Below are 48865 nucleotides of genomic sequence, written 5' to 3' on the forward strand. Positions count from 1 at the left end.
CCACGATCTTTCGTGGTCCCGGCGCTTTCTGCTATTACAGCCTGTACGGCCGGCTGTTATGTTTCAGATTGATGAGGGAGCTTTACAAAGAGCGTAAAACGGCGATCCCGGCCCAGCTTTTCTCCGATTCCGCAATCGAAATTAAAGAAAAAGATCGCACCCATTGGCAGGGGTTACACCGCCGCCCCCGCTTTCATCTTCGCAAAGCACTCGCTGCAATAAACGGGCCGCTCCCCGCTCGGCTGAAAGGGAACCTTGCACGGCTTGCCGCAGGCCGCACAAACGGCATCATACATTTGACGAGGGGGGCGCTGTTCCCCTGTGTTCTTGCGGGCCGACCGGCATTCCTTGCACCGCTTGGGCTCGTTCGTGAACCCCTTTTCCGCATAAAACTCCTGCTCCCCAGCGGTCCAAATGAATTCTTTTCCGCAGTCCGCGCAGACAAGTACTTTATCCTCATACATCATTGACAACTCCTTATTTCTCCGCCAAGGCATCGCGTTTGGACGGCTGACTGTTAACGGTTATTTGGCAAGGCTGTCATAAATCTTGGAAAGGTTATCTTCGATGCGCTCCAGATAGGATTTATCGTCTTCGCCGCCTTCGATCGTATAGATCGTTTCCACCTTGGCGCCGACTTCGTCTGCCAAAGTCTTAGAAACCTCCGGGCTGGCCATTTCTTCTGCAAAAATGGTAGTTACCTGATTCTCTTTGCAGTATTTCACAAGCTCCGTCATCTGCTGCGCACTGGGTTCACCCTCAGCGAATACATCCTCCACGCTGTTCTGCTCCAGGCCAAATTCCCGGCAAAGATAGCCGAAAGCGGCATGCCCGGTGACAAAGCTCTTCTTTTTCACGGACTGGAATTTTCCCTGATACTCCGTGTAGAGCTTCTCCAGCTGGGCGACATAGTCGTTGCAGTTTGTCTCATAGAACTCTTTATTGGAAGGATCCGCGCTGACCAGCGCTTCTTTGATATTCTTCACTTCCAATTCCGCGCCCTTGAGGCTGAGCCACAGGTGAGGATCATATTGGCCGTGTTCTTCGATTTCTTCCTCTTCCGTGTTCTGAATTGGTTCCGCGCCCTTTGAAGCCTCTACTGTGATGAGACTCGAATTATTTGCGGATTTGATCGCATCTTCCACCCAGGCTTCCATGCCAAACCCGTTATATACAAAAATTTTGGCTTTACTCAGCCCTGCCAGGTCCTGCGCCTTGGGTTCAAAATCATGCGGCTCCGTGCCGTCCGGAATAATCGTAGCGACCTCTACCCTGTCTTTTCCGACAGCCTCTACAAATTCCTTCATCGCGTTAAAGGTAACGGAAACCGGGATTTTTTCCGCTTCCGCTGAGCTTGTGCTTTCGGCACTGCTGCTCCCCTGCTGCTCTGTCGGACTCCCATTGCTGCAAGCCGTGGCGCCCATCAGGATCGTCAGACTTAACAGCAACGCTGCTGCTTTTTGAAACATTCTTAACAACCTCCTATATTACACTTGCAAATGGAGTGCATTTGCGCTTATAATCTATATCATAGGCGCGTAAAATTGATTTGTCAAGCGCAAACGAAACGCATTTGCAAAGTGTTTTCTGCTTTGTAGGGCGCTCGGCGCAAAGCACGCACCATTTTAAAAGAGGTGACCATGTTCATGATCCAGGCAAGCAATCTGTTTTTTTCTTATACGGGTTCTCCCCCGTATGTATTAAACGATATCTCACTGGAAATATCCGACGGCGACTATGTGTCTGTGGTCGGTGAAAACGGCTGCGGCAAAAGCACGTTGATGCGGCTGATCCTGAAATTCATAAAACCGACCGGCGGTGTCATCGAATCGAAGGCAAAGAGAATCGGGTATGTTCCGCAAAAAAACGATTTTTCAAACGCGAATTTCCCGATCACTGTTTCTGAGATGCTCCATTCGTACCGCAAGCTTTTGAAAATTAAAGACAAAAGCGTCGTTGCGTCCGGCATTGCGCAGGTAGGCATGAACGGCTTTGAAAACGCACTGGTGGGAACGCTCTCCGGCGGTCAGGGACAGAAGATTCTGATTGCACGGGCCCTGCTGGGAAATCCCGATCTGCTGATATTGGATGAACCGTCCACAGGGGTGGATATGGAAAGCCAGAAAGAGATTTACGGGTTTCTCAAAAAACTGAACCGGGAAAAAGGGATCACGATTGTTTCCGTCGAACACAACCTGAACGCCGCCATTGCCAACTCGACGTTTTTGTATCATCTGGCGGCGGGGCGCGGACATCTCTGCACTCCCGAGCAATATACAAAGGAATATCTTCACGGAGAAAAGAAAGGTGAATCGAATGCTCAGCTATAATTTCATGCAGAACGCGTTGTTCGTATCTGTTTTTATTTCCATACTGTGCCCTTGTATCGGTATTTTTCTGGTCCTGCGCCGTTATTCCATGATTGGCGATACTCTCTCCCACGCCTCTTTGGCGGGGGTCACGATCGGCCTGATTTGCGGGCAGAATCCTGTTCTGGGGGCGTTCCTCTTCACCTCTTTCTGCGGCGCGCTCATTGAGTTTCTGCGCAGCTATTTCAAAAAGTATACCGACCTGATCCTCACGGTCGTTCTCTCCCTGAGCGTCGGTACCGCCATTACGATCATCAGCTCCGGTAAGCTCCACGCGAACGCCGACTCTTTCCTGTTCGGCAGCATTCTTACCGTTACGAAATTCGATATGGCTATGGTTCTGATTCTCAGCCTGATCTCCGTTTTGACGCTGATTGTTTTATACCACCAAATGATTTACATTGCCTACGATGAGGAAGCGGCCAAGGTGGCGGGCGTGAGAGTCCGGCTGATCAATTATGTATTTTCGATTCTGGTCGCCTCCGCCATTTCTATTTCCATTCGGATCGTCGGCGTTCTGGTTCTCAGCTCTATGATTGCCCTCCCTGTCGCGACGGCGCTGCAGCTGGAAAAGGGCTTTCGGCATACGTTCCTGTTCTCCATCGTTTTCAGTTTTCTCGATATCATGCTCGGGCTTTTTCTCTCTTATTACCTGAATGTGGCACCCGGCGGCTTTACCGCGCTGGTTTCTGTTGCGATGCTCGTATTGGTACTGGCCGGAAAGCAAATCGCGAAAAGGGTTCGTTCCTTCAAAAGCAGCCCGGTTTCGTAAAAATAGGACGAAAAATACTTGACTTCAATGAATAAGCGACATATAATCTGGTATAATGCACATGATTTGCATTTGCATTAACGCTCGCTGTGCATTACGGGAGGCATCTTACCTATGACGGATTTTACAAACAACTGGCCCGCCGGTTTGAAAAAAACCAAGCCGCGCGAACGCGTGCTTTCTGCGCTGGAAGCGGCGGAAAGCCCTTTGAGCGTTCAGGAACTCTGTTCTAAAATCACAACTGAGCAGGACCCGGCGTGGCCCTCTACTGTTTACCGGATCCTAAGCCTTTTTGTGAAAAAAGGGATCGTAACAAAGCTTTCCGTCATGAGCAGTGAAACGGCGGTTTATGAGCTGAACCGTTTCCACTATAAGCATTACGCCGTATGTATCAATTGCCATAAGATCATTCCGCTGGAAAGGTGTGCGATCGAAACAATTTTTCCGGGCCTCCCGGAAAGGGAGTTTCAGGTGGTCGGGCACAATCTGGAGGTATACGGCTACTGCAAAAACTGCATGCATAAGGGATGACGCCACGATCATACCTAAAACAGATTTGCATCATTTCCTGATACTTGGGAAAGCGATTTGTACGTGTCGGAAAACAACCGCCGATTGAAAAGGAGTTAATAATGGCAAAAAAATCAAAAATGATGAAACACCTGCGTCAGCAGCAGACAGTAGAAAAGTATGCCGAACTGCGCAAAGCCCTGATCCAAGCGGGTGATCGCACCGCACTGAGCAAGCTGCCGCGAGATGCTTCCCCGGTACGGGTTCACAACCGCTGTGCTCTGACAGGGCGGCCCCACGGTTATCTGCGCAAATACGGCATATCCCGCATTCTATTCCGAGAGCTGGCGCATCAGGGGAAAATCCCCGGTGTTCATAAATCCAGTTGGTAATTTTTTGAGAGGAGTCTTACGATGAGAGAAAAAATTACGTTGGCATGCACAGAAACAGGAGACAGAAATTATACGACAACAAAAAATAAGAAAATCCATCCCGAAAGAATGGAATGTATGAAATATTGCCCCCGTTTGCGCAAGCACACGCTGCATAAGGAAACCAAATAATATTGTTCGGTTTGCAAAAGGTACTCCGTCCGATCCCGTTATTTATTTTTATTGAATCAAAGGAGAATGAGGCCAGTGGCAACAGAAATTTATATTATTTCAGGTTTTTTGGGCGCAGGCAAAACCACGCTGATTCAAAAGCTACTGAGTGAAGCGTTTGCGCAAGAAAAGGTAGCGCTGATCGAAAATGACTTCGGGGAGATCAGCGTGGATGCCGCGCTGCTGAAATCCAGCGGCGTGGAAATTAGGGAAATCAGTGCCGGCTGCATTTGCTGCAGCCTCTCGGGTGATTTTGTAAGCGCGCTCAAAGACCTTTTAAAGCGCTATCAGCCCGATAAAATCATTATTGAGCCGTCGGGGGTCGGCAAGCTTTCCGACATTGTAACGGCGTGCGCCGATCCACAGATTCAATCCCTGGCGAGGGTAAAAAGCCGAATTACCGTTGCGGACGCAAAGCGCTGCAAAATGTATCTGGAGAATTTCGGCGAGTTTTTCATCAATCAGATTGAAAACGCAGATGTCGTTCTTCTCAGCCGCGCCGGACTTTCTCCGGACCAGGCCGCACCGGCCCGCAGACTGGTGAAGAAACTGAATCCGCATGCCCGCCTCTTTTCCGAACCATGGGAGCAAATTGCCGCTGGCGAGATTCTGGCGCCTCATCCGCGTGAGGCGCACTGCGGACACGACCACCACTGCAGCCATTCCCATGAACATTCTCATGCGGAGGCGGCCTGTTCTGAGCATTCGAAGCATGCGAAGCCGATCTGCTGTGACCACTACAGCCATGACCATCATAGCCATGCGGAGCTCGCCTGCTCTGATCACCATGACCACCATGACCACCATGACCACCACGAGCATCATGGGGCCTGCGGGTGCGGACATAACCATGCGGCGGAAGAGATTTTTGATACCGTGACCGTCCGGACAAAACGGAGATTCCGCACAGAAGACCTGCTTTTTCTTGTGTCCCGCATGGAACAGAGCGCAAAGGGATCGATTCTGCGCGCCAAGGGGATTGTTCAAGGTACCGGCGGATATCTGAACTTCCAATATCTTCCAGGTGACGTTCAGATCACAAACTCTGCCGTCGGCGGCGATATGCTTTGCTTTATCGGCCGCCACCTGAACCGGCAGGAGCTGACCGCTCTTTTCGGCGCAGAATAACGCCATAACGGCATCTGCCGCGGATACACGGACACACAACTCCCCTGCCGGGCCGCAAGAAAAACTCGCTGCCCGGCAGGGGTTTCTCCTGAAAAATCGTGTCCATCCATGTTATTTCGACCACTTAATCCGGAATCCTTGTGCTTGACAAGAAAATCATATCAAACTATAATGGGCACAAATGCAAAATGTGTGCATTTGGAACGAATACTGAAATTTCAATTAAAGGAACCGGAAATCATGAAAAGACAAAAAAGGAAATCAAAAAAGTGGATCGCATTACTGCTGGCCGGAGCCGCTTTTCTGACCGCGGGATATGCGCTGCGAAATGTCGATGTATTTCACACACAGCAGCCGAATTCAAGCGCCGGCGCCTTGACCTCCACTTCCCCGTCTTCCCAGCCGTCCTCAGCGGCGGATTCGCAGGCGCCGCGCAGTGAAGTTCCAGCGGAGAATTCCTCAAAGGTGCCCGAAAAGCCGGCGTATCAGGGGGAGACGCTGGACAGTTTAAATATTCGGCTTTCCGCGGGTACGGATCAGGACGTTGTATTTGCCGTTTCGAAAGGAACCAAGCTCAGCATTCTGGAGGAACCCGATGGCGATTGGGTAAAAGTGAAAGCCCCGGACGGCCGGACCGGCTGGTGCAATAAAAATTATCTGAAGATCACACCGGCGAATGGTACCGATGCTTCGAACGTAACAAAGGAACAGGAGACCTTCCCCGCTTTTGCGCAGGTTTCCTATGCAAAAGCGGCCCAACCGCTCACCGTCTATGTTTCGATACAGGATCAGAAGGTCACTGTTGTGGACGCGAAAAATCTTGTTGTTCAGGTTTTTCCCTGCTCCACCGGAATGGAAGGCTATGAAACGCCCACCGGAAACTACACGGTCACGAACCGCGGGGAGTCGTTCTATAATAAAAGCCTAAAAGAGGGCGCTTATTACTGGACACAGTTCTATGGAAACTATCTGTTCCACAGTCTTCCTTTTGATGAAAACAGGGAAATGATCGCAGGTGAAGCTGAAAAACTGGGACAACCTGCCTCGCATGGATGCGTGCGTCTCTCGATGGACAACGCAAAATGGTTCTATGACAACATTAAAAACGATACGAAGGTCGTCATTCAGTAACGGCGCAGACGATCCGCCTGAAAGAGCAAAGGAGCGATTGTTATGAGAAAGCCCATCCCGATCACCGTGCTGACCGGCTATCTCGGTTCCGGTAAAACGACCCTTGTCAACCGGCTGCTGGCCGACCCACAGGGACTGCGAATTGCGGTGATCGTCAACGATATCGGCGAGATAAACATTGACGCCGCATTGATCAGCGAGAAGGGTCACGCCTCCATCACCGACGACAGTCTGGTGGCGCTGACCAACGGCTGCATCTGCTGCACTCTGCGGACGGATCTGATCACCCAGATCGTGCGGCTGGCAAAAGCCGACTGCTTTGACTATATTCTGATCGAGGCCAGCGGCATCTGCGAGCCGCTGCCGATCGCGCAGTCCATCGCCATGCTGGACGGAACCATGAAGGATCAGGGGCTCCCCACCCTATGCCGTCTGGATTCTGTCGTAACCGTTGTGGACGCCTACCGCCTGCTGACGGAATTTTCCGGCGGAGAAGCGCTCCTATACCCAGATGGAGAGGCGGACATCGCACAGCTTTTGGTGGAGCAGATCGAGTTCTGCGATTTGGTTCTGCTGAACAAAACAGATTTGCTGTCGGAGGAGGAAACCGCAAAGGTCGAAGCCATCGTAAAGGCGCTGCAGCCCTCGGCCCAAATCAGGCAAACCAGCTTTGCGGATGTTCCGTCCAAAGATATTCTGAACCTTCGTCTTTTTGATTTTTCCAAGACATTTCTTTCTGCCGGCTGGGCGCAGACCATTGAGCATGAACAGGATGAAGAGGAAATACACGATCACCACGAGGCGGAGCATCACGGCCACGGGGAAAATCACGATGGACATCATCACGATCATGACGAACACCAGCATCTTGACGAATATGGAATTTCCACCTTTGTCTATTACCGCCGCCGGCCCTTTCACGACGATCGGCTGGAAGCATGGGTCAATCGTTTTCCTGCCCAGGTAATTCGCTGCAAGGGACTTGTCTGGATTGACGGAGAGGACGATACCTCCTTCCTTCTTGAGCAAGCGGGTAAATCCGTCAGCGTACAGCCCTTTTCCCGCTGGCTGGCGGCGGCCTCCCCAAAAGAGAGGGAGCAGGCGTGGCAGCGCGATCCCCTCTCGCGGAACAACTGGGATGAGCAGGCAGGTGACCGCATGACCAAGCTGGTTTTTATCGGGGCGGACATGGACGAAGCTGCTATCTGCGCTTCGCTTGACAAATGCCTGGCTTAACTCGGCGACATATGGATCAAGTTTTTTAATAAACCGGAAAGAGAGACTGGAAGCGAATCGTACCGGTAAAAAAAGATATGAAAAGCCTTCGGCCGCGGAATGAACGCGCAGCCGAAGGCTTTTTTTATCAATCACTGTACTTGACCTGGCAATTCGATCGTTCAACCCTTGCAGCGTATCTGCAGAAAGAAGTTTCCTGTAAGATTGATTTTATATTTCAACTTGAAAAAAGAAAGATATAAACACACGACTGTACCCTCAGCAATGATGTGAGTCTTGATTTTATGATCCTATCATAGTATGATAGGATAGTCCCATTTAAGACTATTATACAATGAGACTAAATAAGGAGAATTACTATGACAAAAGCAGAAACGAATGCGAATGAGTATTTGCGCATTTATTTTGAACTGAATGCCCAATATGAAGCATATGCGAAAAGTCTTGGAATTTCTTACAGTACATTGTCGGCTCTCCGAATCATTCTGGAACACGATGGGGACTGCACACAAAGAACCATCTGTGAATACACCTTCCTTCCAAAACAGACGGTCAACGCGATCGTAACGGCCCTGCTGCGTCACGGGGCCATTCGAATGGTCGAGCTCGATTCTGACAGAAGGCACAAGGTGATTCATCTTACTGACAAAGGGCGGGCATTTGCCCTTGAAGTGATTCAAAAGATGAAAAACGCGGAAAGCAAGGCAATGGAAAGTTTGGATGAAAACCAGAAAGAAACGATGCTGACGGCTGCAAAATTATATGTGGCCCGCTTTCGCGGCTATTTGTTGGAATAATCTTCATAAAAGCTGTCGCAACACTGCCAATCCAAGACCTGAAAGGAATATTACAATATGGGAAAAGGACAAAAAGCCACAGTCATTGTCTTGATCTGTGGCGCTTTTTTATCGGTGCTGAACCAAACGCTAATGAATCCGGCCATCCCCTCGGTTATGGCCGAACTGAACATAACCGCGGCCACCGCACAGTGGCTCGTTTCTGGCTTTACTTTAGTCAACGCCATTGTCGTGGCTGTTTCAGCGTTTTTAATGGATCGATTTTCAACAAGGAAACTGTTTATCGCCGTTTTCAGCTTATTTTTTGTCGGCAGTCTGCTTGCGGCTTGGGGGATTAACTTTCCTGTTCTGCTCGCCGGACGTATCCTGCAGGCGATCTGTGCGGGCGTTATGCTGCCAATGTCAATGACTGTGCTGCTCCTTATCTTTCCCCACGAAAAACGGGGCAGCGCAATGGGAATGTACAACTTCGTCATCATGTTTGCGCCCGCAATGGGCCCCGCGATTTCAGGCATACTTACGGATATCACAGGCTGGCATACCATGTTTCTGATTATGGCGGGGCTAGCGGCAATCATCATCCTTGTTGCAACCTTTGTGATGAAAAATTCTGGCACGACAAAACCCGTCTCTCTCGATAAAATGTCCGTCGCGGAATCGTCATTGGGGCTCTTTTGTCTGCTTTACGGCTTTTCTATACTCGATAAGATGGAAACCCTGCCTGCCGCAGTGATCTTGATTGCTTTGGGCGCCGGAATACTTTTTCTTTTTGCACGACGTCAGTTTCGGCTTGCAGAGCCATTTTTAGAGCTTCGGGTATTCCTGGACAAGCAGTTCCGGTATGGAATCGTGATTTCCATGCTGATCTCAGCATCCCTTGCGGCAGTATCCCTCACCCTTCCCATCTATATCCAGACTGTACGCGGATTTTCGGCCACAATTTCCGGATTGGTCATGGTTCCCGGCTCGATTTTAGGAGCAATCGGGGGATATTTTGCGGGCAATTTACACGATAAATTCGGGGCACGGTACCTTTCAATTGCTGGAGTATCCTTGCTGTCACTCGGTTCGCTGGGAATGGCTTTGTGGGGATTTGACACCCCAATTGTATTAATGATTATTGTTTACTGTGCCCGTTCTTTTGGATTGATGCTTGCCAATACGCCGATCAACATCTGGTCAATCGGCAATCTGCCGGATGAGATTCTGCACCACGGCAACGCGGTGTCAAGCGCCATGCGTCAAGTTGCCTCTACCTTTGGCGTTGCCCTTATGGTATCGGCCATGTCACTCGCTACAAATTTGTTTGGCGGTGACAATTCGGCAAAGTCACAGTTAATCGGGATTCACGCCGCGTTTTATCTCAGCATCGTCATTGCTGTTATCAGCCTTATCGTGGTCATTGTTAAGGTGAAAGACCGCAAAAAGGCCGATATTGTTTCGGAAAGCAGAATTGTATCAGAGCTTGACGCAGCCATGCACTCGGATCCTTACACGGTATCGTCCGGCGATTCCATTGAACGCGTGATTGAAAAATTCATCGAATACCGCACAAGCGGGCTGCCTGTCATCGACAGCAGCAGGCACATTATCGGCTATGTATCGGATGGGGATGTTCTGCGGTATATGGCAAGGCAAGATGTGCATGTTGTCGGGGAATCCTTTTCTTATGTGCTGCCGGACAACGAAGAGTTTGTGTCCAAAGCCAAGGAGGTTTTGCAAAAAAACATATTGGAAATCGCAACAAAGCACACGATAACCGTGGAATTCATCACCCCGTTGTCGGAGGTCTGTCGACTGTTTTACGAACATAAGCTGAGCAAAATCCCGGTAACGCAAAACGGCGTTCTTGTGGGAACGATCAGCAGGGGCGACACGATGCGTTACCTGATGAAAAAATTGTCGTTTCACGCGGAGTGCAAAACGAATTGAGAAAAGGCGTTACAGAAACGATCTGCCGTATACACGGTCTGCCCGAACTCAAGGCTGCTTTCTCTTCCCCGCACAAGTATTCAGCCTGCTTGCCTTTATAGACAAAATGTGTTTCAATATCCATTTCATATATTCCGGAATTGTGCGCAAACAGGATACAAAAGGACAAATTTAAAATAGAACGCAAAAGCCCCCAGATACGGAGATATTCCGCATCTGGGAGCTTTTTGATACAGTAAAAATTCGGCACGGCAAAGCAACCGGCGGAAGTTTAAAAAGGAACAGCCTCTGGCGGAGTATCCCCCTCGGGAATCTGCTGTTCGGGCAAAGCATCTGATTCAGAGGATTGGGGAAACCGGCTTTCCTTTTTATTTACCGTTAGATGAACGATCCAGAGGTTGAGAAGCAAGGAAACAACTCCAGTGCGATCCATATCCTGCATTCTCAAGTATGTATTTCGGGGCAAAATCATCTGTAACGGATGAGTCTGCCCCGAACTGATGATTTCTTAGAAGATCATTGCTCCTACAATACCAAAGACCAAAGCGCTAGAAACAAGGGTGATAATCTGTGGGATACAGCTGTCCTGAATATGGTCGTGCTGCCCGTCGGCATTCAGACCAGCCGTCGGCCCCAAGGTGGAGTCGGAAGCAGGGGAACCCGCCTCGCCCATCGTCGCCGCGCCGACGATCAGAATGACGGTCGCGCCAACGCTGAAGCCGATCACCTGCGCGAACGGAACATACAGTGCCGCCAAAATCGGAACGGTGCCGAACGAGGAACCGGTGCCGATGGTCAGCACAAGGCCTACGAGAATCAGAACGATCGCGATAACGAGCTTGTTGGTACCGACAACACTGATGGTGGATTGTACCAGAGCGTCGATTTGTCCGCTGCTGCTCAGCACGTTGCTGAAGCCCGCAGCCGTAAGCATCACAAACGCCATAAAGCCCATGATGCTAATGCCCTGATCAACCACATCGCCCATATCCTTCATCTTTACCACGCCCAGCAGCAGGAACAGCAGCAGGCCGGCCAAAGCGCCCAGGATCATGGAGTCAAAAGCAAGCTGCACCACAACAATCAAAATCACGCTGATCATTGTTGCCCACTGCGTTTTCATCAGGGGCTTGCCGCCCTCTGTGTTAGTGTCCTCGGCAACGATTTCTTCCTGCACACCGCCGATGCCTTCCATCACATATTCTCTGGGCTTTCTATAGAGGAAATAGGCTACGATAAAGCCGACAACTGTGCTCAAACCAAGGAACCAGGTGTAATGCCAAACATCCATTACCGCAATCGGCATGCCGAACTTTGTCATGTTCTGGGATACGATGGTATGGAAGATCAAACCGAACCCGATGGGGAACGTGACCCAGGTTCCCTTCAGGCCAAACGCCAGCGCACAGGAAGCAAGGCGTCTGTCCAGCTTCATCTGGTTCATAAGTACCAACATGGCGGGAATGATCATCGGCATAAACGCAATATGAATCGGAATAAAGGTCTGTGAGAGGAAAGACATGAAAATCAAAATCGCAAGCAGCTTCATTTTGCTGCCTTTGATGATGCCCCCCATCTTCCCGGACAACTTGGCCGTGAGGCCGCACCGCTCAATCGTCACGGCGACAGCTCCCAGCAGCACATAGCTGAGCGCCGCTTCACCGTTGCCCGCCATGCCCTCCGTAAACAGGCCCATCGTATCGGAAACGCTCATTCCGGACAGAAGACCGCCGATCAGGGAAGAAATAACGAGTGAAAAAACAACGTTGACTTTGACAAAACACAGAACCAGCATGACGATAACCGCAATCATAATCGGGTTAGTCAATAATGCGATCATAAAGTACCCTCCTTTTTTCTTTGCAATTTCTCTGCTTCTACCGTTGGGATGCTCCCCCGGCTGATTTCATCCACGCACCACACTGAACCGCCGGAAAAATACTGCGATTCCTTTTTTTGGAAGCACTTTTCTACAACCCCTGCCCTTCGGTTGGCTCTGTCAACCCGGGCAATATCCCCTCCTCTAATCACGCGAATTCAGATCTTCTTATCCATCATCGCGTATTTCCAGATGACTGTTCGATCCCTTGAGCCGCCCAAATGGGACAAACAGTATTTATGATCTATTTCATTTGCAATCATCGGCACTTCAGCCTTTGATTCGCCCTTATCTACAGATCTCTATGTTGGATAACGGCCCCTTTCCACGCGGGCTCCACCAGTTTTCGGTACAAATTCAAATATCCGCTCTTGATGCGGCAGGGCGCTTTTTTTCGGAGCGCTTCTTTTCTGGCCGCTAATTCCTCATCGCTGATATCAACATGAATTGAACGCCGCGGGATATCGATCACAATGGAATCTCCATCCTGAAGCAAAGCGATTGGGCCGCCGACAGCGGCTTCCGGACAGATATGCCCCACAAAGCACCCGCTGTTTGTGCCGGAAAAACGACCGTCTGTGATCAGCGCGACTTCTTTTGCCAGCCCCAAACCATCGATCAGCTTCATCAGCAGATACAGCTCAGGCATCCCGGGCCCTCCGACGGGCCCTTCATACCGTACCACAAGCACGTCGCCGGGTTGAATTTTGTTTTCCTGAGCCGCTTTCAGGGCATCCTCCTCCGAATCGAAGCAGCGGGCCTTTCCCTGAAACACCTGCATATCCGGGTCGATCGCCGCGGGTTTTGTAACGGCCGAGTCCGGCGCGAGGTTCCCCCATAAAACGGCCAATCCGCCAGAGCCCGCATATGGTTCTTTCAGACTTTTAATGACGGCCCGATCGGTTTGAATCAAAGAAGACATCGTGTTTAAAACATCTGCTAACGATCGGGCAGCGGCGGTCATCACATTCAAATCCAGAAGAGGCTTCAGTTCCTGTAATACGGCAGGGATGCCCCCGGCATGATGAAAATCGACCATGTTATAGGGGGATGCGGGATTGAGCTTCACCAGCAGCGGAGTATTGCGGCACAGAGCATCAAACTCTTCCATATCGAATTCCAGCTCCAGTTCATAGGCAACGGCGGGAAGATGCAGCGCAACGTTGGTGGAACCGCCGATCGCTGAACTAAGGCGCACCGCGTTCCTCAGGCTGGCCTGTGTCATGACTTGTCTGGAGGTAATTCCCTGCCGAACCAGTTCGACTATAGCTTTGCCAGATTTTTGTGCCGCCTGCAGCCGCTCCGAATAAACGGCGGGAATGGTCGACGTACCCGGCAGGATCATTCCCAATGCTTCCGCAACGCAGCTCATGGTATTTGCCGTTCCCAGCATGGAACAGGAACCGCAGGTAGGCATGACTCTGTCTTCCAGCTGCTTGAATTCCTCTTGTGTGATTTTCCCGGCCTGATAAGCGCCTAAGGCTACCGCAAGGCTTGTGGCATCCGAAGCCCTGCCATTCCAGTCGCAGCCCCCCAGTGAAGGACCCCCGTTGACAATCAGCGCGGGAAGGTCGATCCTGGCGGCGGCCATCAGCAGGCCGGGGATAATCTTATCGCAGGAACCGAGCAATACCATACCGGAAAATCGATTGGCCTGCGCCATGGCTTCCACGCTGTCGGCAATCAATTCTCTGGTAGGCAGGATATACCTGGTGCCAATATGTCCCTCAGCAATTCCATCGCAGGCGCCGATCAGACCAAATTCCACAGGCGTCCCGCCGGCGATCCGGATGCCGTCTTTTACAGCATCGGCTATCTGCCTTAGGTTATAGTGCCCGGGAACGGCCGTACTCCAGGTATTTGCAACCCCGATCAGGGGCTTTTGCAAATCTTCATCGGTATATCCCATCGTTTTGAATAAAGCCCTGTTCTCGGCCCTTTCCATCCCCTCCACTACATCGCGGCAGCGCAATCTCATGACAAAGTTCCTTTCCCAATGACTGTCGTTTTTAGAAGCCGGACATCACGGCCGGGCAGATGGATCAGTTGACCAGGTCCTCCGGGCGTTCGCCGCGCAGCATCCGGATGGCATTCCATGCAGCCCGGTTGCGCAGTTCTTCAAAGGATTCCTGAGAAATATACGAAACATGCGGTGTGACGATACAATTCGGCGCGTTGAAAATCGGCTCCTGCTCTCTGGGCGGTTCATGTGCGATCACATCGACCGCGGCCCCGGCAATCACATGGTTTTCCAGCGCCTTGATCAGCTCTTCCTCTTTCACAATCGCCCCGCGGGCGGTATTGATGAAATAGGCGGTGGGCTTCATGAGCGAGAATTCCCGCTCGCCGATCAGGCCGGTTGTGTTTTCGTCCAGCTTTACATTCAGACTGACGTAATCCGCCTGCCGCAGGCCTTCTTCCATGGTGACCGGCTCGATATCCAGCTTCCGGAGCGCTTCGCCGCTCCGGCTCGGATCATAGGCGATCACTCTCATGCCAAGGCTTTGGCAGCGTTTTGCCACCGTGCTGCCGATTCTTCCGCACCCGATCACAAACAAGGTGGAGTGAGAAATCCGGCGGGGAACCCGGGCCGCGGCCTGCGCACCCCATTCCCCATTCTTCAAGTTGTCGTGGTAAAAGGTCAGGCTCTTATAGAAATGGAAAATAGCTGCAAGTACATAGTCGGCCAAATCCTCCGCGCAGTAGCCCTGCACGTTTGTGACGCCGATTCCTTTTGCGCGGGCCGCCTCTGTATCGATGCGATCATACCCGCCGCCGAGCACGGCAATTCCTTTGCAGTTTTCCAGCCGCTGGATCACAGAAGCGGGAATCTGCGCGTATACCTGCGCAATAATGGCATCCGCACGGTAGCCGAATTCTTCCAAATCGCGCTCATAATCATAGCTGGAAAACTTCAGTTCACAATCGGGATATTGCTGCTGCAGGACGTTCACTTCTATCTCATAGTCCTTCCACTCCTCATCGATAAACCAAAACAGTGGACGATTCATTTTCATTTTCCTCCTTCATACGGTGGCGGGGTTCTGCCTGCGCGCTTTATTCCGATAAAATCTCTACGACGGAGTGGTCGGCATCCACACGAATGATATCTCCGTCTTTAACCACATCGTAGAACGCCGGGTCTACCTTATCGACCATCGGAACCTCCATGATGATCGCGCTGGATACCAGAACGGTTTCCGGATGCTGAATGATCATCGCTTTCGGCGCGTTTCCCTTTGTGTTGAGCTGGTAGATGCCGTCGGCCTGCACCACAGAGCTGCCTTTGCCGCTCGGGAAAATCAGAATCTTTTTGGCGATGCTCTTGCCTTCCAAATCGTGGCCGGGCTCAATGACGGTGCCTGTTTTGGGGTCGATCAGGTAAAACATGATGTCGTCCTTCGATACGACCGCTTCGCCCTCTACAACACCTTCCGAAATTTTGTGACACTGAAATACCTTTTTCTCCATTTTATTTCACCTCACCTGTTAATGCCGCCTCGATGCAGGTATCCAAATCTCTGATGACGAAATGGATTCCCCTGCGCTGCGGATAGTACGCGCATTTCGGGGATTCCGTAATGCCGACCTTGCCGTTCAGATGTCCCCAGCAGGGCTGATCGGGGCAGGTATCGGGAACGATGAATCCGCCGGCCTGTGTGATGATCTCATCCAGACCCATGCGCACCGCCATCTCTTTGACATGACTCGAGGTCAAAATCCACATTTCTTTCTGGAGCTTTTTGCCCTCAATGCGCTCCGCGATGTGCTTTACTTCTTCCAATGTAAAGTGCGGGCACCCAAACATGGCAAAATCGATTTGACGGTTGCCTTCGAGGGAAATCTTCTTGAGCTCTTCCTGCAAATCCTCGTTGGTGATGACCACTTTACGCTCCGGCTCTTTGCCGCCAAACGCCGCTTCGAGCGTGGGAGCTTCCGGCGTAAAGCCGACAATATGATACATACCGTAAGCGCCGGAGGTGTTCAGCTCTGCGCCGAGGTTTCTCAGCGCCTCTTTGCTGATGTGCTTCGGCAGACCCGTGAATACCGGGATTCCGTTGCCGATTTTCTTGCCCATCATGCCCAGCATGTGGTAATCATAGTCGTTTCTCATGTCCGCCTGAACTTCGACCAGGATATTTCCTTTTCTGTTTTCGTCCAGCAGAAGGCCGTACTCCGGAACAAAGCCGGTAACCGCGGCGCACAGAGCGCTGTTCGCGCCCTCCCGGTTGGTTCTCGCTCCCCACACGGAATTGACATAGGGCGTTGCGCTGGACTCTGAGAATGCGATGACCTCTCCATAATTCGGAACGTTCGTATCAATGTAAGGTGTACAGTTATAGCTAAGTACTGCGCCGAGCCCCTTGTAAGCGTTGTGGGTTCTCTGCATCAAATCTGCGTATTCGGGGGAAACCATGTTACGGCTTTCGAAAAACGAAAGACAGAACCCGGGGTTCACCGTAGGGGCCACCCTGCATCTCGCGCCCGCATTCAGCAGCTTTTCCGCAAACCAAAGGTCTGCCTCCTGATTGCTCAGCGCGACGTGCGCTCTTGTGATGGGTACCATCCGTTCTGCGCCAAAGGATTCACCGATCGCAACCTGTATTTTCATTGCGTATGCGGTTCCTTCGCCGTATTTACCGTCCAGCATATCCTGCTGTTCTTGTGTCAGCTTCATATTTCTTTCTCCTTTTTATCATTCTCAGTCCCGATAAGACTGGATTGGAAGCACTCTGTTGCCGGGCCTTCTCAAAAGAAAACAGGCGGCAGCATTTCACGAATGCGTCAAGAGCATTCAGATAACACATTAGCGTGCTAAATCAAAAGGAAGTGGATGTCTGCTGATTTCTCAAAAGGACATCCTTTAAAGACTCTTCTTTTGACTGTTCTTTAAGTATACTCGTCATCTGTCAAAGAAACGTCTAAAAAAGGCGTGAAAAATAATAAATTTAGTGAATGTTTTATGGATTTTTATTGGGACAAGCAACGCTTTCATACAAAAAAGTTTTCAAAAAATCAAATTATATGCCATTTTATAGCAAATTTTATGTATTTTTATTCACACGTATATTCACCATGCCAGTTTCCGTAAGAAAACACAGAAACATAGAACCGGGCTATTCAGGTATTCTGAAATACAAAATTAATTTGTGCTTTTTCCTTGATCGGCAGTAAATTTTGTCATATTCCCCTGTTTTAGCAAGCCGATTTTCCGCTGATCATGGAATCATCTCTTTTGTCTGGTTGCGAAATCCAATGTGTTTCGCTACTATCATACTAAATTAATCTGATAAAGCGATAAAATGTTTTTTTGCGCTTTTGATTTTTTCCCGAATTGTATTGTATTGAAAAAGGATTCTTCTCCTTTCGTTTTCCGTTTTTGAAATTAAGAAAACCAAACGGCAGGACGCTGTATGATTTTTGCAAAATCACTGAATATATTCGACAGGATAAAAATATTCTAAACTTGCTGCACACAAAACGAAACCCTAAACTGAATGAAAGCAAAAAAATTTTTCAAATTTTCAGTGCAGATCAATTTTAGATACTGCTTTTCCTCCTTTCCCCCTAATAATTGGTCTATATGAACCTCTATTCTTTAGAATCATCCCTTTTATTCAAACGGAATCTTCTATCTGTATGGTCTATGGTAGCAATTCATTTTAAACCAGCTTTATAAAGCGGCAGTGGTATTCCTGAGAAACTGACCTGGCCCATAGAAAAACGGTACTGCCTGCATCTTGGGATAATATGGATACCCAACAGATTTTTGATCTGATGAGATTGTTTGTTTATGAAATTTTACATCCCGTAAATTTCACTTTGGTTGACAATTCATCTTTTCAAAACGGAGAAATAAATTTCACATAAAGGTCACAATTTGTTTCATTTCTCTAATAAACCGAGCCTGTTATAAGCTAAAATGCCATTTTAAAGTGATTTCGCGTCACTTTTTATCAGGAGTTCTAAAATCGCAATTTGACATTTTCTTCTTGTCGGAGTATGATAACTGCAACTTTAAATGCAAGATTCAAGCAATGGCGCTTCAAATCTGTAAAAAGGGATTATGCTCTGCATTCCTGATGATTTGATGCCCCATTGCTTTTTTATTTGCTTTTCCAGCAAGTTCAGATAGATACCAAACGGGGGGAAAACACATGATTAAGTTAGAACATGTCTGTAAAAGCTTCGGTGATTTGGAAGTGCTGAAGGACATCAGTCTTACCGTAGAAGAAGGAGAAAAGCTGGTAGTAATCGGGCCGTCCGGCTCGGGCAAAAGCACAATGGTTCGCTGCATGAATTTTCTGGAGGAACCAACCGCCGGTCAGGTATTCATTGACGGGACAGAGCTGACAGCGAAAAATAAGAACGATATTGTCCGCAAGAACATTGCGATGGTCTTCCAGCAGTTTAATCTTTATCCGCACATGACCGTTCTGCAAAACATTACGCTGGCGCCCATTAAGCTGCAGCACATGAGCAAACAGGATGCGGAAAAGATCGCCTATGAATATCTGGACGTTGTCGGCCTGCGCGATAAGGCACATGTGTACCCCACTACACTGAGCGGCGGCCAGCAGCAAAGAGTTGCCATTGCACGGGCACTGGCTACAAAGCAAAAAATTATTCTGTTTGATGAACCGACCAGCGCGCTGGACCCCGAGACCGTTCAGGAGGTTCTGGACGTAATGATTCAGCTTTCCCGCATCAACATCACCATGGTGGTAGTCACGCACGAGATGGGATTCGCCCGACAGGTGGCCGACCGGATTCTGTTTATGGATCACGGTGCAATCCTGGAGGAAGGGAAGCCGGAGCATTTCTTTGAAAACCCCACAAACGAGAGAACCAAGGCTTTCCTCAGTAAAATTCTGAAATAACAGCCTGTTTTAGGGGAATCGGCTCTTTGGCTTTCTGTTCCTGATGCAAAGGGATTCCTATATCAAACACATAAATGAAGGAGAGATTTTTATGACAACATTGAAAAAAGCATGTGCGGCCTTACTGGCAGTCTCTATGCTGGCTGTGACTACCGCCTGCTCCGGTTCCACCAGCCCCGCCTCTTCCGCGGCCGCTGGCGGCAGCGGGGCCCCCGCGGAAAGCTCCGCCGCCTCTGCCGCAACGCCCACCTTGGATAAAATCAAAGCCGCCGGCGTACTGAAGGTCGGCGTGAAAGTGGATGTTCCGAACTTCGGTTTGAAAAATACAAAAACCGGTGAAGTAGAAGGCTTTGAGATCGACTTGGCCAAAGCGATCGCAAAAGACTTGCTCGGCGATGAAAGCAAAATAGAAACACAGGCCGTTACCGCCAAAACGCGCGGCCCTCTGCTGGATAACGGAGAGGTCGACCTGGTCATCGCAACCTTTACCATCACCGACGAACGCAAAAAGGTTTATAATTTCTCCGATCCATACTATTCGGATGCTGTGAAACTGATGGTGAAAAAGGATTCCGGCATCAAGAGCCTGAAAGACCTTGATGGGAAAACCATCGGCGTTGCGCAGAGCTCTACGAGCATGAAAGCCATTCAGGACGCGGCAGACGCTGCCGGCGTGAAGGTGAAATTCGACGAATATGCCACTTATCCCGAAATCAAGGCGGCGCTGGATTCCGGCCGTGTGCAGTGCTTCTCTGTAGACGGCTCTATCCTGAGCGGTTATGTAGATGACACCACCACGATTCTGGACGATAAATATTCCCCTCAGGAATATGGCATTGCCAGCAAGCTGGATAACAAAGACCTGGCGGAATACGTTAACGGTATGGTAGCGCAGCTGAAATCCAGCGGAGAACTGGATCAGATGATTGCGAAATGGAAGCTGAACTAACTTTAACAAAGATTTACCTGCGAGGGAAAACTCCGCAGATCATTCTGAAAGAAAGGCAGGGATAAGGAATGAACAGTTCACCTTTTTCTTTGGATAAATGGGGAAGGTTATTTGTTAGCTGGCAGACGTTTGCCGAGGGCTTTCTGACTACGTTGGTAATCGCTGTACTTGCATTGGCGCTTGCCTTGCTTTTAGGAATCGTCTTCGGCATGTTTTCCTCCTCGCACCTTCGGGGCCTAAGGGGTGTCAGCCGTGTTTATGTAGAATTCATTCAGAACATCCCGTTGGTCATCCAGATTTTCTTCCTGTACAACGGTCTTCCGCTGGTAGGAATCATGCTGGATAAATTCACCATCGGTGTGCTTGGAATTGGAGTGTACACCGGCGCGTATATCAGCGAAGTTGTCAGAGCCGGAATTCAGTCGATTCCGGTTGGGCAGATGGAGGCGGCCAAAAGTCAGGGCTTCACTCACGTGCAGGCCATGCGGTATATCGTTTTGCCGCAGACCGTTAAAATCGTGCTGCCGCCCCTGACCAATCAGGCGGTCAACCTGATTAAAAACACCTCTGTTCTGGCGATGATCGCCGGCGGCGACCTGATGTACCGTGCGGATTCCTGGGCCAGCAGCCAGCTGCTGTACGGCCCGGCCTATGTGACCACCGGTCTGCTGTACTTTGTGCTTTGCTTCCCGCTGGCCACCTGGGCCCGTAATTACGAGCAGCGTCTCAAGAGCCACGACATTCAGTCAGCCGTGCTTCCTCAGAAAAGCAAAAAAGTATTCTGGAGCAGTTTGCCGGAGCTTTCTAAGAAGGGGGCGGCATGATGGCGCTTTTTAGCAGTATTTTTTCAAGGGACAACGTTCTGTTTTTACTGGCGGGCATGCGCACCACGATCGTGATTGCAGCATCCACCATTTTGATCGCCCTGTTCTTCGGCACGATTCTGGGCCTGGTGCGCAATTACGATCACGGAATTTTAGGAAAGCTTTCTGCAGTCTACATCGAAACTTTCCGCAATACCCCGCTGATTCTCTGGATCCTGGCCATCCGTTTTCTGGTCCCCATCCCCGCGTTTTACTCCGGGATTTTATCCATGTCGATCTTTACCACCGCAATTATGGCAGAAGTGGTACGCGGCGGACTGAATTCCATCAACAAGGGCCAGTTTGAAGCGGCTTATTCTCAGGGTTTCGGCTTTTTCCAGACCCTACGGTTCATCATCATTCCTCAATGCTTTAAAAACATTGTGCCGTCTCTGCTCTCGCAGATGATCACAACCGTAAAGGACACCTCTTTTCTGTGGGCGGTGGCCATTGAGGAATTCACCGGTAAGGGAATGATCCTGATGGGCCGGTTTGCCTCCTCCACACAGGTGTTCATCTTGTTTGCTTTCATGGCCGGAATGTATTTCATCATCAACTTTACGCTTTCCAGCATTGTGCGCCGGCAGAATACAAAAGGGCAGAGCCTGAAAAAGCCTGTTCTTGTGGAAGCGTAAGCTTTGTGAAAGTACATTTTTGGCAGTGAATATACGCTTCTTTCCAACACTCATTTTTTGATGACCACAGCAAAAAGCCCCAGGTGCGGATGTTTCCGCGTCTGGGGGCTTTTGCTGTGGTTATAGAAACCAGTTCTAATCAGCCGTTCTGATTCATGTTCTGGAACTTCTGCTTTGCCTGGTCTATTTTCTGCTGCTCCGCAGCCGGGGTCGGGTACCAGCCGCGTTTATGCATCTCATCAAAAATCTGCGCCTGAAGCTGGTGCTCTTCATTTAGAATATTCATGAATTCATTCCGTATCTGGGGAGTTGCGCATTCATTGGTAAATGCATTATAGGTGCCGGTGATCATTTTCTGCGAGGACAGCACGTCATGCAGAACCTCCTGGTCTTTCATGCACGCCTGTGTCTGATTCTGGTTCTGGCTCTGATCCATGATTCTACACTCCTTTTAATTCAAAAATCCGAGAAGCTTGTCGTAATGCTGCTGATGCTTGCATGCCAAATCCTCATATTGCTGCTTTAGCTGAGGATCTGAGCAACCCTGAGAATACGCCTTCAGCTTTGTAATTAAAAGTTTTTCTCCACTGAGCTGATCCTCAATTGCAGAAAGCTCCTTACTGGTTAACGATGCCATTTGCGTTACCTCCTTTGATTTTGACTTGTATATCCTTTATTCTTTGCGGATCAGGTAAAAATATTCCTCATACTACTGATGATTCAGGCCTTTCTATGTAGCCTGCCTGACCTCTGCTTCAGGTTCCAAGCCAAAGCTGATAGATAACGCCTGATCGATCAGCGACATCGACACGCCATCTAGGCGCCCCATGCGTTCCTTTAATCTGTGTTTATCTATGGTGCGGATCTGTTCCAGAAGCACAATGGAATCTCTGGCTAATCCTGTGGTTTCCGCATCCAGCATAATATGCGTCGGCAGTTTTGCTTTTGCTCTTTGACTTGTAATAGCCGCTGCAATCACAGTGGGGCTGAATCGGTTGCCGACGTCATTCTGAACAATCAGTACCGGCCTTACCCCACCCTGCTCAGACCCTATTACGGGACTGAGATCGGCATAATAAATATCGCCTCTTCTGACATTCACGTTTTTCACGCTCCGAATAGTTTAATGATTGGGCCCAATCCTATTTTTGCCTCTTCCAAAAACTTTCATACAATTATTTTAATTTTTTTCTTTTTTATTCATTAAATAGGTCTTGCGCCTCTCTACATAATATTAGCTTACCCGTTAATTGACAGTGCGAATCCGACTGCAGGAGGCAGAAAACAAAAATACACCTGCAAATCCTGCCGTCGGATTCGCATCGCCGGCTTGCTAAATTCGACAAAAAGACTATAATGAAAATATCATGAGTGAAAGGAAGTTTGATAGAATGCGAAGATTCAAGAAAGCATTTGCTTTTTTGTTATCCTGTGCGCTGCTTGCGACGCCCACAGCTGTGTATGCAGCAGATGCAGACGCCGTAGTCGGCACACTGAGTATGGATACCTTCAGCTATACAATGGCTCCGGGAGGCATTTACGATTTTAAAGCCTCTCTCAGCAGCTCCGTTTTAAAGCAGGAGGACGTCAAGGTTTGGTCCTCGCGTGATGGAATCGCCAAGGTGACGCGTGTGGCCGGAACCGGAAAATACCGCATTACCGGCCTGAAAGCCGGAGTAACCTACATCACCTCTGAAATCAAGGGCGTTCACGCGTCGATCCAGGTCACCGTGGAAAACGGTGTGAAGCCGCACGGCGTGACCAACTGGACTACCTCTCTGATTCATCAGTCAGACCTTTCGCCGACCGTTAACATCACTTTCCCGGAGGGAACAAACCTGATGGGCGTTGCGGCGCTTCTGGAGAAAAATCATGTGTGCAGCGCCAGCGATGTGCTTGCGGCGGCAAAAAGCACACAGTTCGACAACTACAGCTTCATCGCCTCTCTGACAAATGCTTCTTCCCGTTATTATAAGCTCGAGGGCTATCTCTTCCCCGATACGTATAACTTTTATAAGGAAGACAGCGCGGCCAACGCACTGAAACGCATGCTGAACAACATGCAGAATAAGATGACCGACCTTCAGACACAGGCGGCAGCACAGGGAATGACGGTGGATCAGCTGCTGACCATGGCTTCTCTGATTCAGGCGGAGGCCTCGAGCACCAGCGACATGTACCTTGTTTCCTCTGTTCTGCACAATCGCCTGACAAACGGCGCAGCCCACGACACGCCAAGGCTCCAGTTTGATTCTACCGTATTCTACCCCTACCGGGTAAAATCGGAAGCACCGGCCGGCTTTACCAGCACTTACGACACCTATAATTTCTCTGGCCTGCCGATCGGGCCAATCTGCAACCCCGGCGCCAGCGCCATCGACGCCGCGCTTCACCCGTCCAGCACAAACTATTATTATTTCTGCCACTCCGCTTCCGGCACGGGGTACTATGCCGAAACGCTGGATGAGCACAACCAGAACCTGATCATTGCCGGTCTGCGGTAAGTTTTTATACCGCAGATTTGCTTGAAAAGCGACTTCGTGTAAAAATGTCAATGATTCCCCTACCTGCGGTGGGGGAATCATTGACTGCTTTTTTAAGGTGAAATGTGACAAAAGTGAATCCCCGGAAAAATGACCGCTATAGCGAGAGGATAGATCTTATTTGAAAAGCAGCCAGGAGCAGCTACGGAGCAGAGGCTACGCCACCCCGGAGGAAATCCGCCCGTATCGGGAGAAAAGCCAGAATGAGCTTCTGGAGCTTCTGAATGATAAAAATGCTGTGGCACGCACCGCAGCGGCAAGCCTGCTGAAAATAGAACCGGAGACGGAAATTCAGATCGCCGCAGTGCTTGTAAGGCGTCTTTCGGCAGAAAAATGCCTGTATACCCGACTGGCCATCTGTGAAGCTATGGAAAAAGGCGGCAGGGAGACCGCGCTGCAAATGATCCCCTTTCTGGGAAAGATCGGCGGCAATCAGCACAAGAGCCTGCCGGACCGGGTTTCACAAAAAAAGTCGTATCCGCTGCCGCGGGATATCATTGCCCGCTCACTTGCAAAAATGCCGCCGGGGGTATTCCCCGTTCTGCTGCAGGTTTTACAGGGGGACGATGCGGAGAAAATCTGCGAAATTCTGGACGCTGTCGGCTTTATGGCATTTTATCACCCAGAGCTGTCAACGCCGGAGCATGCCAAAGTAGTGTTTGCCATGATGGAGCGGTATCCAAGCCATGAGCTGCTGCTCTGGAAGGCAATCCAGTGCCTGTGCGCCTTCCCTTTGCAAAAGACGGAACGGCTCCTTCAGAAGTTTGCCGCACAGAATAATCTTTTGGGGGAAGAGGCCAAAAGCTCCCTCAAGCGGTTCGATTCTAAACGCTAAAGCACATAGACAAGGCCCCGGAGCAATTTGCTCCGGGGCCTTGTCTATGTGTTATCCGCTAAATGGTACGTTTCTATGTTTTCAAAATTCAAAGTTACAATGGCTGTATCAAAGGTCACTTCAAAAAGAATCAAATATTCTCCGGCCTGTTCCAGGGTATCTTTGTAATCGGGAATTTTTTTGATGAAGTGCTCCGCCACATCAAAAATAGTTCGGCTGCTTTTTCGTACCAAGCCTTTCGCTTTGACGTGTTCATTTCCCTGATGCGGAATGGTTGTAAAAGCCACCCTGTTATTTCTTTCAAACTCTTTGACCTTTTCATTATCCGCAAAGGTAGAAAAGAGCACCGCCTTCGCGGCTTCATCAAAATAAAAATTAACAATCCTTACATTCGGCTGATCATCCGTACAAGTTGCCAGAGCCAATTCCGTTTGTGTATCCATCAGCCGCACAAACTCCTGTTTTGTATTCATATTTCATTTCCCCTGTCTTTCTTCATTTTATTTGTAGTATAATATAGAATGGTATCAGTTAACGAAACCATTCTACGGAAAGGGAACATAAGATGAAAAAATCGGAACGCCTGAATGATATGCTGATCTATTTGAATGATAAAAAATCCTTTCATCTGAAAAGCATTATGGAGCGTTATTCCATATCGAAAAGCACCGCACTTCGGGATATTCAGTCTTTGGAAGAAATCGGCATGCCGATTTACTCAAGGCCCGGACGCAACGGATATTATGGAATTCTTCCCAACCGTTTATTGTCCCCGATTGTTTTTACAATTGACGAGGTTTATGCCCTGTATTTTTCCATGCAAACACTCACCGCCTATCAATCGACCCCCTTTCACCTGAGTATCGAAAAACTAAAGCAAAAATTTGAGGCGTGTATATCAGAAGAACGGATCAAAGCCCTGCGGAAAATGGAGCTCATTTTCAACTTAGGGAGTTACCAGAGCAAGAATGAATGCAATTGCTTAAAAGACATTCTGCAAATGGCTGCTGAGGAAAGCGTGTGCAGCATCCGCTACCGAAAGGGAGATTCGGAGAAGCAATATGATGTTCAGTTTTTTCGTGTTGCTTCTGCCTATGGGCAATGGTACGCAACCGCATATCATTTCGAAACAGAAAGGCCAAAGGTATTCCGATGCGACAGAATCCAGTCCGTGCAGCGCTGTGAAAAATACGCACCCAAACCGATCTCTGAATTTCTCGTCCCTTCAAAAGAGCTGTTTCGCGATAAGGATGCTGTGGATTTTGAGGTTGGCGTTTCCATTCAGGGAGCGGATCTGTTTCATAAAGAACACTATCCTTCCATGAAGCTGCACCGGGAAAACGGGAAATACTACGTAAGGGGATTTTACAATCAAGGGGAAGAAAATTTTATTGCCAATTATTTTAACCGCTATGGGGAAACGATTTTTTCGATTCAGCCTGCCGCTTTGAAAAATTTGATGCTTGAACAATGGAACACCGTAAAAGACCACCTGAATTCTATATCGTAACGGCCAAAACAAAAAAAGAGAACGCAGCGTGCGTTCTCTTTTTTGCTGATGGAATCTTCTTTCTGCTCGGCCGCTATTTGCTATTTTCTTTACTTGGATTCTTCGGAGGAATCTGTAATCGGTTCAAACAGCACCAGCATATTTTCCTCCGGAACAGCCAACTGCTTGATCTGGCCGGTACGGCGATCCGCGGTCAGGGTAAAATTGTGGCTATCGCCGCTGCCGAAAAACAGCCCGTCACCGGAGGTCGTCAGCGCGCCTTCTACCGAAGCCGCATCCAGCGACGCCAGCATCATGGGAATCATTCCAGTCTGCGGCAGCACCATGTTATCCTGTGAAACCGTAAGGCCCTCATAGCTGACCGAAAGGATCTTATGATCCCACGCCCATGTCATGCCCTGCAGCTCCTGCGGCTCCAGCAGCGTCAGCTGCGCGCCCTGCCCGGCTGAATACTGCAGCCGGCATATATACCGGCTTTTTCCCATTGAAACATCGGCCTTGGCCTCAAAGGTCAGAACCGGGTTTACCACCGGCTGCGTCAGCGAGGGCGAACACCCCGCCGAAACAGCCATACAGACAAGACAAAACAGGATCACAAGGAGGCGGGCCGGCTTGCGCATGAAATCACCCTTATTGTTCAAATTCTGAAAACAGTAAGGGCAGCTCCTCGATCAGGTCGGATGGCAGCATCCCGCGCTGAGAGAGCCTTTTTGCACAGCGGTCACCCGCGAACCCGTGCAGGAACACACCGAAGACCGCCGCCCAATAGGGCGTGATCCCCTGCGCCGCAAGGGACGCGATCATCCCGGCCAGCACATCTCCGCTGCCGCCCTTCGCCATCCCCGGGTTTCCTGTGGTGTTTACGAACACGCGTCCATCCGGAGCAGCCACGATGGTTCCCGAGCCTTTCAGCACCAGGGTCACCCCATGCTTCTGCGCAAAGCGTCTGGCATAGTCCAGCCGCCGCTCCTGTACCTGCTCGGCTGTGGTATGAAGAAGGCGCGCCATTTCTCCCGGATGGGGGGTAAGCACCACCGGCACTCTAACTGTTTTCAATATATCTATATTCTCAGCCAAGAGATTTATTCCATCTGCGTCGATGACAAGGGGAACAGAGCTGCAAGCCGCCACACGCCGCAGCAGAGAGCGGGCCAAAGCAGAGGTTCCAAGGCCGCAGCCGAGTAAGACCGCCGACGCATTCAGCATCTTCTGATTCAGAAGAGCGGCGCTGTCTTCACTGATGACGTCGCCGTGCGTCCGCTCCAGAAGCGTATACACGGGCTCGGGCAGAGCGCCCGCAACTACCGGATACAGCTCACTTGGCAGCGCCATATTCACAAGGCCCGCCCCGCTGCGCAGGGCCGCGCGGGCCGCGAGCATTGCTGCGCCTGCCATCCCCGTGCTGCCGCAGACGGAAAGCAGCGTACCGTAGCTGCCTTTATTCGTATTCTCTTTCCGCTGCTGGAACAACAGAGCAAGATCTTTTTCTTCGATGCCAAACAGCGGCGTCTGCGCTTCTTCGACCAGCTGTTCTGAAATGCCCACCGGAACAACCGTTACCTTACCGCAATAGCTCCGGCCCGGCTGAATGAGATGCGCGGGCTTGAGCGCCGTAAAGCTGACTGTCTCCGCCGCGCGCACGCAGCGCCCGGGTACCTCCCCCGTGTCGCACGAAACGCCGCTCGGCAAATCCAGCGCCAAAAGATACGCTCCGGAGGTTTCCGCCGCATCCAGTAAAGGGAACAGCGTTTCAGGCAGGCTGCCGCGGAACCCGATGCCATACATCGCGTCCAGCACAAAATCCGCCCCGTATACCTGGGTTTTGACTGCTTCGGGCTCTTTGGCCCAATCCAGCACTTGAATCTTCTGCAGGTCCATCTGCCGGAACACCAGGCTTGCCAGCTCTGTTTCCGGCTCACCCTGAATCAATACAACGCAGACCTGCGCTCCCCAGTCCGCAAGATGCCGCGCCGCGACAAAGCCGTCGCCGCCGTTATTTCCCTTTCCGCACAGAATGACGACATGCGCGCCGGGGGCCTTGTCCCGCAGCAACCGCGCCGCGGCTTCCCCTGCGTTTTCCATCAGGACGGAATATGCGGTTCCTGCCTGAACGGCTTTTTCTTCCAGCGCCCGCATCGCGCCGCTTTCGAATAGTTTCATCGGAAGGCTGCTCCTTTCTCAACTGGGCCATCAGAACAACACTGGAAATCAGTTTTCGCTGCGCCTCTGCGCCGGGTCGATCCGCGGGGTCCGTCAAAGTGGCGGCGTTTTCCCCGTGAGCACCCGCGTCGCGCCGCTTTCGAATCGTGATTTTGGAACGGCGCTTCTCCCCGATGACCGTGACAGACGCGTACCGTGCGGTATGCGTAGCGCTGACCGAAAATTCCAGGCCCGCGCTCCGGGCAGCCTCCAGGGCCGCTCCCTCCAGATACAAAAAGGGCTTGCCAAGCTCATCGCGCAGGAGCTGCACCTCCCGCAGAAGAAAGCCCCTCACTCCCGTGCCAAGCGCCTTGGAAAACGCCTCTTTGGCGCAGAAGCTGACCGCCACGCTGGCCGCCGGGAATCCTCGCTCGGCAAGCTGGTCATATTCCCTGTCCCCCAGAATCCTTCGGCAGAAACGCGGGTTCTTCATCGCGCGTTCTATCCGGGAAATTTCGAGGAGATCAACTCCCACGGAAAGCATTGACCGATACCTGCCGCGGCAAAAACGGTTTGATTGCCGCCAGCACCCTTTCGTTGGGGTTAAATACAAGCAGAGTGTTGCCGGAATCCTTTAAATGTACGATCAGATACCACGCATCGGTGCCCTCGTCATCCTCGCCGACCATGAGCTGCCTTGCGAAGCTTCTGTTCTGGAACGCCGAGGCATTGTACTGCCCCATTTCCTCCACCGTTTTCAGATCAAAGCTGCAAATCCGCTTGCGGCTGCGGCGGTTTGTGATCTGATCCACGGTGAAATCCCCGTTGGTTGTGCTGTATTCATACTCCAGATTTCTGGATGCACTTACATAATAAATCCCAACGAACACGCCCGCAACGATAATCAGCAGAAAAGGACCCAAAAACGCTATCAGCGTACTGATTGCCAGAATCACAATTCCGAGAATACCCGCTCCAGCCACGATCGCGTAATCTTTGCGGCCCTTTTTCTTTCGGATCAGCTGCTCAACAAAAACATCCATTGCGTCATCTCCCATTCCCAATCAAAAGCATCGTTTATTTCTTTTTATGATACCATAATTTACCCTCCATTACAATTCCTACGCTTCGGAATTGAGCGATGAGCAATGTTTTGCCGATTTTGTCAAATTATGATATGATAGATTCTAATACAAGCTGACATAATCCGTTATCTGCTCAAAAAATCGAACCCACTGAGCGGATCATTCCATGCTCTCCGGCATCGAAAGCTGTGCTTTTGTTTCCGCCGTGAGGTGATGAGAAGATACCAAGTATTACAGAAAGGAATCTGTCGAAATGATAACCACGAGACTTCAGCGAAGAGGCTCTATTCTGGAAGGGAACCCCTATTCTTTTGCTCACGGGCTGAACCGATACAAGCTTTTCTGGATTTTTCTTTCCGGCAGTATCATCGGCTTTGTGGTAGAAACCCTTTGGTGCTATGTTCGTCTTGGGTATTTTGAAAGCCGCCAGGGCCTGCTTTATGGGCCGTTTACGCCGGTGTATGGGATTGGCGCTGTGTTGTTTACGGTTGCACTCTACCGTTTTCGCCACCGCAACAGCCTGATCATTTTCTTTTCGAGCATGGTTTTAGGCGGCGCGCTGGAATATGTGTGTTCCTTTTTACAGGAAAAGCTTTTGGGCACGGTGTCGTGGGAATACAGCAATTCCGCTTTGAATCTGCACGGGCGCACCAACCTGACCTACTCGGTGTTCTGGGGCGTGCTTGGGCTGATTTTCATCAAGCACTCCCTGCCCTCGCTCACCCGGTGGATCGAACAGATCCCAAGCGGGCCCGGTATCATCCTGACCCGTGTGCTGCTGGTATTCATGGCGGTAAACATCGCGCTTTCGGGTATGGCGGTGAAGCGCCAGAGCCTGCGCCAGGAAGGCGTCCCCGCAACGAACCCGGTCAGCCAGTGGCTTGACCGAAACTATACCGACGAGTACTTAAAGCAGGTGTACCCAAATATGCAGCATGCACAATCTTTGCGAAAAAATCAATCGGAATCTTAGCAGGAGAATTCGGCCCGCTCAAAAAGTTTACCCTTGCATTTTTGCCGTGCAATGCGTATAATAAATTTTAAGCTGATTCAAGGGGGAAGGGCGCTCAGTTGTGGAAACTGTGCGCTTTTTTCATAGATTATTTTCATTTTCACCTTTTCAATTTAACTTTGATGGTGTATAATTGTATAATATAACCAAGTCCTCCCTTTTCTATCATAATACCGTTCGTCAAACCGTTCCCGGGTTTTCAGGGATGCAGGGCAGAAGAAATTGAAAGATTGGAGTTAATACCTATGATCAGAGAGTTTCATAAAGATGAATTAGACGCCGTGATGCAGCTGTGGATGAACGCCATTACAAAAGCACACCCGTTCATTCCGAGAGAGCATTGGCTGAACCAATATAGAATTGTCCGCAACGAGCACCTCTCTATGGCCGAAACCTTTGTTTATGGTGAGCACGGCCGTTTGAAGGGCTTTGTCAGCATTCTGGAGGGCAGCTTTATCGCCGCTCTGTTTGTGGACGCAGACAACTGGAACCACGGCATCGGCACAAAGCTGATTCGTTGGTGCCAGGAGAAGTATTCTCATTTGGAAGTCAATGTTTATAAAAAGAGCGAAAACACCGTACATTTCTACACGAAGCACGGTTTTGTCATCGAGCGCGAGCTGACCAATTCGGATACCTGCGAGCAGGAGCTGTTCATGACCTGGAAGAAAGATTAAGTCCGGGGCAAACCGAAATTCAGCAACACAGCAAAGGCCGAATCCCATTTACGGGATTCGGCCTTTTTTAGGGTTAAATTGAATTTATTCTGACAGGAAAAGGAATCGTCCGCTTTACCAGCTGGATTTCGACATCATTCAAACCGGTAAGTCACCACATCCTGAAACTTCTTTCTGGGGCGCGGCGGCGGCGCTTCATCCGGGTAGCCGAGCGCAATCGCTGCAGCGAGCTGACGATCGGTATGGAGCCACTCGCAAAGCTCGGTATACACAAAAAAGGTATTACAGATCCAGAGCGTGCCAAGGCCCAGCTCTTCCGCGGCCAGAATGATGTTTTCGATGGCCGCGCCGATCGACTGCGTATTCGCGATTTCCGCTACCCGGTCTTCGTTGCTGACGGCTTCAAACGGCGAGCCGGATTCCTCGTTCAGCACCATAATGATAACCGGCGCCTGTTTCATCACCTTCAGCGTATTCCAGGCGTCGGGCAGAGCGTTTCTGTTCTTCGGCAAAAGGGCCTGCCCGTTCTGCTCCCGGGTAAGACCGGCCTCAAACAGCCCGAGCATTTCCTCCTTGGCCTTGCCGCCGACCACAACAAACCGCCACGGCTGTTTGTTTTTGCTGGAGGGCGCTTTGATTCCGGCCGCGAGCACCTGATCGATCAGCTCCATCGGGATCATATCTTCCCGGAACTTTCGGATGCTCCTTCTGCTTTCTATGCTTTGCATGCTCATAAACCTTCCTCCCTATTACTCTACCTTACCGAGAAACAGACTGATGATCAAAATCAAAAAGACGGACGCCGTGATCACAACATACAGCCGGTCGCCCTGCCGCCAAAAGAGCAGGATCGAACTGCCTACACGCAGGATCGGCGTCAGGATCAAAAGAAACAGCCCCGTCAGCATAACGGCAAACGGCTTCAGCACAAGAAGTCCGGTCCAGATCTCCCCGGGGCTGGTCGGGAATACCCCGTCGGCGTATCCGCTCTGCCCGGTAAACAGAAACAGCAAAACCCCCAGGGCGATCACCGCAGCGCTGAACAGCACCCCCAGTTTCAGGAGCTTTGCCAGCCAGAGCTCCATCGATTCGGCATCCTGCTTCATCCCATCAGCACTCCTTTCACGATCATCTGTACGGAAACGATCACCAGCACCGGCACAAAGACCAGCCGGATGACCCGGCTCTTCATGCGCTGCATCACGCGCGTGCCGACTACGGCGCCCATCAGAACGCCCAGCGCGACCGGAGCCGCAATGCCGGGGTTGATGTCTCCGCGGAAGAAATAGACACCGGCGCTGGCTGCCGCGGTCACTCCGATCATGAAATTGCTCGTGGCGCTCGACACCTTCATAGGCAGCTTCATGAACAGGTCCATCCCCATCACCTTAAAGGCGCCGCTGCCGATCCCCAGCAGGCCGGAGATCGTACCGGCTACGTACATCATCCCCAGGCCGCCGTAAACGCCGGCCACCTGGTACGGCACCTCCTGGTCAAGGCTTTTGTCATAGTAGGAGCTATTCAGGCGCAGGCGTTCCGCCGCCGGGTGTGTCACCACATCGCGCGGAAGATCACTGCCCGCTTTGCGGAGCATCATGACCGCGGAATACAGCATCAGCAGGCCGAAAATCAGGTACAGATACCGCGTATCGACCACTCCGCTGAGAAACGCGCCGGTAATGGCCCCCAGCGTGGTGCCGATTTCGAGAAACATGCCGATGCGCACATTTGTCAGGTGATCTTTCAGGTAAGTGATCGCCGCGCCGCTGGACGTGGCGATCACAGAAATGATGCTCGCACCGATGGCATACCGGATGTCGACATGAAACAGCAGCGTCAGCGCGGGGGTCATGATGATTCCGCCGCCAAGCCCGAGAAGCGAACCCAGAAAGCCTGCGACGATTGCAATCAGGAAAATGAAGAATACAGAAGTCATCGTTTCTTCTCCTTACTGTTCCTAAAATCTTCCCTGCCCAAAAACAGGATGCGCTTCCTCCCGCCAAGGCAGAGGAAGCGCATATGTTACTTTTCTACGTACGACTGGTGATCGAGAAATTCACGCACACGGAAGGTTGCTCCCGTTTCACGGCACAGTTTTTCGCAGGCAGAAATTTCTTCGCGCGGCATGTTATCCACGACCGTCATGTAAACCTTCGGTACATACAATCCAACTGTTTTTGTAAACTTCAAAATGGCGGGAAGCGCCTCGAGCCCAAATTTGGAATGGCAGATTTCCTGATACTTTTCCGGTGTGGAAGCATTGAGGCTGATGGAAACACTGTCCAGAAGACCGTCCAGCTCCGGCGCAGTGGAGCGCCCGTTGATCAGATCGGAAAGGCCGTTGGTGTTCAGACGGATGTTCACACAGCTCATCTGACGCACCTGCTGACACAGCCAGACCAGATCGTCAAAACGGCAGGTCGGCTCGCCGTAACCGCAGAAGATCAGTTCGCGGTAGCTGTCCAGATCCTTGCTTTTCAGCTGTTCGAGGATTTCTTCGCGCGTAGGCTCGCGCTCCAGCCAGAGATCGGCTTCGCCCTCTTTCCGCTCATTGAAAGACCTCACACAAAATCCACAGGCATTGGGACAGCGGTTCGTCATGTTTACGTACAAGTGATCTTTCTCTACAACATAGGTGATTGTCAAATTACATTACCCCTCAGCGATGATATCAAAAAGCGCTTCTGCGTTGCGCCGCCCGGCCGCAAGCACTTCGTCGGCGGTGATTCCGCGGATTTCCGCAATGCGCTGCGCGACATAACGGATCATGGAGGAATCGCACCGCTTGCCCCGGAACGGCTCCGGCGCCAGATAGGGCGCGTCGGTTTCCGTCAAAAGGCGGTCGAGCGGAATCTCGCGGGCCACCTCTACGGCAACCCGGGCGTTTTTAAAGGTAACAACGCCGCCAAGGCCGATATACATGCCGAGCTTGACCACTTCGCGCATCATTTCCACACTGCCGGAAAAGCAGTGAACCACACCTCTTGGGCGGTGGCGATGCAGAATCTCCATCGTGTCGCCATGAGCCTCGCGGTCGTGTACCACAATCGGCAGGTTCCGGCGCTTTGCAAGCAGAATCTGGTCTTCAAATACCTTTCGCTGCACCTCTCGGGGGGCCATATCCTCATAATGGTAATCCAGACCGATTTCCCCGATCGCTACCACCTTGGGAGCGTTTGACCACTCCTCGATCTGGCTGAGATAATCCTCGGGAAGGCCTGCCGCGTTTTCCGGGTGGATTCCCACCGCCGCATAAATATAGGAATACCGGGAAGCGAGCTCAAGCGCTCCCCTGCATCCGTCGTAATCCGCCCCCATGCTCACCACGTTACACACGCCCTGCTCCGGAAGACGCTGCAGCAGCTCTTCGCGGTCAGAATCAAACGCTTCGTCGTCATAATGAGCATGGGAATCAAATATGAATCGTTTCACGATATAACCTGTCCTTTAATGAATCCTGGAGCCTGCCGGAATGCCGTCCATCAGCAGTACGCGAACCGTATCCTCGCCGCAGTCCGCTGAAAGGATCATTCCCTGGCTCTCCACGCCGCACAGCACGACGGGCTTCAGATTTTTGACCAAAACGATGCTGTGACCGATCAGATCCTCCGGCTGATACCATTTGGCAATGCCGGATACCACCGTGCGCTCGCCGGTTCCGTCGTCCAGCGTGAATTTGAGCAGCTTCTTCGCGCGCTTGATGTGCTCGCAGCTGAGCACCTTCGCGACCACCAGCTCCACCTTCATGAAATCGTCGATTGTGATCTGCGCGATTCCCTCGGGAGCCTGCGCTGCCGTTTCTTCGTCCTTTTTCTCTCCCTGCGCCGGAACCGTGGAGGGAATCAGCTGATTCAGCTCTTCGATCTCCTTATCCACATCGATGCGTGGGAACAGCGTTTCGCCCTTTGTAATGACGGCATCTGCCGGCAGCAGGCCCCATGTGGCCGCGTTCTCATAGCCCAGAACCGCTGTACCAGCACCGAGCTGCTCCTGAATCTTGGGAGCGGTGTTCGGCACAAACGGGGTGATGAGAATGGAGATGACGCGCAATGCTTCACACAGATGGTACACCACAGAAGCAAGCCTTGCCTTTTGGCTTTCGTCCTTGCCGAGCACCCAAGGTGCGGTCTCGTCAATATATTTATTGGTGCGCGCGATGACCTTCCAGATTTCCGTCAGCGCATTGGAGAACTGATAGGAATCGATCGCCTTATCGCATTTTTCGCGCAGGGTGATCACCGCCTGCTCAAGCTCGTCGTCGATGGGGGCCTTTTCCTGCTCGGCGGGAATCACTCCGCCGAAATATTTGCCCACCATGGCGGTGGTGCGGGAAACCAGATTGCCCAGATCGTTAGCCAGATCGGAATTGATGCGGCTGATCAGGGCCTCGTTGGTAAAGTTGCCGTCGGCTCCGAATGGGATTTCGCGCAGCAGGAAATACCGGATGGCATCCACGCCGTAGCGGTCGCACAGAACCACAGGGTCAACCACGTTGCCCTTGCTCTTGCTCATCTTGCTTCCGTCGCCAAACAGCAGCCAGCCGTGGCCGTACACCTGCTTCGGCAGGGGAAGATCCATCGCCATCAAAATGGCGGGCCAGATGATCGTATGGAAACGCACGATCTCCTTGCCGACAAAGTGAACATCCGCGGGCCAGTACTTGCGGTAATCCGAATCGTCGTCGGAGCCGTAGCCCATGGCGGTGATATAATTGGTCAGCGCGTCCAGCCACACATACACAACGTGCTTGGGGTCAAAGTCCACGGGGATTCCCCAGGAAAAGCTGGTGCGGGAAACACACAGGTCGTTCAGACCGCTCTTGATGAACTGGATCATCTCGTTTTTGCGGCTTTCGGGCTGAATGAAGTCCGGCTGGTCCTCATATAGCTTGAGGAGCTTGTCCGCATAGTTGGAAAGGCGGAAGAAATAGGCTTCCTCCTCCGCCCACTTGACCTCGCGGCCGCAGTCGGGGCATTTGCCGTCTTTGAGCTGCGTTTCCGTCCAGAAAGCCTCACAGGGGGTACAGTACCAGCCTTCGTATTTGCCCTTGTAGATTTCACCCTTATCGTAAAGCGCGCGGAAAATCTTCTGCACGGCTTTCTCATGGTAATCATCCGTGGTGCGGATAAAACGGTCGTTGCTGATATCCAGAAGCTTCCAAAGGTTGCGGAAGCCTTCTACCACCTTATCTACATATTCCTTGGGGGTAACACCCTCTTTTTTCGCATTGTTCTCAATTTTCTGGCCGTGCTCGTCCGTGCCGGTCAGGAACATCACGTCATACCCCTGCAGGCGCTTATAACGGGCAATCGCGTCGCTGGCCACGGTGCAGTAGCTGTGCCCGATATGCGGCTGCCCGGAGGGGTAATAAATCGGAGTGGTGATATAAAATGTCTTTTTTTCCATAGAATCCATCCCTTTAACAAATTCAGTGCGCTTTTCAGAGAATTCTCCGATCAGCCCTGCCGCCCATGCCGCAGGCGGTTTTGAACATCAGTATGTCAGTATCTTTTTCCTATTATACCATTTTACGGATAGATTTCAAGCAGATGCCCGGATTCGACCCGTACCGGCAGGCAAAGCCCGAAAAAAAGGACAGGCCGCCCGTTTCGGCAGCCTGTATTAAAAAGTTCCATTCTCTGTCAATGCGCGGCCTTGCTGGACTCGGATTGACCGGATGCGGCGGCGGAAGAGGCTGCGGAATCCGGGGAAGGCTTCGAAATATCCGCCGGAATAATCGGTGGATTTCTCAGAATCGTGATTTCCACACGCCGGTTCTTGGCGCGTCCCTCTTCATTATTATTGTTCGCGACCGGTGAAAAATGCGCATAACCCTCGATCGAAACCTTGTCCTGCTTCATTCCGTACCCGATCATTTTGGTCAGAACCGTGACGGCGCGTTCCGTGGAAAGCCGCCAGGAGGTCTGATCACCGGAAAGCGTATGCGGCCCTACGTCTGCCGTATGCCCGCTGAACGTGATGTGATCTACCCGGTCATACACCTTCGAGATGGCTTCGGCAACCTCTTTCAGAACAGGCTCGCTTTCCGGCAGCATCCGCGAGCTGTCGGGCACGAACATCATTTTGTCTTTCAAATGAATTTTAACGTAAGTATTGGTATTGACGAGACCGATCTGATCCTCAAGATGATTCTTTTCCACATAAGACTGAAGGATCGCATACACTTCATCCAGAGCATCCATCGTGCTGTTAAGATTACCGGCATTTGTGGTCGTTTCTCCGCTTCCTGTGCCCGTACCGTTTCCGTTACCGGTACCGCCGCCTGCAGCCGCAGAATTGCTGACAGCACCCATTTGATACCCGGCCTGCTCCGCCATATTCGCGAATTTTTTCGCGTCGATGGTGCTCATGGAATACAGGATCATAAATAGGGCCAATAGCAGCGTGATCATGTCCGAATAGGTCAGAAGCCATCTTTCATGATTTTCCGGGGTTTCTGCCTCGCCCCTCTTTTTTCTTCTTGCCATAGCAGTTTAATCTCCAGACAATTAATTATTGATGCCTTCTTTATACTTCTTCTGGCCGTTCTTGAACACATGATAATAAAGGGAAAGCTGGTTTTCCACGTCGCGCGCAGATTTGCCGCTGGCGATCAGACACATGCCTTCAATCATCATTTCGCGGTATACCTTCTGGCGCTTCAGGTCTGCCTTCATTCGGTTGGCCATAGGGAAATACAAGAGGTTGGCGAACAGAATACCGTACAGGGTAGCCAAAAAGGCCACCGCAATCGACGCCATCAGCGCGGCCGCGTCCGTCATGTTGGAAAGCACCTGAATCAGACCCATAACCGTACCGATAATGCCCAGCGTTGGCGAAAAGCCGCCGGCAGCCATGAAAACCTCAATCTCCATATTCTTTTTCACCATGTAAGTATCGAGATCCGCCGTCATGGTGGACGCGATTTCTTCGGCAGGCTTCATATCGAGAGTGAGGATCATCCCCTCTTTCAGCGGCAGAAAACTGTCATCGCTGATGTCGGAATCATCCAGCATGGTCTGCAGCTTTAAAAGGCCTTCCTTACGGCAGGCATCCGCCATTTCTCTCATCTTCTGAATCAGCTTTTCGGGGTTCGGCGAATGTTTGGTAAATACCGTACCAACAAAAAATTTCAGGGCAGCCAAAATTTCCCCGAATCCAAAAGAAAGAATCGTAGCTCCCCACGTTCCCCCAAAAACGATCAAAAATGGAGAGAGTAAAAATAAGGAACTTAATACTCCATGCTCCAGCAGATAGCCTCCGATAATAGAGCCAAACGCGACAACTACTCCAATGATTGTTGAAATATCCACTCTGTATCCTCCTTGAGTTTGACGATTGCTGAAGAATCAGAAACTCTTATTATGTATATCGGCAGAAATCTACAATATCTTGGTAAAAAAGCTTAAATTTATAAAAAATTCTTTTTCTCTGCATATTTTTCAAAAATCTAACCGAAAAAATAAAAAATTATTTGTTTTAGGGGTTGATTTCTGATAAAAAATAAGATATAATAACCAAGCGTTCAAAAAGCGCCGGAAACAAATGGACGATTAGCTCAGCTGGCTAGAGCATTCGCTTGACGTGCGAAGGGTCATAGGTTCAAGTCCTATATCGTCCACCAAAACAAAAAATCCCCCGGAAATTCCGGGGGATTTTTTTTGTATCTTTATGCGCTTTTGCTCTCATCCATCTTTGTCAGCAAATCTGGTAGGCGCGCCCCTATGCGGAGCACCTGCAATCTAAAATAAGAGGCACACGCGCACAGGGAGTATCTGCACCTATAGGCGGTAAGCTGCGTCCGCTTTGCGGCGCTCAAATACGGAAAAAGCCCCGGCCATAAGCCGGGGCTTTCGTTCTTTTCAAAGGCAGTGCGGAAGCACGGCCTTTTTTTATTTGCTGATTATTGCTTTGATCTTCTCGCCAATGCCCGAACTGCTCCGGGTATGTATAATTGGAATGTCAGCTTGCGCGAGTGCTTTATCTACAAAAGAATCGCGATCTTGTCTATCTGCTCTGTCATGGCTGCTATCGTCTAATTCTATCACCAGCACAGGCTTTATGCTGGGCAGATCACATAGAACGAAATCAACATGCTTAGAACGGATACGATTGAATTGTGATTGCCAAGTAGAGCCTTTTTCTTTCGGCTCAATAATATCTGCTAGCCGTACTTTGGAAAAAAGTATAAGGTTAAGGTTTGTCGTTTCTTTTGCCAAGTCACGGTAAAAATTAAGCTCGTTTTTACTAAAAAAGTAGGTTCGCTTTTTATATTGATATGGGAATTTTTCTTCATCTGGTGCTTTCTTTTTCTTTAACAATAACAGTATCGCCAGAATTATTATGATTCCAATAAGCAAGTATTCCATATTCACACTTCTCTACATTTTTTTCTTATCAGTAAGGCCTAATATGTAATCTGCAGTTACTTTGTAATATTTTGCTAATGCTACTAAGTGTTCTACTTTAATATGCCTTGTTCCTGTTTCATATAAGCTGTATTGTTGCTGGGTAATTCCTAGATATTCAGCAATTTCTTTTTGGCCCTTATCGGCGCTTTCTCGCAATTCGCGAAGTCTTTCTAAATAGTACAGACTACATCACCACCTTTTGGAAAACATTTTATACCACATTCGAATAAATGTCTTGACTTTACATTCGTTTAAATGTAAAATGTTGGTATACATTTGAACGAATGTATACCGCTTTCCCAATCAGATGCAAGTTTCATCTTATTGGAAAGTGTTATTACAAAAGAAAGGGGTGCAAAAGAATGGCAATGAAAGTAGCTGGTACTCGTGTTAGTTCGTTCACGGATAAGAAAACAGGAGAGGTGATTACCTTTGCTCGTTTGTTTGTTATCCGTCCTGCGGATGAAAACGAAAAAGGTGTGAAAGGTGAAGTAGCCGAAGCAATCAAGGTAAAGCCTGAATTGGCGGCTCAAGCCCCGGTTGGCGCTGAAATTCAGCCGTACTATGACAAGTATGGTAATATTCACGCTTTTGATGTTGTTTCCCCGGCAAAATAAGCCTTTGGAGGTGGCGGCATGACTGCGGAGGACGTTCAGAATATTTATGAGATCGCTCATGTTGCTATGGTCTGTATTGGTTTTCTCGCGGGTCTGTCCATTGGGCAAGCGTTCAGCTTTTGGAAGTGGTGATTGTTATGATGGCAGACTATTTTTCCAGTTTCGGCCTTGGAGTCGGCGGCGGGTTTACAACCTACTTTGTTTTCTCTCTGCTCGGCTATGGCATATATCAGGCATTAAAACTGCTGAAACATTGAGAAAGGAGGGCGCAATTCATGGGTAATCTTTTGGCGGCAACTACTGTGAGCGAAGCTTTTGGAACTGCTCTTACGCAGGTTCAGACCGATGCAATGGAATTTATTGCACAGGGTTTGCCGATCGGCTTAGCGATCATGGGCACTATCCTCGCAATTACGATCGGTGTTAAGGCTTTTAAGCGGTTCGCGAAATAATCCGGCAGTACATGGCGGGTGGGTTCATTCCCGCCCGCTTATTTCTTTCTAGGGGAGGTATTATTGTGAATCAATTTAGATTTTTAAATTTTTTCGCTTATCTGATTTTTCTTCTGTTTTGTTTTGTGCTTGGTGTTTATACTGGGCCATTGTGGGGGGCGTAAGAGTGTATCAGGATTTTCTTCGTTTTATCTTTTACTTTCTGATCGGTGTTTTTTCGTCTCTTATCACTTTGCATTTTTGTCGCAGAAAGTGAGGGATGTTTTATGGCGATAGACCTTTATTCTGGTGTGCCTGGTTCTGGCAAATCGTTGCTGGTTACATACCGGGCTATTGATGCTTTGTTAGAGCATACCAATGTTATTTCTAACTTTCCGATGGATATGAGCTATTTTAAAAAGCGCAAGCGGGGGAAGTTTTTTTATATACCTACAGATAAAATTACGGTTAAGTTTCTGCTTGCTTTTGCAAAGTGGAATCATGTCCGCGAGGGCCGTAAAGCGAAAAAAGCACAGACCGTTGTCATAATCGATGAAGCCGAAATTAAATTCAATAGCCGTACGTTTTCTTCGCCCGATCGTATGGATTGGATTTTCTTTTTTGCGAACCATCGGCATTTTAATTATGATTTTTGGTTGGCTGCTCAGTCCGATCGGATGATTGACCGCCAGATTCGGGACTTGATACAAACTGAGTTCAAGTGCCGTGCAATTACTGGATTTGGAATTGAGGGTAAACTTGTGTCTTTTCTGTTTGGTGGCCTTTTCTGCGCAGTTCCGTATGATCATGCAAGCCGAACCAAGTTCTTGTTGCCGCAGTTTTACAGGCTGCATAAGCGCAAAGCAAAGGTATATGACACAATGCACATGTTTGACGGCATGACTACTGCTGGAAAGCTGGAGGGAGGGAAGAAAAATGCAGTTAGCGCTAAGAAGCAAACAGCTTCTGGTTAAACGTATCGCTACTTTGCTGATGGTGCTGGTGGTGTTTTGTAGCCCATTGGTAAAGCCGCCCGTTAAGGTTGAAGCAGCGGTTATTCCCGTCGTGGCCGGGGCGGCAGTTGTTGCAACGGCTCTAACCATGCTCGGCATTGGTGTTGCCGCTGGATTTGATTCGGAGGCATACGCGACGGCTACTCAAAAGATATGGGATGGGCTATCATCAGCTACTAAGCAGGCGATTATATTGACAGAGTTAGCAGGAACAACCGTAGCCCATTATACAGAGCAGGCTCTGCGGGATATATTTGCCGGGGCGCAGGCTACTTTTCCACAAGCTGGTTCGGCTGCTTATAGTAATTCTGGTGCTTTTAAAACTGCTGATGATGCCTATTCTTGGTTTTCTTCTCTTGGCGTGATTGATTTGCCTGTACTTTTGGATAAAGATACAGAGATATTGAGACTTGCTCCAGCAATGTATGGTGATGTTACTTTGTCTTTAGGTAGCATGTCTAATTATCGTTATTTAGGTAATTTTACTATACCAGCGAGTAATGTAGCTGAAGATGAGTATGTATCTTTTGCTTTACCTTATGACTACAAACTGAAAGTTAAAAAGAAGATTGCTAATGGATTGTCTTTTTATCAGATTGGTTCCGTGCTCTTTAACGATAAGACAGTTTCAAGATACACAGTTACCCGTAGCTTGGAAACTCCGGGTGTTAACACTTCTTATTCTTCTTTGACTTATTTAGACTACGGTCAAGTGTTTAAAGTTATTGCTTTTGATATAGTAACTGCTGGTGTTACTTATTTTGTTTTATTTGATGTCGATGACCGTCCGTTGAAAGCATCTGCTATCTCTTTCAATGTTGCTCTATCTCCTGATGTTATTCCGGTATCGTCCACTCCAGACGTATTTAATCCAGCCGATGCTAAGTTTTATGCAGACGGCATGAGTACACTCAACCACAAGCTGGACGATGTACTTAACCGCCTGAAAGAGCGAGTCGGTGAGACTGGTCAAATATCTGATATGCCAGACGCTATCACAATACCGGGCAGGATGGCAGACCAACAAGTGTCCGACAAAACCAAGTCGCAAGACCAAGCAACAACTATTGGTAATGAGATTGCAACGGCAGAGGACAAAGCCGCCAACGATGCCACAAACGTAGACCGGGACACGACAAAACCTAGCACAGATACTCCCAGCACTGACATACCGGATTTATCTATTCCGCAGATTATAACCAATAAGTTTCCATTTTCTATCCCGTGGGATTTATACAATTCCGTTCGGATTCTCGTTGCACCTGCTGCGGCTCCGAAATGGGTTTTACCCTTACGTTTTGATAAGCTTGGGGTAAATACATCAATAACTATAGATATGGCGCAATTTGATGGCTTGGCGGCGCTCTCTCGATGGGGATTAAGTTTGCTTTTCATCATTTCACTTATAATCCTAAGTTCTAAGCTTGTGAAAAGGTAGGTGTGTATATGGATATTCTAAAACTCTTTAAACAGCTTTTGTCTTGGGCGCTTGCTTTGCTGCCAGACTCCCCTTTTCAGGCTCTGGATACCTCCCCTATTGCACCCTATCTATCAGCAATTAACTGGATTGTTCCCGTTAGCTTTATTGTAGCAACTATGGAAACATGGCTGGTTGCAATTGCGGCCTATTATGTGATTTCGGCTGCGCTCCGCTGGGCGCGTGCGATTAGCTGACCGTTCCCGGTTTTTCGGATGGGGTGCGCCGTTTGCGGCGCGGGGCCCCACCGGAAAGCCGGGGCTGGTCTTATGTATTAAGCTGCGCGGCTTTCGTTCTCCCGGAAGTTTCCGGGGATCGGTGGCTATTACTTGATTATAGCCACAAATAATACTCACTCAATAAATTCTGGATGTGATTAGATGGGGTTTCGACAGTCGGAAAATCTTGTCTACCACAACACGAAAGCGAAAATTTACCCGGACGGACAGCAGAAAGTCATGGTCTGCTCGAAGCCGATTTTTAAAAGTGAATGCTGGGAGCAGGTAGATGAGTTCGAAAAGGAAAAGGTTCCCGTTCCTAAACCGAAAGACATGTCAAATGAGGTTCGTGGGGATAGCTTGAAACGTGCGAAAGAAGCTTGTTTTGATATTGCCTATTGTAACGATTTTCGTTGGTTCATCACTTGGACATTAGATCAACAGAAAATTGATCGTTGTGACCCGAAAGAGGTTGGTCAAAAGCTGCGTAAGTTTTTGAACAATAAAGTCGAAAGGAACGATGCCCGGTATATTGTCATTCCGGAATATCATGCGGACGGTAAGGGAATCCATATGCACGGTTTGCTTGCTGGTGATTTCGATATGGTTGATTCCGGGAAAGAAACTTCGGAGGGCAAGACGATTTACAACATGCCCCAATGGAAATATGGATGGAGTACGGCTATAGAGTTGGACGGCTCCAAGGTCGCAGTTGCGAAGTACATTACAAAATACGTTACAAAGGATTTTAGAAAAATTTTCGGTAGCTTTTATTATGCTGGCGGCAAGGGCCTTATTCGCAAGCCCTCGGTACAATTGCTGGATACAGATTTTGAAGCCGTTAAGGTGGATAAAATTTTTAAGCCGTCAGAATGGAACATCAAATACAAATATGTTGACATTAATGAGCAAGCCGCAGAGAATACGGCGGCTATTTTGAGAGCGATAGGAGAAGTTGAGTATGTATACGGATGATGTTATTTTCCGCATGTTTATGAATGGGCTTACTGTCAAAAGGCTGGTAAAGCTTGTTGCAGATTCGGAGCGTATTCCAAGGAAAGATGCACAGTCAAAAGTTGAGCATATTCTGTTCCCTCGAAACCTTTTTTGTAGATGTCTGAAAGGGTGATTGCTATGATGTCACCGCAAGCAATACGGCAAAAATTTTGGAATCGATTGGAGAGGGTTAATATGGCAAAGGTGCATGAACTGAAAATTAGACCGGAGTATATGCATGATGTGTGTGCTGGAACAAAACCTTTTGAAGTGCGCAAGGACGACCGGGGTTATTTGACTGGTGATTATTTGATTCTCCGGGAATATGTTCAGCAAGGTGCTTCCGGAAACTATACTGGCCGGGAAGTCAAGGTAGCTGTAACGTATATCTTGCGTGACTCCTGCTATGTCCGTCCCGGTTATGTGGTTATGGGAATACGAAAGGTGGGTGAAAAATGACCTTTGAATCTCTGGCGGCTCTCTGGCTGAAAACCCGGAAAAATAAGGTTAGTTTCTCTCAGTTTAAAAATCTGCGGTGCTACATAAACCACTTGAATCGGTATATCGGCGGCATGGACGTTGAGCAGATAAAACCCATGGATATAGATGCTTTGTTGGACACTCTGACAGACCGGAACCCAAATACGGGTCGCCCGGCATCACGTCAAACTCTTGTTGATGTACGTAGCACTGCAAACCGCATCTTTGAGTATGGCATGGATTTGGAATTGATTACCCGGAATCCTGCCCGGGGTCGTGAGGTGTCCCGCTATGCTCCCCGCCGCTATCGCAGAGCATTAACGGCCACGGAACAAGGGTTGATTATCTCCACTCCGCACCGGGCGCGTGTGGGCGCTCTGGTGATGATGCTAGCCGGGTTGCGCCGTGGTGAGCTTATCCCGTTGACGTGGGATGATATTGATCTTGACGGCCTGAAAATCAGCGTCACCAAGAGTGCGGAGAGCCGTAACAGCAATCGCCTTATTGTTAAGACCGGGACAAAAACCTCTTGGGGCCGTGTGGTCGATATTACGCTTGATCTGGCGTTTGAACTGCAAAAGGCAAAAGCCGTCGCCTGGTCAAAATATGTTTGCCCCAGGACTGACGGCGAGATGCACACGCTTATGTCATGGCGGCGTATGTGGGATAGCTATATTACGGCCCTGTGCAAGGCTCCGGGCGCTGAACAGACCAGCGTACAGGAGATTACTGCGCACTACCTGCGGCACACCTACGCGACACTGTTGTATCTCTCCGGGGTCGATGTGCTGACGGCGGCGAAGCTGCTTGGTCATAGCAACGTAAAAACTACGATCTCCATTTACACGCACCTTGATGATCTGATGTTATCTAAGAGCGTGGATAAGCTGGACAGTTACCTTTCCTCCTCCCTTTTTTCATCTTATGTACGTGGCAGCGCGTAAAAATCTTATGTATTGCCCTGGGTCTTATGTATCAAACCTGGGGCAAAAAAATCTTATGTAGGGAGCTGAAGCTCGTGCGAATTTTAGATATTTGTTGTTGTAGCGGTGGTGCATCAATGGGATTGTATCAAGCTTGCCGAAAGGCTGGTATAGAACCTTATGTATGCGGCGCCGATATAAGAAACCCGGATAGTTACCCTTTTGAATTTATTCAGTCCGATATGCGGAATTTATCGCTTGATTTTATCCGGTCTTTTGACTTTGTCTGGCTCTCCCCGCCTTGTCAGGCTTACAGTTTGGCGTGTGTCGGCAGCAATAAAGAGTATCCCGATTTGGTTCCGTTTGCGCAGAATTTTATGTATCAAGCTGGTGTTCCCTATTGTATGGAAAATGTACCTCAAGCGCCGCTACGTCGTGATCTTCTTTTGTGTGGTGAAATGTTTGGTCTGGGTGTGATTAGGCATAGACATTTTGAAATAGGCGGCTTTGAGGTTCCCCAGCCATTTCATAAAATGCACTCCGGGCGCGTTATCGACGGCGAAAAGGTTACAGTAGCCGGGAACGGCTTTGGCGGTAGTGGTAAAATTGAGGATTGGCAGAAAGCTATAGGCATTGATTGGATAACAGACCGATGGTCTTTGGCGCAGGCCGTGCCGCCCGTTTACAGTCAGTACATAATGTCTTGCTTTTTGGGCGATCCTGATTATCGTCTGTTGGTGGATGATTTGCCCGTATCCTCTGACGGCTGGTACTATCAGCAGGAAATGATTCAATGCGGGAAACCTAATTGTAAATGCCAGCGTGGGGAACTTCATGGCCCTTATTGGATGAGGTATAAGCAGATCGGCAAACGGCGTGTAAAACAGTATGTCGGGAAATCTTATGTATCCAGCTGCGCGCGCTGATTCTTATGTACTGGCCGGCCGTTCGATCTTATGTATTGCCCTGGGTGAAATGTTGATATCAAAGCTTGACGTGCGAAGGGTCACAGGTTCAAGTCCTGTATCGTCCACCAAAACAAAAAATCCCTCGGAAATTCCGGGGGATTTTTTTTGTATCTTTATGCGCTTTTGCTCTCACCCATTTTTGTCAGCAAATCCGGTAGGCGCGCCCCAAATGATAGCAGCAGGTGACGGCGGTTCACACGCGCGCGGGAGGAACAGCACCTATAGGCGATAAGCTGCGTCCGCTTTGCGGCGCTCAAAGACGGAAAAAGCCCCGGCCATAAGCCGGGGCTTTCGTTCTCTTAAAAGGTTGTGCGAAAGCACGGCCTTAGAATCGCGTTCTTGTCTGTCTGTTCTGTCATGGCTGCTATCGTCTAATTCTATCACCAGTACAGGCTTTATGCTGGGAAGATCACATAGAACAAAGTCAACATGCTTAGAACGAATCCGATTGAATTGTGATTGCCAAGTAGAGCCCTTTTCTCTCGGTTCGATAATATCAGCTAACCGAACTTTAGAAAAAAGCACAAGATTAAGGCTCGCTGTTTCTTTTGCTAACTCACGGTAAAAATTAAGTTCATTCTTAGTAAAGAAGTATGTTCGCTTCTTGTATTGGTATGGAAGTTTTTCTTCGTCCGGAGTTTTTTTCTTTTTTAAAAGTAACAAAACTCCTAACACGATTATAATTCCGATCAGTAAATATTCCATGTTTCTACATCCTTTATTCTTTTGTCCGTCCTACCAAATAATCTGTAGTGGTTTGCAAAATGTTTGCAATTGCTTTAAGCATTTCTAAATCAGGTTCCCTGCTTCCTCGTTCATAATGGGCATATGTAGACTGAGCTATCCCTAGCCTTTTTGCAATTTCTATTTGCGTTATTCCTTTTTCTTTTCTCTTCGCTTTTAATCTTTCAGAAAAAATACTCATTTTAACCTCATGTTTATTGCATTCTGTAATGAGTATTATAAAGCTATTTAATGTTATTTGGCAATATCTGGAGCATTAATATTGCGAATTGCAATATTAATCTAATTTAAGCTTTTTTGCCTGAAAATCAGAATTGTAAAAATTATTGCTATATGCAATAATTTATTTATTCCAAACTTTCCCAATCGGGCGCAAGTTTTGCCCAACTGGGAATGGAGATTACAGGAAAGGAGTGTGGAAAAATGGCAATGAAAGTAATTGGTACACGTGTGAGTTCGTTCACTGACAAGAAAACTGGTGAGGTCGTAACATTCGCTCGTCTGTTTGTTGTGCGTCCGGCTGACGAAAATGAAAAAGGCGTAAAGGGTGAAGTTGCCGAAGCAATCAAAGTAAAGCCCGAAGTGGCGGCTCAAGCTCCGGTCGGCTCTGAAATCCAGCCGTACTATGACAAGTACGGTAACATTCATGCTTTTGACGTTGTTTCCCCGGCAAAATAAGCCTTTGGAGGTGGCGGCATGACTACGGAAGATGTGCAAAACGTTTATGAAATTGCTCATGTTGCTATGGTTTGTATTGGCTTTCTCGCGGGTCTGTCCATCGGGCAAGCGTTCAGTTTTTGGAAGTGGTGATTTTTATGATGGCAGACTATTTTTCCAGTTTCGGCCTTGGGGTCGGCGGCGGGTTTACAACCTACTTTGTTTTCTCTCTGCTCGGCTATGGCATATATCAGGCATTAAAACTGCTGAAACATTGAGAAAGGAGGGCGCAATTCATGGGTAATCTTTTGGCGGCAACTACTGTGACCGAAGCTTTCGGAACTGCTCTTACGCAGGTTCAGACTGATGCAATGGAATTTATTGCACAGGGTTTGCCGATCGGTTTAGCGATCATGGGCACTATCCTCGCAATTACGATCGGTGT

Annotated in this window: 56 protein-coding genes and 1 tRNA gene; 30 read left to right on the forward strand and 27 right to left on the reverse strand. The window is 49.5% G+C overall.

What is annotated here, in order from left to right; genetic code table 11:
* Positions 1–173: 173 nt before the first annotated feature.
* Both HMPREF1141_RS06045 and HMPREF1141_RS06050 read right to left on the reverse strand, forming a co-directional pair.
* On the reverse strand, positions 174–464 hold the full coding sequence (locus tag HMPREF1141_RS06045; RefSeq protein WP_035316641.1) for a zinc-ribbon domain containing protein: 291 nt from the start codon (positions 462–464) through the stop codon (positions 174–176).
* A 60-nt stretch (positions 465–524) separates the two neighbouring features.
* A complete protein-coding gene (locus HMPREF1141_RS06050) occupies positions 525–1469 on the reverse strand; it encodes a metal ABC transporter substrate-binding protein (RefSeq protein ID WP_009062175.1) in 945 nt (314 codons plus the stop codon).
* Positions 1470–1646: 177 nt separating this feature from the next.
* Here HMPREF1141_RS06050 and HMPREF1141_RS06055 point away from each other — a divergent pair, with 177 nt between their 5' ends.
* From HMPREF1141_RS06055 to HMPREF1141_RS06100, 10 genes are all read left to right on the forward strand, one after another.
* Positions 1647–2330 (forward strand): metal ABC transporter ATP-binding protein, encoded by a 684-nt coding sequence (locus tag HMPREF1141_RS06055; RefSeq protein ID WP_035316658.1) that lies wholly within the window; start codon positions 1647–1649, stop codon positions 2328–2330.
* Positions 2317–3141 carry a metal ABC transporter permease gene (locus tag HMPREF1141_RS06060; RefSeq protein ID WP_035316643.1) on the forward strand — a complete coding sequence of 275 codons (825 nt, stop codon included), beginning with the start codon at positions 2317–2319 and terminating at the stop codon, positions 3139–3141. The genes HMPREF1141_RS06055 and HMPREF1141_RS06060 overlap by 14 nt, the downstream gene beginning before the upstream one ends.
* A 114-nt stretch (positions 3142–3255) precedes the next feature.
* Positions 3256–3672, forward strand: coding sequence for a Fur family transcriptional regulator (locus tag HMPREF1141_RS06065; protein ID WP_009062162.1), 417 nt, complete (start codon positions 3256–3258; stop codon positions 3670–3672).
* A gap of 101 nt (positions 3673–3773) precedes the next feature.
* Positions 3774–4043 (forward strand): 30S ribosomal protein S14, encoded by a 270-nt coding sequence (rpsN, locus tag HMPREF1141_RS06070; RefSeq protein WP_009062184.1) that lies wholly within the window; start codon positions 3774–3776, stop codon positions 4041–4043.
* A gap of 21 nt (positions 4044–4064) precedes the next feature.
* Positions 4065–4214: a 50S ribosomal protein L33 gene (gene rpmG, locus HMPREF1141_RS06075; RefSeq protein WP_009062131.1), complete on the forward strand. Its 150-nt coding sequence runs from the start codon at positions 4065–4067 to the stop codon at positions 4212–4214.
* Between the two features lie 75 nt (positions 4215–4289).
* Positions 4290–5381 carry a CobW family GTP-binding protein gene (locus HMPREF1141_RS06080; protein WP_009062144.1) on the forward strand — a complete coding sequence of 364 codons (1092 nt, stop codon included), beginning with the start codon at positions 4290–4292 and terminating at the stop codon, positions 5379–5381.
* 240 nt (positions 5382–5621) lie between these two features.
* On the forward strand, positions 5622–6512 hold the full coding sequence (locus HMPREF1141_RS06085) for a L,D-transpeptidase family protein (protein WP_035316645.1): 891 nt from the start codon (positions 5622–5624) through the stop codon (positions 6510–6512).
* 42 nt (positions 6513–6554) lie between these two features.
* Positions 6555–7748 (forward strand): GTP-binding protein, encoded by a 1194-nt coding sequence (locus HMPREF1141_RS06090; RefSeq protein ID WP_009062151.1) that lies wholly within the window; start codon positions 6555–6557, stop codon positions 7746–7748.
* Positions 7749–8107: 359 nt separating this feature from the next.
* Positions 8108–8545 (forward strand): MarR family transcriptional regulator, encoded by a 438-nt coding sequence (locus tag HMPREF1141_RS06095; protein WP_009062142.1) that lies wholly within the window; start codon positions 8108–8110, stop codon positions 8543–8545.
* 57 nt (positions 8546–8602) lie between these two features.
* On the forward strand, positions 8603–10477 hold the full coding sequence (locus tag HMPREF1141_RS06100; protein WP_009062182.1) for an MDR family MFS transporter: 1875 nt from the start codon (positions 8603–8605) through the stop codon (positions 10475–10477).
* Positions 10478–10985: 508 nt separating this feature from the next.
* Here HMPREF1141_RS06100 and HMPREF1141_RS06105 read toward each other — a convergent pair.
* The 5 genes from HMPREF1141_RS06105 to HMPREF1141_RS06125 form a co-directional block, all read right to left on the reverse strand.
* Positions 10986–12317 (reverse strand): Na+/H+ antiporter NhaC family protein, encoded by a 1332-nt coding sequence (locus HMPREF1141_RS06105; protein WP_009062180.1) that lies wholly within the window; start codon positions 12315–12317, stop codon positions 10986–10988.
* A gap of 331 nt (positions 12318–12648) precedes the next feature.
* Positions 12649–14328: a dihydroxy-acid dehydratase gene (gene ilvD / locus HMPREF1141_RS06110; protein WP_196795029.1), complete on the reverse strand. Its 1680-nt coding sequence runs from the start codon at positions 14326–14328 to the stop codon at positions 12649–12651.
* Positions 14329–14398: 70 nt separating this feature from the next.
* Entirely contained in the window at positions 14399–15367 is a 969-nt protein-coding gene (locus tag HMPREF1141_RS06115) for a C-terminal binding protein (protein WP_035316646.1), read from the reverse strand.
* Between the two features lie 46 nt (positions 15368–15413).
* Positions 15414–15827, reverse strand: a complete 414-nt coding sequence (locus tag HMPREF1141_RS06120; RefSeq protein WP_009062148.1) for a DUF126 domain-containing protein — start codon at positions 15825–15827, stop codon at positions 15414–15416.
* A gap of 1 nt (position 15828) precedes the next feature.
* Complete coding sequence (locus HMPREF1141_RS06125; protein WP_009062147.1) at positions 15829–17034, reverse strand: aconitase X catalytic domain-containing protein; 1206 nt, start codon at positions 17032–17034, stop codon at positions 15829–15831.
* A 1480-nt stretch (positions 17035–18514) separates the two neighbouring features.
* Here HMPREF1141_RS06125 and HMPREF1141_RS06130 point away from each other — a divergent pair.
* The 4 genes from HMPREF1141_RS06130 (at position 18515) to HMPREF1141_RS06145 (ending at position 21684) form a co-directional block, all read left to right on the forward strand.
* Positions 18515–19237 carry an amino acid ABC transporter ATP-binding protein gene (locus HMPREF1141_RS06130; protein WP_009062163.1) on the forward strand — a complete coding sequence of 241 codons (723 nt, stop codon included), beginning with the start codon at positions 18515–18517 and terminating at the stop codon, positions 19235–19237.
* 91 nt (positions 19238–19328) lie between these two features.
* On the forward strand, positions 19329–20186 hold the full coding sequence (locus HMPREF1141_RS06135) for a transporter substrate-binding domain-containing protein (protein WP_009062153.1): 858 nt from the start codon (positions 19329–19331) through the stop codon (positions 20184–20186).
* A gap of 68 nt (positions 20187–20254) precedes the next feature.
* Positions 20255–21010, forward strand: a complete 756-nt coding sequence (locus HMPREF1141_RS06140; RefSeq protein WP_051044276.1) for an amino acid ABC transporter permease — start codon at positions 20255–20257, stop codon at positions 21008–21010.
* Positions 21010–21684 (forward strand): amino acid ABC transporter permease, encoded by a 675-nt coding sequence (locus HMPREF1141_RS06145; RefSeq protein ID WP_035316647.1) that lies wholly within the window; start codon positions 21010–21012, stop codon positions 21682–21684. Before HMPREF1141_RS06140 ends, HMPREF1141_RS06145 begins: the two co-directional genes overlap by 1 nt.
* A 139-nt stretch (positions 21685–21823) precedes the next feature.
* Here HMPREF1141_RS06145 and HMPREF1141_RS06150 read toward each other — a convergent pair whose 3' ends face one another.
* The 3 genes from HMPREF1141_RS06150 to HMPREF1141_RS06160 all read right to left on the reverse strand — a co-directional run bounded on the left by HMPREF1141_RS06150 (position 21824) and on the right by HMPREF1141_RS06160 (position 22786).
* A complete protein-coding gene (locus tag HMPREF1141_RS06150) occupies positions 21824–22120 on the reverse strand; it encodes a spore coat protein (RefSeq protein ID WP_009062158.1) in 297 nt (98 codons plus the stop codon).
* A 15-nt stretch (positions 22121–22135) separates the two neighbouring features.
* Positions 22136–22321 (reverse strand): hypothetical protein, encoded by a 186-nt coding sequence (locus HMPREF1141_RS06155; RefSeq protein WP_009062177.1) that lies wholly within the window; start codon positions 22319–22321, stop codon positions 22136–22138.
* Between the two features lie 93 nt (positions 22322–22414).
* Positions 22415–22786, reverse strand: a complete 372-nt coding sequence (locus HMPREF1141_RS06160; RefSeq protein WP_009062170.1) for a type II toxin-antitoxin system PemK/MazF family toxin — start codon at positions 22784–22786, stop codon at positions 22415–22417.
* 289 nt (positions 22787–23075) lie between these two features.
* On the opposite strand from HMPREF1141_RS06160, the gene mltG reads away from it, so the two are divergent.
* Positions 23076–24188, forward strand: a complete 1113-nt coding sequence (mltG, locus tag HMPREF1141_RS06165) for an endolytic transglycosylase MltG (protein ID WP_009062196.1) — start codon at positions 23076–23078, stop codon at positions 24186–24188.
* Positions 24189–24348: 160 nt separating this feature from the next.
* A complete protein-coding gene (locus tag HMPREF1141_RS06170) occupies positions 24349–25062 on the forward strand; it encodes a hypothetical protein (protein ID WP_009062160.1) in 714 nt (237 codons plus the stop codon).
* A gap of 44 nt (positions 25063–25106) precedes the next feature.
* Here HMPREF1141_RS06170 and HMPREF1141_RS06175 read toward each other — a convergent pair whose 3' ends face one another.
* A complete protein-coding gene (locus HMPREF1141_RS06175; protein ID WP_009062179.1) occupies positions 25107–25535 on the reverse strand; it encodes a pyridoxamine 5'-phosphate oxidase family protein in 429 nt (142 codons plus the stop codon).
* 92 nt (positions 25536–25627) lie between these two features.
* Between HMPREF1141_RS06175 and HMPREF1141_RS06180 the strand changes: the two genes are divergently transcribed.
* A complete protein-coding gene (locus HMPREF1141_RS06180; RefSeq protein ID WP_009062136.1) occupies positions 25628–26572 on the forward strand; it encodes a YafY family protein in 945 nt (314 codons plus the stop codon).
* A gap of 89 nt (positions 26573–26661) precedes the next feature.
* Here the strand turns inward: HMPREF1141_RS06180 and HMPREF1141_RS06185 are convergent, their stop codons facing one another.
* Genes HMPREF1141_RS06185 through HMPREF1141_RS06200 form a run of 4 tightly spaced genes read right to left on the reverse strand, consistent with a single transcriptional unit; the run spans position 26662 to position 29754 of the window.
* Entirely contained in the window at positions 26662–27192 is a 531-nt protein-coding gene (locus tag HMPREF1141_RS06185; RefSeq protein WP_009062191.1) for a hypothetical protein, read from the reverse strand.
* A 10-nt stretch (positions 27193–27202) separates the two neighbouring features.
* Complete coding sequence (locus HMPREF1141_RS06190; RefSeq protein ID WP_035316648.1) at positions 27203–28654, reverse strand: bifunctional ADP-dependent NAD(P)H-hydrate dehydratase/NAD(P)H-hydrate epimerase; 1452 nt, start codon at positions 28652–28654, stop codon at positions 27203–27205.
* Entirely contained in the window at positions 28566–29204 is a 639-nt protein-coding gene (locus HMPREF1141_RS17500) for a holo-ACP synthase (RefSeq protein WP_242824567.1), read from the reverse strand. The genes HMPREF1141_RS06190 and HMPREF1141_RS17500 overlap by 89 nt, the downstream gene beginning before the upstream one ends.
* A 31-nt stretch (positions 29205–29235) precedes the next feature.
* Positions 29236–29754, reverse strand: coding sequence for a DUF6106 family protein (locus HMPREF1141_RS06200; RefSeq protein ID WP_009062166.1), 519 nt, complete (start codon positions 29752–29754; stop codon positions 29236–29238).
* Between the two features lie 295 nt (positions 29755–30049).
* Between HMPREF1141_RS06200 and HMPREF1141_RS06205 the strand changes: the two genes are divergently transcribed.
* On the forward strand, positions 30050–30769 hold the full coding sequence (locus tag HMPREF1141_RS06205) for a putative ABC transporter permease (RefSeq protein WP_009062145.1): 720 nt from the start codon (positions 30050–30052) through the stop codon (positions 30767–30769).
* A gap of 284 nt (positions 30770–31053) precedes the next feature.
* Positions 31054–31485 carry an N-acetyltransferase gene (locus HMPREF1141_RS06210; RefSeq protein WP_009062159.1) on the forward strand — a complete coding sequence of 144 codons (432 nt, stop codon included), beginning with the start codon at positions 31054–31056 and terminating at the stop codon, positions 31483–31485.
* A gap of 134 nt (positions 31486–31619) precedes the next feature.
* Here HMPREF1141_RS06210 and HMPREF1141_RS06215 read toward each other — a convergent pair whose 3' ends face one another.
* The 8 genes from HMPREF1141_RS06215 to HMPREF1141_RS06250 all read right to left on the reverse strand — a co-directional run bounded on the left by HMPREF1141_RS06215 (position 31620) and on the right by HMPREF1141_RS06250 (position 38798).
* The gene (locus tag HMPREF1141_RS06215) at positions 31620–32219 is read right to left on the reverse strand and encodes a nitroreductase family protein (RefSeq protein WP_009062186.1); all 600 of its coding nucleotides are present in this window, start codon (positions 32217–32219) and stop codon (positions 31620–31622) included.
* A gap of 15 nt (positions 32220–32234) precedes the next feature.
* Positions 32235–32591 (reverse strand): DUF1634 domain-containing protein, encoded by a 357-nt coding sequence (locus HMPREF1141_RS06220; protein WP_009062152.1) that lies wholly within the window; start codon positions 32589–32591, stop codon positions 32235–32237.
* Positions 32588–33421, reverse strand: a complete 834-nt coding sequence (locus HMPREF1141_RS06225; RefSeq protein WP_009062161.1) for a sulfite exporter TauE/SafE family protein — start codon at positions 33419–33421, stop codon at positions 32588–32590. Before HMPREF1141_RS06225 ends, HMPREF1141_RS06220 begins: the two co-directional genes overlap by 4 nt.
* Positions 33422–33507: 86 nt before the next feature.
* Entirely contained in the window at positions 33508–34131 is a 624-nt protein-coding gene (locus tag HMPREF1141_RS06230; protein WP_035316649.1) for a TatD family nuclease-associated radical SAM protein, read from the reverse strand.
* Positions 34132–34137: 6 nt separating this feature from the next.
* Positions 34138–34917, reverse strand: a complete 780-nt coding sequence (locus HMPREF1141_RS06235) for a TatD family hydrolase (RefSeq protein WP_009062137.1) — start codon at positions 34915–34917, stop codon at positions 34138–34140.
* Between the two features lie 15 nt (positions 34918–34932).
* Entirely contained in the window at positions 34933–36891 is a 1959-nt protein-coding gene (metG, locus tag HMPREF1141_RS06240; RefSeq protein WP_009062134.1) for a methionine--tRNA ligase, read from the reverse strand.
* A 236-nt stretch (positions 36892–37127) separates the two neighbouring features.
* Positions 37128–37973: a flagellar motor protein MotB gene (locus HMPREF1141_RS06245; protein WP_009062135.1), complete on the reverse strand. Its 846-nt coding sequence runs from the start codon at positions 37971–37973 to the stop codon at positions 37128–37130.
* A gap of 21 nt (positions 37974–37994) precedes the next feature.
* Positions 37995–38798, reverse strand: a complete 804-nt coding sequence (locus HMPREF1141_RS06250; protein WP_009062155.1) for a MotA/TolQ/ExbB proton channel family protein — start codon at positions 38796–38798, stop codon at positions 37995–37997.
* Positions 38799–39032: 234 nt separating this feature from the next.
* On the opposite strand from HMPREF1141_RS06250, the gene HMPREF1141_RS06255 reads away from it, so the two are divergent.
* Positions 39033–39109 (forward strand) — tRNA-Val (locus HMPREF1141_RS06255).
* 268 nt (positions 39110–39377) lie between these two features.
* On the opposite strand, the gene HMPREF1141_RS06260 is transcribed toward HMPREF1141_RS06255, so the two are convergent.
* Both HMPREF1141_RS06260 and HMPREF1141_RS06265 read right to left on the reverse strand, forming a co-directional pair.
* Positions 39378–39854: a DUF2726 domain-containing protein gene (locus HMPREF1141_RS06260; protein ID WP_051044277.1), complete on the reverse strand. Its 477-nt coding sequence runs from the start codon at positions 39852–39854 to the stop codon at positions 39378–39380.
* A gap of 12 nt (positions 39855–39866) precedes the next feature.
* A complete protein-coding gene (locus HMPREF1141_RS06265) occupies positions 39867–40079 on the reverse strand; it encodes a helix-turn-helix transcriptional regulator (RefSeq protein WP_035316652.1) in 213 nt (70 codons plus the stop codon).
* A 179-nt stretch (positions 40080–40258) separates the two neighbouring features.
* On the opposite strand from HMPREF1141_RS06265, the gene HMPREF1141_RS06270 reads away from it, so the two are divergent.
* The 9 genes from HMPREF1141_RS06270 (at position 40259) to HMPREF1141_RS06305 (ending at position 46977) form a co-directional block, all read left to right on the forward strand.
* On the forward strand, positions 40259–40513 hold the full coding sequence (locus HMPREF1141_RS06270; RefSeq protein ID WP_035316655.1) for a hypothetical protein: 255 nt from the start codon (positions 40259–40261) through the stop codon (positions 40511–40513).
* Positions 40514–40788: 275 nt separating this feature from the next.
* Positions 40789–40965 (forward strand): hypothetical protein, encoded by a 177-nt coding sequence (locus HMPREF1141_RS17315; protein WP_009062194.1) that lies wholly within the window; start codon positions 40789–40791, stop codon positions 40963–40965.
* Positions 40966–41231: 266 nt separating this feature from the next.
* Positions 41232–41918, forward strand: coding sequence for a zonular occludens toxin domain-containing protein (locus tag HMPREF1141_RS06275; RefSeq protein ID WP_051044278.1), 687 nt, complete (start codon positions 41232–41234; stop codon positions 41916–41918).
* On the forward strand, positions 41881–43395 hold the full coding sequence (locus tag HMPREF1141_RS06280; protein WP_009062129.1) for a hypothetical protein: 1515 nt from the start codon (positions 41881–41883) through the stop codon (positions 43393–43395). Before HMPREF1141_RS06275 ends, HMPREF1141_RS06280 begins: the two co-directional genes overlap by 38 nt.
* A gap of 8 nt (positions 43396–43403) precedes the next feature.
* Positions 43404–43631 (forward strand): hypothetical protein, encoded by a 228-nt coding sequence (locus tag HMPREF1141_RS06285; protein WP_009062132.1) that lies wholly within the window; start codon positions 43404–43406, stop codon positions 43629–43631.
* Between the two features lie 183 nt (positions 43632–43814).
* Complete coding sequence (locus HMPREF1141_RS06290; RefSeq protein WP_009062172.1) at positions 43815–44627, forward strand: hypothetical protein; 813 nt, start codon at positions 43815–43817, stop codon at positions 44625–44627.
* Between the two features lie 216 nt (positions 44628–44843).
* The gene (locus HMPREF1141_RS06295; protein WP_009062138.1) at positions 44844–45107 is read left to right on the forward strand and encodes a DUF3850 domain-containing protein; all 264 of its coding nucleotides are present in this window, start codon (positions 44844–44846) and stop codon (positions 45105–45107) included.
* The gene (locus tag HMPREF1141_RS06300) at positions 45104–46072 is read left to right on the forward strand and encodes a site-specific integrase (protein WP_009062141.1); all 969 of its coding nucleotides are present in this window, start codon (positions 45104–45106) and stop codon (positions 46070–46072) included. Before HMPREF1141_RS06295 ends, HMPREF1141_RS06300 begins: the two co-directional genes overlap by 4 nt.
* 116 nt (positions 46073–46188) lie before the next feature.
* Positions 46189–46977: a DUF6788 family protein gene (locus HMPREF1141_RS06305; protein WP_051044279.1), complete on the forward strand. Its 789-nt coding sequence runs from the start codon at positions 46189–46191 to the stop codon at positions 46975–46977.
* A 261-nt stretch (positions 46978–47238) separates the two neighbouring features.
* On the opposite strand, the gene HMPREF1141_RS06310 is transcribed toward HMPREF1141_RS06305, so the two are convergent.
* Entirely contained in the window at positions 47239–47724 is a 486-nt protein-coding gene (locus HMPREF1141_RS06310; protein WP_051044280.1) for a DUF2726 domain-containing protein, read from the reverse strand.
* Positions 47725–47737: 13 nt separating this feature from the next.
* Entirely contained in the window at positions 47738–47944 is a 207-nt protein-coding gene (locus tag HMPREF1141_RS06315) for a helix-turn-helix transcriptional regulator (RefSeq protein ID WP_035316656.1), read from the reverse strand.
* A gap of 242 nt (positions 47945–48186) precedes the next feature.
* Here HMPREF1141_RS06315 and HMPREF1141_RS06320 point away from each other — a divergent pair, with 242 nt between their 5' ends.
* Positions 48187–48441, forward strand: a complete 255-nt coding sequence (locus HMPREF1141_RS06320; protein WP_035316657.1) for a hypothetical protein — start codon at positions 48187–48189, stop codon at positions 48439–48441.
* The last annotated feature ends 424 nt before the right edge of the window (positions 48442–48865 follow it).

The organism is Clostridium sp. MSTE9, assembly GCF_000277625.1.
Classification (GTDB): Bacteria; Bacillota; Clostridia; order Oscillospirales; family Acutalibacteraceae; genus Faecalispora; species Faecalispora jeddahensis.

What these genes read in the sequence shown, in the direction of transcription:
- HMPREF1141_RS06045 (WP_035316641.1), bottom strand. Translation starts at nt 464, where the DNA reads ATGTATGAGGATAAAGTACTTGTCTGCGCGGACTGCGGAAAAGAATTC.
- HMPREF1141_RS06050 (WP_009062175.1), bottom strand. Translation starts at nt 1,469, where the DNA reads ATGTTTCAAAAAGCAGCAGCGTTGCTGTTAAGTCTGACGATCCTGATG.
- HMPREF1141_RS06055 (WP_035316658.1), top strand. Translation starts at nt 1,647, where the DNA reads ATGATCCAGGCAAGCAATCTGTTTTTTTCTTATACGGGTTCTCCCCCG.
- HMPREF1141_RS06060 (WP_035316643.1), top strand. Translation starts at nt 2,317, where the DNA reads ATGCTCAGCTATAATTTCATGCAGAACGCGTTGTTCGTATCTGTTTTT.
- HMPREF1141_RS06065 (WP_009062162.1), top strand. Translation starts at nt 3,256, where the DNA reads ATGACGGATTTTACAAACAACTGGCCCGCCGGTTTGAAAAAAACCAAG.
- rpsN (WP_009062184.1), top strand. Translation starts at nt 3,774, where the DNA reads ATGGCAAAAAAATCAAAAATGATGAAACACCTGCGTCAGCAGCAGACA.
- rpmG (WP_009062131.1), top strand. Translation starts at nt 4,065, where the DNA reads ATGAGAGAAAAAATTACGTTGGCATGCACAGAAACAGGAGACAGAAAT.
- HMPREF1141_RS06085 (WP_035316645.1), top strand. Translation starts at nt 5,622, where the DNA reads ATGAAAAGACAAAAAAGGAAATCAAAAAAGTGGATCGCATTACTGCTG.
- HMPREF1141_RS06090 (WP_009062151.1), top strand. Translation starts at nt 6,555, where the DNA reads ATGAGAAAGCCCATCCCGATCACCGTGCTGACCGGCTATCTCGGTTCC.
- HMPREF1141_RS06095 (WP_009062142.1), top strand. Translation starts at nt 8,108, where the DNA reads ATGACAAAAGCAGAAACGAATGCGAATGAGTATTTGCGCATTTATTTT.
- HMPREF1141_RS06100 (WP_009062182.1), top strand. Translation starts at nt 8,603, where the DNA reads ATGGGAAAAGGACAAAAAGCCACAGTCATTGTCTTGATCTGTGGCGCT.
- HMPREF1141_RS06105 (WP_009062180.1), bottom strand. Translation starts at nt 12,317, where the DNA reads ATGATCGCATTATTGACTAACCCGATTATGATTGCGGTTATCGTCATG.
- HMPREF1141_RS06115 (WP_035316646.1), bottom strand. Translation starts at nt 15,367, where the DNA reads ATGAATCGTCCACTGTTTTGGTTTATCGATGAGGAGTGGAAGGACTAT.
- HMPREF1141_RS06120 (WP_009062148.1), bottom strand. Translation starts at nt 15,827, where the DNA reads ATGGAGAAAAAGGTATTTCAGTGTCACAAAATTTCGGAAGGTGTTGTA.
- HMPREF1141_RS06125 (WP_009062147.1), bottom strand. Translation starts at nt 17,034, where the DNA reads ATGAAGCTGACACAAGAACAGCAGGATATGCTGGACGGTAAATACGGC.
- HMPREF1141_RS06130 (WP_009062163.1), top strand. Translation starts at nt 18,515, where the DNA reads ATGATTAAGTTAGAACATGTCTGTAAAAGCTTCGGTGATTTGGAAGTG.
- HMPREF1141_RS06135 (WP_009062153.1), top strand. Translation starts at nt 19,329, where the DNA reads ATGACAACATTGAAAAAAGCATGTGCGGCCTTACTGGCAGTCTCTATG.
- HMPREF1141_RS06140 (WP_051044276.1), top strand. Translation starts at nt 20,255, where the DNA reads ATGAACAGTTCACCTTTTTCTTTGGATAAATGGGGAAGGTTATTTGTT.
- HMPREF1141_RS06145 (WP_035316647.1), top strand. Translation starts at nt 21,010, where the DNA reads ATGGCGCTTTTTAGCAGTATTTTTTCAAGGGACAACGTTCTGTTTTTA.
- HMPREF1141_RS06150 (WP_009062158.1), bottom strand. Translation starts at nt 22,120, where the DNA reads ATGGATCAGAGCCAGAACCAGAATCAGACACAGGCGTGCATGAAAGAC.
- HMPREF1141_RS06155 (WP_009062177.1), bottom strand. Translation starts at nt 22,321, where the DNA reads ATGGCATCGTTAACCAGTAAGGAGCTTTCTGCAATTGAGGATCAGCTC.
- mltG (WP_009062196.1), top strand. Translation starts at nt 23,076, where the DNA reads ATGCGAAGATTCAAGAAAGCATTTGCTTTTTTGTTATCCTGTGCGCTG.
- HMPREF1141_RS06175 (WP_009062179.1), bottom strand. Translation starts at nt 25,535, where the DNA reads ATGAATACAAAACAGGAGTTTGTGCGGCTGATGGATACACAAACGGAA.
- HMPREF1141_RS06180 (WP_009062136.1), top strand. Translation starts at nt 25,628, where the DNA reads ATGAAAAAATCGGAACGCCTGAATGATATGCTGATCTATTTGAATGAT.
- HMPREF1141_RS06185 (WP_009062191.1), bottom strand. Translation starts at nt 27,192, where the DNA reads ATGCGCAAGCCGGCCCGCCTCCTTGTGATCCTGTTTTGTCTTGTCTGT.
- HMPREF1141_RS06190 (WP_035316648.1), bottom strand. Translation starts at nt 28,654, where the DNA reads ATGGAAAACGCAGGGGAAGCCGCGGCGCGGTTGCTGCGGGACAAGGCC.
- HMPREF1141_RS17500 (WP_242824567.1), bottom strand. Translation starts at nt 29,204, where the DNA reads ATGAAGAACCCGCGTTTCTGCCGAAGGATTCTGGGGGACAGGGAATAT.
- HMPREF1141_RS06200 (WP_009062166.1), bottom strand. Translation starts at nt 29,754, where the DNA reads ATGGATGTTTTTGTTGAGCAGCTGATCCGAAAGAAAAAGGGCCGCAAA.
- HMPREF1141_RS06205 (WP_009062145.1), top strand. Translation starts at nt 30,050, where the DNA reads ATGATAACCACGAGACTTCAGCGAAGAGGCTCTATTCTGGAAGGGAAC.
- HMPREF1141_RS06210 (WP_009062159.1), top strand. Translation starts at nt 31,054, where the DNA reads ATGATCAGAGAGTTTCATAAAGATGAATTAGACGCCGTGATGCAGCTG.
- HMPREF1141_RS06215 (WP_009062186.1), bottom strand. Translation starts at nt 32,219, where the DNA reads ATGAGCATGCAAAGCATAGAAAGCAGAAGGAGCATCCGAAAGTTCCGG.
- HMPREF1141_RS06220 (WP_009062152.1), bottom strand. Translation starts at nt 32,591, where the DNA reads ATGAAGCAGGATGCCGAATCGATGGAGCTCTGGCTGGCAAAGCTCCTG.
- HMPREF1141_RS06225 (WP_009062161.1), bottom strand. Translation starts at nt 33,421, where the DNA reads ATGACTTCTGTATTCTTCATTTTCCTGATTGCAATCGTCGCAGGCTTT.
- metG (WP_009062134.1), bottom strand. Translation starts at nt 36,891, where the DNA reads ATGGAAAAAAAGACATTTTATATCACCACTCCGATTTATTACCCCTCC.
- HMPREF1141_RS06245 (WP_009062135.1), bottom strand. Translation starts at nt 37,973, where the DNA reads ATGGCAAGAAGAAAAAAGAGGGGCGAGGCAGAAACCCCGGAAAATCAT.
- HMPREF1141_RS06260 (WP_051044277.1), bottom strand. Translation starts at nt 39,854, where the DNA reads ATGGAATACTTGCTTATTGGAATCATAATAATTCTGGCGATACTGTTA.
- HMPREF1141_RS06270 (WP_035316655.1), top strand. Translation starts at nt 40,259, where the DNA reads ATGGCAATGAAAGTAGCTGGTACTCGTGTTAGTTCGTTCACGGATAAG.
- HMPREF1141_RS17315 (WP_009062194.1), top strand. Translation starts at nt 40,789, where the DNA reads ATGGGTAATCTTTTGGCGGCAACTACTGTGAGCGAAGCTTTTGGAACT.
- HMPREF1141_RS06275 (WP_051044278.1), top strand. Translation starts at nt 41,232, where the DNA reads ATGGCGATAGACCTTTATTCTGGTGTGCCTGGTTCTGGCAAATCGTTG.
- HMPREF1141_RS06280 (WP_009062129.1), top strand. Translation starts at nt 41,881, where the DNA reads ATGCAGTTAGCGCTAAGAAGCAAACAGCTTCTGGTTAAACGTATCGCT.
- HMPREF1141_RS06285 (WP_009062132.1), top strand. Translation starts at nt 43,404, where the DNA reads ATGGATATTCTAAAACTCTTTAAACAGCTTTTGTCTTGGGCGCTTGCT.
- HMPREF1141_RS06290 (WP_009062172.1), top strand. Translation starts at nt 43,815, where the DNA reads ATGGGGTTTCGACAGTCGGAAAATCTTGTCTACCACAACACGAAAGCG.
- HMPREF1141_RS06295 (WP_009062138.1), top strand. Translation starts at nt 44,844, where the DNA reads ATGGCAAAGGTGCATGAACTGAAAATTAGACCGGAGTATATGCATGAT.
- HMPREF1141_RS06300 (WP_009062141.1), top strand. Translation starts at nt 45,104, where the DNA reads ATGACCTTTGAATCTCTGGCGGCTCTCTGGCTGAAAACCCGGAAAAAT.
- HMPREF1141_RS06305 (WP_051044279.1), top strand. Translation starts at nt 46,189, where the DNA reads ATGGGATTGTATCAAGCTTGCCGAAAGGCTGGTATAGAACCTTATGTA.
- HMPREF1141_RS06310 (WP_051044280.1), bottom strand. Translation starts at nt 47,724, where the DNA reads ATGGAATATTTACTGATCGGAATTATAATCGTGTTAGGAGTTTTGTTA.
- HMPREF1141_RS06315 (WP_035316656.1), bottom strand. Translation starts at nt 47,944, where the DNA reads ATGAGTATTTTTTCTGAAAGATTAAAAGCGAAGAGAAAAGAAAAAGGA.
- HMPREF1141_RS06320 (WP_035316657.1), top strand. Translation starts at nt 48,187, where the DNA reads ATGGCAATGAAAGTAATTGGTACACGTGTGAGTTCGTTCACTGACAAG.